This window comes from Sulfidibacter corallicola, assembly GCF_017498545.1.
Taxonomy (GTDB): Bacteria; Acidobacteriota; Holophagae; order Acanthopleuribacterales; family Acanthopleuribacteraceae; genus Sulfidibacter; species Sulfidibacter corallicola.
Window position 1 is genome coordinate 3,910,514 of record NZ_CP071793.1, and the last position, 57,671, is coordinate 3,968,184.

Sequence of the window (57,671 nt, forward strand, 5' to 3'; positions counted from 1 at the left end):
AACGTATCCAACACTTTGGCCAGGACGGTCACGTTTTTTTCCGGATCGATGGTGGAGACCTTGTAGAGCAGCCACCAGGCAGCTTCGCGGGCGGTGAGCACCTCACGCGCCGGGGAAAGGTGGACCAGGACCAGCAATTTCAGCAGACGTTTGGCCAGTGCGATTTGCGCCGGAGTCTCGAACAGCGAATCCAGGTTCTGGCGGTAATAGGGAAAGACCTTCTGCGCAAGCGGTAAAAACTCGGGCTGCACCTCGAACAGGTCCTGAAAGTGATCCACGATGGTTTCCGGACTCAGCAGGCTTCCCCAGGATCGGGTCAAAAACGAGGGCACGTTGCGAGCGGGGTTGCCGCGAAGCTGGTGGATGGTGAAATCGATGATGCCTCTGGCCTGGGAAAAACGATCGCGTACTTCTTCGAGAAATTGGAGTGTCGCGGGATGAAGCGGATAGATGGAGACCAGTTCGGCGTGATCGACGGGACTGTCGGGAAAGGCTTTCTGAAGCTTGCGAGACAGATCGTTCACTTCCGCCTCGTAGCCTTCCTTCTTCACCAGGATCTTCTGCGCGATCAGATCGCGAACGTGGGCCGGACTCAAGATCAATCGTATCGGGTAGCGATCTTTGATCTTGCGGTACAGGTCGAATTCCATTTCGCCGGTGTGTTCGATTTGCTCCTGAAGCGAGGCGAGAATCCACACGGGTTGATCCTGGGTCCATTCGCCTAGAAACTGAAGGAACCGGATGTCCTCGTTGAATTCACCGGGAGAGGGTTTGGAGCGCAGGAACTCCGAGAGTTCGTCGACGATCAGCAGGAGCCCCCCGGGATGGCGGGCCTGAATGTTCGCCCAAACCTGACGCCGATCCAGGGTCGCGGCATGCTCGGTATCGGCGAACCCGACCGCGTCGAGAACGATGGATTCCAGACTGCGATTCGCGCTAAAGTTCAGCAGTGACAGGGGAACGGATACAAGCCCGGGCTCACCGAAATGGCCCGCGGTGATACCACGATGGAAATAGGCCAAAAAGTGAGATTTGCCCGACCCGTAATGCCCGATGAGAAATACACCACAGCCGTTGGGCTGTCGTAACAGGTGCCCGAGAGATTTCAAGTGATTCTGGACATCTTCAGTTATGAAATAGTTTTCCGATATCCAAACTGCGGCCTCGTCCTGCAAATGCTCGAGCCGAACGACCGTCGGCTGTGCGCGAACATCGACCAGCTCACCTATCCGCACGTATCCAATACCTCTTTCTTTCCCCGATTCGGAGGTTTTTCTTGCCCAGCGCACTCTACCGTACCATAAGTCTCAATCTTCGTAAGGCGCTGAGGCAAGGAGAACTGGAGGAAGCGAGCGCCCTCGTGGATCGGCTCAAATCGGAAGACGGCCTGGCTCTGGAAACCCGCGGGCTGGAATTGGAATATATGATTCAGGCCAAGAAGTATCGCGACGCCGACATCCTCGCCGCACAACTGGTGCGCCTCTATCCCAACTCCAGTCGCATTCGCTTTCTGGCCGGGCAACTGGAATACCGGCGCAAGCGCTACGGCAAGGCCGAACAGCATTTTCGCGAAAGCCTGCGCCTGCACAGCAGCCGCCGCGGCAGGCAGTGGCTGGGAAAAACCCTGACCCAGGCCGGTCAATTGGACGAAGCCCTTTCGATCCTCGAACCGCTCGCCGACGATCACGGTGCGGCTCTGACCGACCTGGCCTGGCTCTACGAACGCAAGCAGGAATGGCAACGGGCCATCGACTGCTACCAGCGCATCCTGGAACGCACACCCGACATGACCTTCGCCAAGGAACAGGTCGTCCGACTGAAGGCACGCACCCTCGATCCCGAGGAATTGATGGAAGAAATGGACACGCTGATCGAGTTGGGTGAACCGATTCCCGACAACCTGCTGCCGGCCTACCTGGCCACCCTGTTTCAAGTGGGTCGGGCGAATCAGGCCCGAAACCTCATCGAACGCCTGATCGACGACTTGGCGCCCACGACAGCCCTTCGCATCGCATGGGATTGTTATCGCGCCCAAGTCTACGATCTGGCCTTCGACCTTTTCGCGAAGTGCGCTCCAAGGGAAATTGGGAATTTCAAATTTCTCAACGCATGGGAGCGCACGGCGGACATGACCCAACGCATTCCGCAACTGATTGCCGAGTACGAAAAATTTGCGCCTCAAGAAAAGTCCCTTTTTGGCCGAATTAAGAAACTCAAACGAGGTATGGATGTATCCTGATACTTGAACCCTGCGACTAAACCCCCACTTATCGTTCGTTTGCTACAAATCAGCTTCCGACCCGGGGCAGGTTCGATCCGAAACCCCAAGGTCGCCAACTGCCCAGTCTGGGCGTGGACGCCCCCAAAGGTATATGAATGAGTAAAGCGAGAATCCTAATTATCGAAGATGACGCAGATATCGTCATGATCCTCAGACTCAAACTGGAAAGCGAGGGGTTCGAAGCGATCCACGCCCCCACGGCCGCTCAGGGTCGCGACCTGCTCAAATCCGGCGATATCCAAGTCGTCCTGCTGGACCACAACTTACCGGACCGCAAGGGGGTGGAACTGTTGGAAGACATTTCCAAACACTGGCCCGAACTTCCGGTGGTATTCATGACGGCCTTCAGCAGCGTGCCCCTCGCGGTGCAGGCCATGCGAGTCGGCGCCTTCGACTACCTGACCAAGCCGTTCAACTTGGACGAGGTCCAGGTCGTGATTCACAAGGCACTGGAAGTGCGGGCCCTTCGTCGCGAGGTCAGCCACATTCGCAAACGCAATCGCGACAATTTCGGCTTCGACAAAATCGTCGGGCGCGGCAAACGCATGACGGAGATTCTCGACATCAGCCGCACCGTGGCCGAGAGCGAAGCCTCCACGGTCCTGATCACCGGGGAGAGCGGCTGCGGCAAGAACCTCATCGCCCAGGCCATTCACTACAACAGCCGTCGCGCCAACTGGCCCTTCATGACGATCACCTGCACGGCCCTCCCCGAGCAATTGCTGGAAAGCGAATTGTTCGGGCACGAGAAGGGCGCCTTCACCGACGCGATCGAGCGCAAACGCGGCCTGTTCGAGGTCGGCAACGGCGGCACCATCTTTCTGGACGAAATCGGCGACCTGCCATTGGCGCTTCAGGCCAAACTCTTGGGCGTTCTGGAATCGCGCAGCTTTCGCCGGGTCGGCGGCACCCAGGACATCGCCATCGACGCACGCATCATCGCCGCCACCAATCAGGAACTCCGCGAGAAAATCGAGGACAAATCGTTTCGCGGCGATCTCTATTACCGGATCAACGTCATCCAACTGGAGGTCCCGCCTCTGCGCGACCGTAAGGAGGACATCCCCGATCTGGTCGATTTCTACATCACCCGGTTCAACGAGAACTTCAAGCGAAACGTGAACGGCCTATCCGAGGAGGCCCAACACACCTTCATGACCTACAGTTGGCCAGGCAATATCCGCGAGCTGCGCAACCTGATCGAGCGCGCCATGATTCTGGGGAAAGGCGAAATCTTGGAACTCAAGGATTTCCCACGAGAGATTCGCCAGATCGCCTCGCCGGAAGTGGCGCAATCGTTCGCCCTGCCTCCGGAGGGGATCAATCTGGAGGAGGTCGAAAAGGATTTCCTGCGCCAAGCCCTGGATATGACCGGGGGGAACCAGACCCGAGCCGCCCAGCTTCTTCACCTCACCCGCGATCAGATGAGGTATCGCATGAAGAACCTGTAGACGAGGACAGGTCTGCCGGTCCGGGGGAAATCCGGTCAGCTCACGTTGGCGAGCATTTCGGGCAGTTCCAGGTGCTGCTCCTTGGGGGCGCGCGATTTTGCCATTTGGATGAAAAGCGCGTTGTTGATGGTCAGGTAAGGCGTCAATAACGTACTGAAGTAGTTGTGTTTACAGGCCAACATCGCGTTCGCGACGGACAGGAAACCCTTTCCCTTGGTGAGCGAGACTTCGTTGACATCGTCCAGGAACTCCCCTTCGATTTGAAGCCCGGAACGGCAGAAAAACATGAGCCGCTGCTGAGGGTTCACCATTTCGAAGAAGTTCTTTTCGAAGAACGTCTTCTCTTTGGGCGAATCTTCGTAGGCACATTGGATTTCTTCGAGGGAAACGGCGACTTCGTCCGCCTTTTCGGATTCGCTCTCGCCAAAATAGTGAATGCGTGCATCCTGAACCAGGACATGGTTGCGGCCCACCCGTTGGGCTTCGAGAGAAAGATGCGGGAAATTGAGAAGCGCAACCAACCCGAAATGCTTTTTACAGAATCGTTTTTTGATTTTGGGAACATCCACTTTGCCGGAAATCCAGCGATCTTCACACAAAAAATTGGCCTTGATCAACATCGACACAACTCCTTTCCACGGTCTGAAAAACTCCAGAGGAAAAACCCTGACCCAGCCTGTACAGAGTCTTGCTCGAAAGACGGTTATCCACATACAAGAGAAGTGGATGCGATGTTCTCGACAGAAAGCGTAAAAGGGGAAACCCAAAGGTCGAATGAGAGAACATCACATCTCCGATTCCACGAAACAACGAGAACACAAGAGCTTTAGGCGGAGCCCCCATGTGATCGTGGTCACATATAGAGCGAATGCAGTGCCAGTTTGCCAAAATTGGCAAAAAAGCCTGTATCTCTGGGGCAACCTTCTAAAAAGACAGGATTTCCGAGACCGACTCGAAGTTCTCGGGACACGATCAAGGGAAAACGACGAACCATGGGTGGGGCACATGCCCCGAATCGTTTGGGCCATTCCACCCATATCACTCCCGCTTCGATCTCGCGACGACCTCCAGCGAGGAACGGTGGGAAGCCCTTCGAGAAAAAGCCTAAAAGGCCTGAGTAAAGTAAACTTAGCTCTTCACCAAAATACTCGCACCGATAACGGGAGGGCGATAGTCACCCCCGCGCGCACCCTATCGATATATCGCAGTGCGTTAATTTTTCACCTAAAAAAAGATGCCGCCCGGGTTTTTTCCACCTCTTTCGCCAAAAGACCCAGCCCCGAACGGGCGAAAAAAAAGGCCACCCCGATGGGTGGCCTTTTCAGATTCGAGATGTGCTCGGGAACCCTTCCCGAGACCGGCATCAACGGAAGACATCGCAATCCGTGAGCGTGATGTAGTTGACGAAATCGCGCACATCCAGCTCGTCGTCGCGGTTCAGGTCGTTGAGCGGATCCAGGGTCGCATCCCCCCAATCCGTCGACATATCGCCGAGGGTTTCGGGGAGCGTGGCCTCGAGGTCCACATCGATGCGATAGATGCGCCGTACCGGATCTTGGGCGCTGGAGGTGTCCACGGCCTCCACGTAGACGAAGCCCGATTCGGTAATCTGTGAGGACGCGTTGGTCCAAACCGGTTCGTTCGTGGGCGACCCCTCGGCAGGGGTTCCCGCGATCAGCGCATCGAGGTTTTCGTACCAGTAATACTGGTAGTTGCCCTCACCGCTGACGGTAAAGCCGATATCGCGAGCGCAGGCGCCCACGATCACCTTATCGGGAATCACGGCACCGAACTCGTTGTCCGGCGTCGCTTCGATGACGAAATCGAACTCGTCCAATTGCCAGACGCCCTGATCACCGGTCGCTGTTTGCTGGAATGTGAATCGGAATTGGACCTGGTCTTTCGAAAACAGGCCGTCGGGAACGGGCTGGTCGATGGTCTGGCTGGCCGTTTGTGCCATGAAGACGTAGCGGTCGCTGATGATCTTGTCCAGGTTGGTATCGGTGATCTCGAGGAAGGCCCGATCGTTGTAGAAATCGGTGGGATTGTCAGACAGTTCGAGGATCAGGTCGTTCCAAGGAGACCAGGCCTGTCCCTCGTCGCGAATCCGGTATTCGAGAATGCCTCCGGCAACCCAGAACTTCAGGGTCGCCTGGTGCTGCAGGCGAATGCGCATGTTACCCGTGACCGGGTAAGCCGGCGAACGCAGCGTCCAGAAAAAACCGATGATGTCGGTACGGCCGACCCATTTACCGCTGAGGAAACCCCATCCGAGGCCCAGGCTGGGCGAACAATCCTGGATGTCCGGATCGCAGTTGGTTTCGGTGCAATTGGAGTCCTGACAGGGAGAAGGCGTACCGAACAGCTCGCTGGACTCGTAGCTTCCGTCGATGGAATGGGTGGTGTCTTCGATCAGGCAATTGGTGCGGACGGTCAGCGTTCGGCGATGAGAAGTGCGAAAGCTGCCGTTCTGGTAGGCCACATTGACAAAGAACTCCATGTCGGAGCAGGTTTGAGAAGCGTAGAACAACCGATAGAGCAGATCCATGTCCAAGATCTCGCCCGCATTCAGGTTGCCCATGTCGACCTGGTGCGAATCCGCCCGCTGGGCGCCCCGACGGGTGACGACCTCGAGGCCAAAACCCAACTCGGCGTCCAGGGGTGAAACGAGGCCCAGGGTGACGGTGACGTTGTCCAATTGGTCGGCACCGATGTTCTCGAGCGCGAAGGGCACGCTGAGCGTTTCACCGGGATCCAGGAAGTTGTCGGCGGTGGGGTTCTCGGCGTTCAGGAAGGAGCGCCCGGTCAGCCCGGTGTAGTCGATGTCGTGGGTCGGCGAGACAACCGAAACCATGGCATCGGTATCCTCGTGGGTGATGCGCGCCTCGATCACGTACTGGTCCGGTGCACTGTAGGGCACGTTCAACGTGACTTCCAATTCGCGACTGCTCTCGGAACCGCCGTCGACGATGGCCGCGGGAACCAGAGTGGAATCGTTCCGGTAGTACCAGGTGATGCTGTAATCATTGGAAACGCGCGCGTTGTTGGTGGTATCGCGCCACGCCTGGGGCACTTCCAAAACGACTTCTACACGATTCGGCTCGGGAAAATCGGTGCTGGCGATCCGGAAATCGGCGGAAGCGGGACGGGCACCGAAGGCACTGCTCTGGGAACAGGTGTTGGGCGTGACCAGATAGAGGGCGGCGTAACGGAAATTGACCCGGGTGTTGTCACGCGTAACCTCGAGCAGATGATTCGTATGGGACCCAATCAAATTGCGAACGGTAGAGGATTCCACCTCGGCATCGGTGATGTCGAAGAAGTTGAAGGATTCGGTGTCGCAGTCCACCTGGTTGAACAACCCGGTGCCCCCGAGCGCAAACTGCTCGAAAGGCAGGCCGTCGAGGTCGATGATCGGCGTGGCCGGATCGATATTCTCCATGTTCCCCAGCATGAGGTTGGACCAAAGCCGGTAGGCCTTGCGGTGCGCGATGGGGTATTCGAACTCGTCCAGACCCTGACGCCAGTCCAAAGTGCCACCGCCGGGCAGGTTGTTGATGTTGAGGTTCCAGTCGACCCCTAAAAAGATGCGGTTTTCGAGATTGGCCACGTCGGCGCTGCTGAACCCACGATCGATCACGTTGATGTCGAAAAAACTCTGGGCGAAGAGCGAGCACTCGGCGGGATTGGTTTCGGAGATGACGTCGAGCACCTGAAAACCGTCGGTAATCGCGTTGTCGAACAGTAGCCGGTTGGCGGAATCGGTCGCCGGCACCGGGTCGTCGGCCCCCGCGAAGGTGAACGAAAGTGAAAAACGTCGACAGTCGACGGGCAGATTCGGCTCGCTGTCACTGGGACAGACGACGCCGTTGTCGTACATGTGAATGTTGAATACGAAATCTTCTTCATTGCCCGAGAGCCAGGTGGATACGGGACCGGCCACGGGGTTGGGAAAATTCCGGCCCAGGTACGTCACGTTGTAGACACTGGTGCCGCCGAACTGGGCGCACTCGGGTGGTGTCAAGACGGGCAACACATTCTGTATCGACGTGGAACCCGTATAGCGAACGCGGTAAGCCACGGTGACGGAACCATCTACCTCTGTGAAACTATCGACATCGGTAAGCTGTTGACTGACCGAAAATGATTGTGCGGCTGCAGGTAACGCACTGAAAACGGCGCACCACACCAGGAAACTGAAAAGCAAACTCGGGCGAAGGTAGTGTGCCCACAGAATTCGGTTGCTTTTACTCAACGGCTGCCCCCCTCGGGTATGAAAATTGACTAGTGACCATCCAAGATCGACGGTGTTCGACGTGCCGCTTGGATCGATTGGCCGCCCCATGCCTCGTGGAAACGGACATGGGATCAGGTGCCAGCTAGGTAGCTATGAATCATCGCTTTACTGAAACCTGACTGCCGAGACCTGAAACCGTGTCTCGCCAGCCGGCGCGCCCGGGGAGTTGAAGATCGACTCGTTCCTGAAGACGCAGACTCGCGAGGAACAAAAGACAGAATGGATCGTCTTATCTCGGCTCAGAGCTCGAACATTCGACACAATGTAGCAATTCAGAAGCCAAAACCCGCCACACGCTACTATTGCGATTGTATGATGAAATCGCGGCCTTTGTCTAACGCTTCAAAACGCCAACACGCATTTTCACGCGGTCTTCGTTTGCATTGCCAAAACGACTTTGCTAGAATCGATGGGCTTGTCGCTCATCAGCACATGGGAGGCAACCCAACAATTGGCTAGGAGAACCTAAGACATTGATCGACAAAGAGCAAAGAACGAAGACTATTGATGAATACCGCACCCATGCCAAAGACACTGGCTCTCCCGAGGTGCAGGTGGCGCTGTTGACCGCGCGTATCAACTCCCTTACCGAACATTTCAAGGCGCACAAAAAAGATCACCACTCCCGCCGCGGCCTGTTGAAAATGGTCGGCCGCCGCAAGCGCCTTCTGGAGTACCTGAAGCAAAAAGACCAGAGCCGCTACACCAACTTGATCGGCCGCCTCGGCCTGCGGAAGTAATCGAAACCCCGTCAAAGGAAGCCCCGCATCAGACACAATTGTTTGAAGGGGCTTTTTGTGTTTATGATCGTGGGGTTCGGTTGGGGTTGGCGACATTGGTCCCCCATCACCATTTTGACGAAGACACAGGAGCAGTAATTTGAAAATTGTGAAAGAATCCATGCAGCTAGGCGGCGCCGAGTTCAGTATCGAAACGGGCAAGCTGGCCAAACAGGCCCACGGCTCCGTTGTCGTCCGCCACGGTGACAGCATGGTCTTAGTTGCCTGCTGCGGTACACAGGAATGGGAACCGGACCGGCCTTTCTTTCCCCTGACCGTCGACTACCGCGAAAGTTACTACGCCGCGGGCCGTTTTCCCGGCGGCTTCTACAAGCGCGAGGGACGCGCCAGCACCAAGGAAACGCTGGTCTGCCGTTTGATCGACCGCCCCATGCGCCCCATGTTTACCGAAGGTTACCTCGGTGAGACGCAGATCGCCGCCAACGTGATTTCTTCCGACGGCGTGCACGAGGCCGATGTCCTCGCCATGGTCGGCGCCACCGCCGCAGCCTACCTCTCTCCGGTCCCCTTTCCGCAACCGCTGGCTTCGGTTCGCGTCGGTCTCGTCGACGACGAACTGGTCGTCAACCCCACCGCCGAACAACGCGAGAAGAGCCTGCTCGACCTGGTCGTGGCCGGTACCAAAGATGCGATCGCCATGGTCGAAGCCGGCGCTGAATTCGTGGACGAAGCGAAGATACAGGAAGCGCTGGAGTTCGGTCACGAGCACATCAAGACCATCATCGAGATGATCGAGCGCATGAAAGCTCAGATGGAAATCGTGAAGTGGGAAGTGCCCGAGAAGGAAATCGACACCGACTTCTACAACGAATTGAAGGAACGCTTCAGCGCCGACATGATGGCGGCGATGACCACCAAAGGCAAACACGCCGGCGACGCGGCCTTGAAGGAAGTCAAGAAGCAGGTTCTCGCAGCCTATGAGGGCGACACCGAGGAAGCTGCCGAAAAGGTGGAACTGGCTTCCAAGTACTTCGGCAAGATCAAGGAAGAGATATTCCGCAACTACCTGCTGGTCGAGCGCAAGCGCACCGACGGACGCGCCTTCGACGAAGTTCGCCCCATCTGGAGCGAAGTGGGCTATCTCCCCAGCGTGCACGGCAGCGCGATTTTCACGCGTGGCGAAACCCAGGCACTGGTTTCGCTGACCATGGGCTCCAAGAGTGACGCCCAGATTCTGGACGGCCTGCACACCGAATCCAAAAAGAATTTCATGTTGCACTACAACTTCCCGCCCTTCAGCGTCGGCGAGTGTCGCCCGATGCGCGGCCCCGGCCGTCGCGAAATCGGCCACGGCATGCTGGCCGAGCGCGCGCTGGAACCGGTTCTGCCCGGCGGTGAGGACTTCCCCTACACCATCCGTCTGGTTTCGGAAATCATCGAGTCCAACGGTTCGAGCTCGATGGCTTCGGTTTGCGGTGGCTGCTTGGCCATGCAGGATGCCGGCATCCCCCTCAAGGCACCGGTCGCCGGCGTGGCGATGGGCCTCGTCAAGGAAGGCGATACCTACGCCGTCCTGACCGACATCCAAGGCGCCGAAGACCACTACGGTGACATGGACTTCAAGGTGACCGGCACCAAAGACGGCATCACCGCACTGCAGATGGACATCAAGGTCAAGGGTCTCACCAAGGAGATCATGGCCGAAGCGTTGGCCCAGGCCAAAAAGGGTCGCCTCGAGATCCTCGAAAAGATGGCCGAAACCCTGCAAGCGCCGCGTGACCACTATCCCGAACACGCACCGCAGATCGTCACCCTGCAGATTCCGATCGACAAGATTCGCGACGTCATCGGTGTCGGCGGCAAGGTGATCCGCGGCATCATCGAAAAAACCGGCGTCAAGATCGACATCGAAGACGACGGCAAATGCGTGATCTTCTCGCCCAACGCCGCCGGCCTCAACGCCGCGCGCAAAATGGTGGAAGAACTGATCGCCGTTCCCGAGGAAGGCAAGACCTACCGCGGCAAGGTGAAACGCATCGTCGATTTCGGCGCCTTCGTCGAAATCCTGCCCAACACCGAAGGCCTGCTCCACATTTCCGAAATCGCCAACTACCGCGTGCGCGCGGTGACCGACGAGATCCAGGAAGGTGAAGAGGTCATGGTGAAGGTCATCTCGCTGGAGAACAACGGCCGCATTCGCCTGAGCCGCAAGGCATTGCTCGAAGGCTGAGCCGGGTCCTTCACGAATGGTAAAAGCCGACCCCGAGGGTCGGCTTTTTTTGTGCCCGAACGCATCTCGACGCGAACAGGTATTGGCAATCAGCGATCGGATTACCTTCGATTACCCAGGACAAGATATCTTGCCGAGACGCGACATCCGTGGGCCGATACCGCGCGGCCGAACACACTGGGCCGCTTCGACCTTTCCGTTCCCGAATGCGCCCTAACTACTCGGAGGACTCGGGAGCGAGCAAGGCACGCCCCGCCTCGACCGCCTCATCCAGCGTCCGGCGAATCTCGAAATACTGGTGCAGGTTGGTTTGCTCGAACAATTGATAACTGTCGCGTCTCAACCCGGACAGCAACAAATGCCCGCGACGTTTGCCGATGGCGTTCTTGGTGGCGACCAGCAGGCTAATGACCGAGGAGTCCAACGCCGGCACGCCACTCAAATCGACGATCAGACAGCCGGGATTCTCCTCGACGATACATTCCCAAAAGGCCTTGCGCATCACCGCGGTTTCCTCCAGGCCGACCCGACCCTGTAAAAAAAAGATGGCCGCCTCGTCACGCCTGGTTTTTTCATATTTGAACATAGTCATCCCTCGATGTGATTACACCGCGAACGCCCTGGAAAAGCTACCACTCGATGCTTCGAATCATCGAGTCGCGGTCTCGGGCATCAGCTCCCGCCGTTCCTGAAGATAACGCATCAGCCGGGGACCCAGCACACGCCGCCGTGCCGTTTGGATCTGGCGACGCTTGTAGGCATCGTGACTGGCGGGTCCGGAAATCGACGCCTCGTAGGAGTGCCGATCCATGAGCTGAATTTCGTAATCGAAATAGAAGGCCAGCTCTTTCTCGATGTACCCGATGTCCCCCAATCCACGCGACCCGTCGATCATCTCACCCGCCACTCTCTTCAGCGCCTCCATCTGCTGATACAGCGGATTGGGCACGCGGACCATCTTGCGAACCGTCACCTGGATCGATTGATAGTGAATCGAGGAGTGCGGGTTGTCCTTGTGCGGACCGGTCTCGAACAGGAGCTCCATTTCCTCGTCCATCTTGCGGAAGACTTCGAGTGGATAGTCGCCGGAGCGTTCCAGCAGGGGTCGGAACCGATTGAACACCCGTTTGGCATGACTCAGATCGAGCAGGTTGTTCTTGCTGCGAAACGGCTTCACGTTGGTCACGGAAATCTGATGGCTCTTGTACAACAACTTGAGCGCGAACAGCGCCTCGGTTTTGGTGTTGAACACCAGCCTCATGCCCAGGTGATCGTAGATGTCGGAAGCCACGTAACTGGGCTTTTGCAGCAGTTTCAACAGAATGCTCGTGCGCCCCTTGTTGCGCTTGCGCTGGAAATCGTGAAGCGGCAGGCTCATGCGACCGTCGGTCAAAAAATGTTTGGTTCCGTCGTGTTCGATCAGGCGATCCCAGGCATCGAAAATCTGCCCCCGAATGGTATCGAAATATTTCAATTTGAAATCGTGATCGATGTGGAAGATCCCATGCATGACCTTCAACACGGCACAGGACCACTGTTGTCGGGCGTTCGACTTGTTCAGGTAGTTGGAGGAGAACACCAACAGGTCCAGGAAACTCTCGGGTTCGCGCACTTCGATGGGAAAGAGCTCGCGCTCGTCCTCTTCGAGAAAATATTTATCGATAAACTCGATGGCCTCGCGATGCGCGCGGGCGATTTCCTGGACGGCGGCCGGGTCGCGGGTGTTGAACCCGTATTCACGAGCGAATTGCTCGGCCTCCGCCCGTGTTCGAATCGCCAAACTGCCCATATCGATCGCAGAAACGCCAGTCACGATGGCGTTGAGTTGCGACCAATTGATGGAAATTTTATTGTTCTTGTCTTTGATCCGTTCTTTGATCAATCAATTGCACCTTCATTGAACATAACGCGCCCAGGGAAAAGCCTTCCCGTCGACACGACCTCTTAGGCAGCTCTGCACGATCACGATTCAGGAAAAGAAACAACCCGCGAACGTCAAAAAGAGCCGGCGCTTAAATGATTTTCGAAAACAAAAAAATCCAAAAGGTTAACCATTATACCTCATTTCGCCTCTAATTCGGCGGTTCTTCCCGACCATTACGACATATTTCAATCGGGCCGTTTGGTCTCGATCAGTGGGCGGCGCCCAGTTCCCGCTTGATATCGCGCAGCTTGGCTTGAACGCGTCGCGTGTTTTGCGGGCCCATGCGAATGAAGGCTTTTTCCAGGGGCGTGAGCCCTTCCAGATTGGGATCGGCAAATATAAAGATGCCGCCGCTGCCGATCAACTCGATCGGGCCTTCGGGAACTTGAACGCGAACGATTTGCTCGTAGATGTGGTCGAACTTCTCACCGCGAGCCTGATCTAAATTACCCAGCTCGTTGTAGGCCTCGTCGAAGACCGGCCCCAACTTTTGGTAGTAAGCGGCCAGGGTGTCACTGCTGAGGCTTTCCAATGCCGTGATCATGGGATCGTAGCGAAGGTAGTTGTCGGCGGCCAAATAGGTTTTGCCGTCCTCGCCCTTTTCGATCTTGAACCCGCCTTCCGGTCGCAAAAAATGGAGCTGCTTGCCGGGATTGCGGCTCAGGGACATCAGCTCGACCGCGGTCGACGCTTTGCGAATGAGGTGATCGGCCGCAAGCATGCGATCCACGACCCCGTTCTTCCCGGTGAATTCGGTGCGCAAATACTCGTCGCTCGCGTCCAGGGCGGGAACCGGACCGGGCAGGGTCTCTTCGGCTTGTGTGCCTTCTTCGGTCGGGGTCTCCGGAGCCTCCTCCGTTCGGGAACGGTCCTTGGGTTGCGGGGTCGAGGTTTCTTCCGTTTCGACTCGGGTCTCCTGCATTTCCGGCTCCTCGTTGGATCGCCAGACGTAAAGTCCGCCCAGAACGGCCAGGGCCACGACCAAGATCGCCATCATTCCCTTGAAGGCAGTTGAAGACATACACGGCTCCTTTTCTGATCCCGCCCCGGCGCCATTCTTTCCGTCGCGCGGATCGGCGACAGGGGCGATGGACCGGATTCATTCGGATCACTTGCTTCATTTAGTTTAACTTATACGTGAGATCGGTGCGAGCCGGCTACCGATGTGAATGACATCGGGCACGGTTTGCCGAATCCCAACATCTTCAGACCCAAGGATTGCCCATCTTGATTCGACCCTCGTCACGAACGCTGTCTGTCGGCTATGTGGCGGCCTGCATCTGCTTCAGCGGTTTCTTTTCGCAACCGTTCACGGGCCCCAAGATCGCGGCCCTGTCGCTGCTGATGCTTCCGTTGCACGGCCAACCCCGTGCCTGGTCTCGACCGGTATGCGTCATCCTGGCGCTATTACTGGGTTGGTCCTGGCTCGATTTCCGGATCGCGGGACATGCCGTCGATACCCTTCACGGACTGCTGCCCTGGTTCTTCGTGGCTTGGGTTTGTTGGGCCGTCCTACCGTCCCGGGCAGCGGAACGGGCGGCCTTCGGTTGCGGTTTGCGATGGGTTGCGCTGGTTTCGGCGGGATGGCTGATCCTCTTTCGTCTCGTTTCGTTGCTGGTCCCGACCGCGGCATCCGGCCTGCCCTGGATTTGGGGTCCGGGCGGTTTCTGGGGCAATCCCAATTTCAGCGCCCATGTCTCGCTCCTGGGTCTCTGCCTCGGCACCTGGCGACGTGACCGCTGGGACGCGGCGGCCCAGGCGATGATCGCGGTGGCCATATTCCTGTCCTACAGTCGCGCCGCCGCGATGGCCGTGATCCTTTGGTTCGGCTGGTCCCTTTGGCGGACGGGACACACCCGATCCGAACGATCTCATCTCGGCATCGCGGTCTGTTTGGGTGGGTTGGCGATCGCGATCTTTCTTACGGCTCCCTTTTGGAATACCGCGATTCGTTATCTCGAGGCTCCCGACGTCTACGTGTCGGAGCTGACCGAACAGCCGCCACTCTTGGCCGATCGAGACCCCTGGTTCCAGGCCAAGGGGGCCGGCTTGGTGGGACGGCACATCCTGTTCGCCAACAGCTTCGCATTGTTGCGTGACGTACCGCTGCGGGGCATCGGCGTCGGCCAATTTCGCGTGCGCTACCCGGAGTATGCCGCGGCGGTGTACCCCGATTTCAACATGAACGACGATTACCGTGCCCATGGGGTCCACAACCTGTTGCTGGCCGGTGCGATTCAATACGGCCTGCCGTGGATGCTGCTGTCTCTCGCCCTGGTTACGGCGGCCTGGTGGACCTGTGCGTGCCCGCGATACCGGATGGCCGCCCTGCTCCAGGGCATGTTGGCCATGGTGTCGCTGAACTACCTGAACCCCGTCGTCATCGCCACCTTGATCGCGATGTATCCCTACCCCGAAAACGGCGCACAACGGACACGGTCCCGACTCATCGGGATGCCTCTCTTTCTCGCGGTCATGATTTTGGCAGCCTTCCAAATCCAGATCGGACGAATCGAAGCCCGTGAATCGATGGTGCTCGCCGACCGACTCCTGCCGGAAATGGCGGCTCGCACACACGCGGAGCAGGGTCGTTTACCCGAAGCGTGGCAGGCCCAGCGAGAGGCCTCGAGGCGCGATCCCCATGGCCCGGCCACGTATCACAATCTGGCACTGCTGGCGGAAGCCTGGTCACAAGTGGACCCGAGGATCGATCCCTGTCTCGCATTGTCCCTCTACAGCGTCAACGCCGAGCGACACCCCTTTTACAAGGCGTCGGCGGTAGATCGCGATCGCTTGCGGTCACTCCTGCCCGATTGCCGGGAACACAGCGAAACGGACGTGGAAAAAGCCATCGAACGTTTTCCGGAAAACTAGCGGGAAGACCGGCACGACCCACCCGATTAATTCGCATTCGAAACGAACTTACTCGCAGTTCCCGAATGTCGAGAGATTCGTCGTGCCAGGTAGGTTCATCCGCCGGATGAACTCTTCGAAGCGACCCATGCTCAGAGTTCCCGCATTCTTTGAGAGTCGGCACGGCAGTAAGTTGGTCACGGCCAGTAGGGCAGGAGCGGTTAGCCGGCCCTGCCGTTACTTCGAAGTGATCAAGGCCGCGAAAAAACGGAACGCCTAACAGCGAAGCGCCAATAAAAGCGGGGGCTTCGAAATGTGCGGCGGCAGGGCCGGTAAGGCCGCCGCACCTACCTGGTCCTACCGGCCCTGCACGACGCCCCTCTGGCAAATGCGGGAAATCCCGAGCGGTTAGCTTCGATTGGTTTCTGACCTGAAACCCAGTGGCCGATGGGCCGGTGATTCGCCATTCCGATCACCGGCAATCCGGCCATAGGCATGAGCGACGACTGGGGCTGGACATGATTTGAGCCCAAAAACCCATGCGAGACAGGGAGCGACAGGCCCGTTCGGATATGGATGGGTCTCGCGACCGGTTCGATGCTAAAGTTAGCCCCAATATCGCAATGTGCGGCTACCAGGCCGAAACAGCGCCCGAGGCCCTCCGGCCACCCTCCCTTCCGGAAGTATCGATGACTCGCCACCATCCCTCTTCGTCGAACCGGCTCTCCCCCGGCCTCATGTCACGGCGCCCGGATCGCCCCGCTCCCACTATATTAATAGGTCATATTTTGATCGGACCTCGGAAAGAGCGATTCGAGAAGCGTATCCTCACCCAGTCGCGCACTTGCTTTTTTAGGAAGGAATCCCATGACCCAATCTGAAAAAACCGGACCGCGAGACGCGGTCATCGAATTGACGGGCAATGACTTGACCCTGGCCGACCTGACCGCGATCGCGGCCGGTGCCCCGGTGAAGCTCGGCCGGGCCGGCAGCGACGCGGTGGATCGATCCCGCGCCGTCGTCGACGACATCGTGGCCAACAACGAGGTCGTCTACGGTGTCAACACCGGCTTCGGCAACTTCGCCTCGGTCGTCATCCCGCCGGAAAAACTGGCCGAATTGCAGTACAACCTGATACGCAGCCATGCCGCCGGCGTGGGTCCCGCCCTGGACCTGGCCAACTGTCGCGCGCTGATGGCCCTGCGCGCCAACGTTCTCGCCAAAGGCTATTCCGGCATTCGCCGCAAGAATCTGGAAGCCTTGATCGACGCCCTCAACGCGGGCTTCCATCCCTTCATTCCCGAACAGGGCTCGGTCGGCGCCTCCGGAGACCTGGCCCCCCTGGCCCATTTGACCCTCAACCTGCTCGGCGAGGGCGAGGCCTTTCTGGACGACCGGCGCGTTTCCGCGGCCGAAGCGCTCGAAGCCAAAAACCTGAAACCCATCGACCTGGAAGCGAAAGAAGGACTCGCCTTTATCAACGGCACCCAGGTGATGGCCGCCATCGGCGGTTTGGCCCTGAAGGAAGCCGCCTCCCTGGCTCGCCATGCGGACATCATCGCCGCTCTCAGCCTGGAAGCCCTGCGGGGATCCCGTCAGGCCTTCTATCACAAGATCCACGAGGCGCGTCCCCACACCGGCCAAAAGGCCTCCGCCGACAACCTGTGGCGCATTCTGGCCGAAAGCGAGATCATGGAATCGCACCGCGATTGCGGCAAAGTTCAGGACAGCTACTCCCTGCGCTGTGTGCCGCAGGTGCACGGCCCCGCCCGCGACACCCTGGATCACGTGTTGAAGGTCTTCGAGATCGAAATCAACTCGGCCACGGACAACCCGATGGTGCTCGGCGACGAAGGCCGCCTGATCAGCGGTGGGAACTTTCACGGCGAAAGCCTGGCGATGGCCTTCGATTTCTCGGCCATCGCGGTCGCCGAACTGGCCAACATCTCCGAGCGCCGGATCGAACGCCTCTGCAACCCCGCGCTTTCCGATCTACCGGCGTTCCTTGTCCAGGAAGGCGGCCTGAATTCGGGCTTCATGATCGCCCACTGCACGGCGGCGGCCCTCGTCAGCGAGAACAAGTCGCTGTGCCATCCGGCTTCCGTGGACAGCATCTCCACCTCGGCGGCCAAGGAGGACCACGTCTCCATGGGCACCATCGCGGCACGCCAGTTTCGTGCCGTGGTCACCAACGTGCGTCGGGTCCTGGCCATCGAGCTGCTGGCGGCCAGCCAGGGGCTGAACCTGATTCCCGAGAAACCGGCACTTGCACTGCAAGGCGTGGTGGATCTGGTGCGCGCCGAGGTGGCTCCCTGGGATCGGGACCGTTACATGGCCTCGGACATTCAAAAAGCGGAGGCGTTGATCGGCTCCGGAAACATGATCGCCGCGGTCGAACGGGTCTCCGGCCCGCTCGCCTGATCAAATCAGGGCCGGCTCGCCACGAGTCGGCCACCTGCTTCTTCGTCCTGGTTCGATGGACGCGGCATGCTTTGTTACATACATTATCTGGCAGACGCCTTTCTCAACAGAAATGCCGCATCCGTCCATCAACCGGTTGTCCCACTGTCATTTTCAAAAGCGAACCATGGATCGAACCGACATGGCGGCAATGCAGTAGCGAAATTTCGCTCAATGTTGTCGCAACGCTGGTTCGCATATCCAAATGTGACTATAATGGTTCGCTAACGTCGATTCCAGCGGCTTTAACGACAAAAAGCCGTCAGGATAGGGTTGACAAGGAGCAAAAATATGTCGGAAGCGGTCCAAACACGCCGTACTCTTGCATCCGCCACCATCCGGTTCGCCGGGGACTCTGGCGACGGCATGCAGTTGACGGGTACCCAATTCACCAACACTTCGGCCACCCTTGGAAATGACATTTCCACCTTCCCTGACTTCCCCGCTGAAATTCGCGCACCCGCCGGTACGGTTCCCGGCGTTAGCGGTTTCCAGATCCGGTTTGCCAGCGAAGACATTCACACGCCGGGCGATCGACCCGACGTGCTGGTAGCCATGAACCCGGCAGCCCTCAAAGCCAACCTCGATGAATTGCCCAACGGCGCCCTGTTGATCATCAACCAAGATTCCTTCAACAAGTCCGGCCTGAAAAAGGCCGAATACGTCACCAACCCCCTGGAAGACGACAGCCTCTCCAAATACCGCGTCGTCTTGGTGCCCTTGTCATCCCTGACCGAACGAGCCGTGGAAGAAGCCGGTCTCAACAAGAAAGCCGCCGAACGATGTAAAAACTTTTTTGCCCTTGGCATCATGTATTACCTCTACGACCGCCCGCTGGAACAAAGTCTCGAATGGATCGCCAAGAAATTCGCCAACAAGGAAGACATCCAAAAAGCCAACCAGCTAGCCCTCAAGGCAGGCTACCACTATGCCGACACCGCCGAAATCTTCAGCGATACCTATCGCGTACCCCAAGCCAAGCTGGATCAGGGAACCTATCGCGGATTGACCGGCAACGCCGCGCTGGCGATGGGCATGGTCGCGGCAGGCCAGATCGCGAAAAAGCCTTTGTTCTATGGCAGCTACCCCATCACGCCGGCCAGTGACGTACTGCACGAATTGGCCAAATTGCGCCACTTCGGCGTGCGGACCTTTCAGGCCGAGGACGAGATCGCCGCGATCGGGGCCGCGATCGGCGCCGCATTCGGCGGCGCTCTGGCCTCCACCGGTACCTCCGGACCGGGCATTTGCTTGAAATCGGAGGCCATGGGCCTGGCCGTCATGACGGAACTCCCCCTGGTCATCCTGAACGTCCAGCGCGCGGGCCCCTCCACCGGCATGCCCACCAAGACCGAGCAGTCCGACCTGCTCCAGGTCATCTGGGGACGCAACGGCGACTCTCCCCTGCCGGTCATCGCGCCCGCCACACCCGGTGAATGTTTCACCATGGCGCTGGAAGCCTGCCGCATCGCCGTCAATTACATGACGCCGGTGGTCTTGCTTTCCGACGGCTATCTCGCCAACGGCGCGGAGCCCTGGAAGGTGCCGAGCCTGGACAGTCTTCCCGAAATCAAGATCAGCCACGAGGTCGACCCGGAATCCTTCCAACCCTACGAACGGGATCCGGAAACGCTGGCACGCCCCTGGGCCGTACCCGGCCAGGTCGGCCTGGAACACCGTATCGGCGGCCTGGAGAAGCAGGACATCAAGGGCAACGTCAGTTACGACCCCGCCAACCACCAGCGCATGACCGATCTGCGCACTCAAAAGATCGAAGGCATCACCAAGACGATTCCCGACCTGGAAGTCTACGGCGATCCCGAAGCCGACACGCTGGTGTTGGGCTGGGGCGGCACTTACGGCTCGCTGCTGACCGCCATCAACCAGATGAACAGCGAAGGCCACAAGGTCGCCGCCGCTCATTTCCGCTATCTGAATCCCTTCCCCCCGAATACGGGTGAGGTGATCCAGCGCTACAAGAAAATCCTGGTTTGCGAACTGAACAACGGCCAATTGGACGTGCTCATCAAATCCAGATTCGTCCGGCAAACCGAGCCCCTGCTCAAAGTCAAGGGCAAGCCGTTCCAAGTGAGTGAACTCACGGAGTTCATCAAGAAACACTTGGCCGACGATCAAGCATAAGGAGGGCACCATGGCCAAAGGCGCAGCACTCAGCAAAAAAGATTTCCAGTCCGACCAAATCGTGCGCTGGTGCCCCGGTTGTGGCGACTACGCCATTCTGGCGGCGATCCAGGGCACCATGCCCAAATTGGGCATCCCCAAAGAGAAAATCGTGTTCGTTTCGGGCATCGGCTGCTCCAGCCGCTTTCCGTACTACATGGACACCTATGGATTCCACACCATCCACGGCCGTGCCCCGGCATTCGCCACGGGCCTCAAGATCGCCAATCCCGATTTGAGCATCTGGATGGTGACCGGTGACGGCGACGGCCTCTCCATCGGCGGCAACCACCTGCTCCACATCCTGCGCCGCAACCTCGACGTCAACATCCTGTTGTTCAACAACCGCATCTACGGGCTCACCAAGGGCCAGTACAGCCCCACTTCCGAGACCGGCAAAAAGACCAAATCGAGCCCCATGGGTTCGATGGAACGGCCCGTCAACCCCATCAAGTTCGCATTGGCCGCCGAGGCCAGCTTCGTGGCCCGCACCTACGACGCCAACCCCAAGCACATGGCCCAGGTGTTCCAAGCCGCCGCGGCCCACAAGGGTACCTCGTTCATCGAGATCTTCCAGAACTGCGTCATCTTCAACAAGGATGCGTTCGACGATGTCTACGACCGCAACGTGCGTACCGATCACATGATCCACCTGGAAGAGGGCGAGCCCCTGGTGGCGGGATCCGAGCACAAACGCGGCGTCTTCCTGGAAGGCCTGCAACCCTCGGTCCGCAACCTCGACGAGAACAGCGACCACAGCACGCTCATGGTTCACGACCCCAAGGCCAAGTCCCCGGTCTACGCCAACCTGCTGGCCGACATGGAGTTCCCGGATTACCCGGTTCCCGTCGGCATCTTCCGCAGCCTGGAGCGCCCCTGTTACGAGGACGCCCTGGCCGCGCAGATCAGCGAAGCCCAAGCCAAGAAGGGCGTCGGCAAGCTGGAGGATCTTTTCTCCGCCGGCGAGACCTGGAAGGTCTCCTGACCCAACGACCGCGACCGGGTGCCCGAGGGCATTCGGTCCACACTTCTCTGTGCGAATGTGAAAAAGGCCGGACTCATCGAGTTCCGGCCTTTTTTCATCAATCGTTCGTCCGTCGAAGCGCCTGGCTCACTCGAGGATTTTCAGTTCGCTCAACATGCGCTCGAGTTGTTCGTTTCGCTGGTGAATTTCCTTTTGGATGCGGTCGATCTTGCCGCGAACCTTGATGTTCAACGTGTATTTCTTGGTGAGGGCCAGCGCCATCTGTTTGACCGAAACCTGGTCGAAAGGTTTGCGAAGGAACATCAATCGGTCGGTGGTGCCCACCCTGTCGAGGATCTGCTCCCAGGAATAATCCGAGTAGGCGGTCACGATGACCATCTCGATCATGGGATGGTTTTCCCAAATCCGCTCCATCGTCTCCACACCGTTCAAACCCGGCGGCATGCGAACGTCCATGAAGATGAGGGCGTAGGGATCGTTTTCCGCTGCGGCCTGATCCGCCATATCGATAGCTTGTTGACCCTGAAATGCCGAGTCCAGCCGATACACGATCTTGCCCGCGTCAAACCCGGGAGAATGAAATTCTTCGTCCTCGAATAGCTGACGTTCGATCTGTTTCAGGTCCTCATTGACCGTGAACTTGGAGGTATTGAGAATCTTATGAAAATCCTCGTGGATTTCTTTCGTGTCATCCACGATCAGAATGCGATTGCAAAATTGCATCTAGCTTCATACCTCCGGTCAGGTTGCCGTGAGTGTACCTTTTTACGCTTCCGTCACCATAACTTAGGTGCCTAAGCTTTTCAAGCCGTAATAGAACGAATCACGCCCCCGATCCGATAGCCCGGGGCGTGCCGATTATACACCAACAACATCAATAAAACCAGAGCCTACCGCACAAAAACCAACATACTGCGTAGCCCTGTGTTCACACGTGAGAACCACGACAACCCCAACACTTTCAGTTCTCTCAAAACCCTGCATCCAAACTCACGAGACCTCCCTGAAAAACCGCCGTACATACCAGCGGCATATCACTGAATGAATCTCTGCGCGAATACAGAAAAACATCGCCAAAATGAAAAATTGATCCCACTTTAGCGCTCCGACCAAGGCTCCGTTCCGGTTTCCGGGAACCGGAAATGCCCTTTTGGGCGCCCGCCCAGCAGGATCAAGGTTCCGCTGTCGGCCGTTGTCAGCCAAGGCACTCGCTGTTGGCGCAGGTTGGACAGGACCTGTGGATGGGGGTGTCCGAAGCGGTTCCCGGCACCGCAGGAAATTAGGGCGACATCCGGTTTCAGGCGCTCGAGAAAAGCGCGACCGGTGCCCGAGCGACTGCCGTGATGACCCACCTGAAGCAGCGAAACCGTCGTGGCCGCCCCTCCGCCCCGCGGAGAGTCAAAGAGATCCCGGTCGAGGTAGCGCTCGGTCCAGGTGCCCGCATCGCCCATGAGGAGCACCTTGGCGCCGGGACGTGCGATCCGAATGACCAGACTACCCTCGTTGGTATCGGTGGGCTCCGGCGAACCACGCGGCCAGATCACCTCGAGCCGAAACCGCCCCCAAGCCAGTCCGGCTCCCGCTTCGACGGGGATTTTGATAAAGGCGGAGAGGTCCTGTTCGAAATGAAACCGACCCCATTGCCCTCGCGGTACCCAAATCGGGAATGGCCGAACGAAACGAGGCAGCAGATTGTAATGATCCGCGTTGTGGTGGGATACGAACGCACCCGCCACGTCCTTGCCACCGAAGAGCCGCACCAGGGATTCGGGGCGCAACCCGAGCGGCAATTGCCCTCCGCAGTCGAACAGCAAGGTGCGGCCCTGCGCGTCGGTCAGCATCATGGCGAGACCCTGACCCACATCGAACATGACCAGGCGCTCACCGGAGAGGGGCCGATGATGGATCGAGCAGAACAGCAGGCAGAACAACATCGCGCCATACCAGCGCCACTCGCGAAAACCGTACCGCAGAATCAGGAACGACACGAACAGAAACGCGAGCGCCCAAGCCGGCTCGAAGGGAAACCGCACCAAGCGGAGGGCTTCAATCACGGGCTCCGGCAAGGCCAAAAGCCACACCAGGGCCGATTCCAACGAATTGCACCACGGCACCAGGTCGGTCCAAACCAAGCTCAAACCTGCCAAAGCTCCGAGAACCAGCAGGAAACACAACAGAAAGAAACCAACCAGATTCCAGATCACGCTGAGTGGGTTGATTTCACAGCCGAAGACCAGGCCAACCGGCAAGACCATCAACTGGGCGCCCAGGATCGGCAGGAAGCGCTTCAGGCGAGGCAGCCAGGGATGATCGAGCGGGCTGGCGGGCATCGCCACCCCGCGTCCCAATACCAAACCCAGACTGGCGGCGAAACTATACCAAAACCCTGCCCGCAACAGGCTGAATGGGTCGAGAACGAGCGCGAGACACAGCAGAAAGGTCCAAAGCCGGTACCAATCGCGCACCCGCCCCAACCAACACATCACTTGGAAGCCGGCCAGCATGCTCACAGCCCGCGTCACGGAGTCGCTCCACCCCATCCAACTGCCAAAGACGAGAAGGCCCACGACGGTAAAACCACTGCGCCACCAAGGACGACGGAGCGGAAAGGACAGCCACCGCAGTACGGCGAACACCAACATGCAGTGCAGTCCCGAAATCGCCAACAAGTGTCCCAGCCCAAGCGGTTCCAAGCGCTTGCGCCAGGATTGCGCAGGGACGTTTGCAGTGAACAACCGCCACAATTCGCGATTCGCGGGAGAAAGGGCCGAATCGGGTGCGTCCGGTTGTGGATGCCAGCTCATGAGCCGGACGGTTTTGACATTTCCGGAAAAGCGCGGCGCATAGCGCTCCCGCAGCCGCTGAAGCGGCCAGGGAATGGTGCGCGGAGGGACTTTTCGCTTCAACCGGATCCAGGCCCGCAGGGGTGACCGACGTCGCGGCGCTGCCGGCAGGGCCGGGGTGAAGATCGTGAGTCGTCGGAGCTCCACGTCCTCCCAATCGGCATGAAGGAAACGGACCCGTTCGAGGAGGATCGCCTGCCCATAGCGGGTCTGCCAATGATGGCGAACCCGACCCTCCACTTCCACCGCCCGATCGAGATGATAGGGTGCGGGAAGCCTGGCGAGGCGGCGGTGACAGGTCCAAGACATCCATCCCCATCCGAACCCGAAACAGAAAAGCACGCCGAGCAGGCACTTGTACCGAGACCCGGAAGGAACCCGTACCATCGCCAAAACCATCAGGGCTGCGAGAAACCAAAACCCACCGACGCCACAACAACCCCGGTCCGCCTCGGGCATGGCCAGGCGGAAGATCATCCCCAACACCAATCCGAACGGACCGAGAGTAGCCAAGCCAACGCGAGGCATGCACGCCCTCCGTCGCTCAAAAGATACTCGTGTATGGGTGCCGGGTAATCCCCGTCTCGCGGCGCCGGCATCACGGCGCTCGATCTTCACATGAATGATCCATCATACCCTGGCCGGCACGAAAGCGACAGCTCTCCGCCCTTCACGAAATGGTCACACAAAGCTGCCGGGCTCCCCTCCAGGACCGAACCGATTCGACCCATTTTTTTTGCAATTCGGTGAATCCGTTACCCACCAACGGATCCCGTTTCCCAGCCCCCCGAAACGCCAGGTTTTGTCCTTCCATCGGTGTCAGGTTTCTGCTACCTTTCCCCCTGCTTTATGGACCGGAATCGGAGAGAAAACCACCGCCTGGCATTCATATTTTCATTGAATTCAGTTTTCACAGCCAGTTAACAGGCTTCGCATTCCGCACGGGACACAGAGACACGAAAGCCACATTGTTTTCCACGGCAAAGAATTTACATAAAGCAAAAAACGGAACCAATTCACCCAAGCAACTGGGAAGAAATGGAATAGCAACGTAGTAGTTGGTGACGGATCGCACACTATATATTGTGGCTCTTTTTATTTACACCTACTAGATGCGGTGTTATAATCCGGCAACTTTGAAAAATGAAATGGAATGGCTCGCGCTTTCTCTTGGCTCCCAAGGGTTTTTCTATAAGTGTGGGCACAAGTGCGTGCACCATTCGTATTTGATCGATAATAAGGGGATTTTGGTCGATGAAATTTAAAAGGCTGTTCACTAATAAGGGTTCTTCACCATACCAGGACATTCCATTCGGACATCGCGCCTCCGAAATTCGCAACCCGGACGGAAAAATTGTTTTCTCCGTGGAAAACGCATTGGTTCCGGAGACTTGGTCCCAGGTTGCGGTGGATGTTCTCGCCCAGAAATATTTCCGAAAAGCAGGGGTTCCGGCAAAGACCCATCGCATTGCCGAGGAGGGTGTGCCGGAATGGCTCCAGGCTTCGGAACCCGACAGTGAAGCCCTTTCGCTCTTGCCGAAAGACCAACAATTCTCAACCGAAACGGATGCGCGTCAGGTGTTCAATCGCTTGGCCGGATGCTGGACCTACTGGGGCTGGAAAAACAAGTATTTTGATTCCGAAGACGACGCCACCGTGTTCTACGACGAAATGTGCTACATGCTGGCCAACCAGATGGTGGCCCCCAACTCGCCGCAATGGTTCAACACGGGCCTGCACTGGGCGTACGGCATCAACGGGCCGGCCCAGGGACACTACTACGCGGATCCCGCGTCCGGCGAAGTGAAGAAGTCGGAAGACGCCTACACCCATCCCCAGCCGCACGCCTGCTTCATTCAGAGCGTGGACGACAGCCTGGTCAACGACGGCGGCATCATGGACCTCTGGACCCGTGAGGCACGCCTGTTCAAATACGGCTCCGGTACCGGCACCAATTTCAGCGCCATTCGCGCGATCGGCGAACCCTTGTCCGGCGGCGGGAAATCCTCCGGCCTGATGAGCTTCCTCAAAATCGGCGACCGCGCCGCTGGCGCGATCAAGTCCGGCGGCACCACGCGCCGCGCCGCCAAGATGGTGACCCTCGACATCGACCACCCCGATGTGGTCGAGTTCATCGAATGGAAGATGACGGAAGAGCAAAAGGTGGCCTCGCTGGTCGCCGGCAGCCAGGCCTGCAAACAGGCGCTCAAGGATATTTTCGACGCGGCCTGGGCGGCGGCCGACAAGGAAACCGGCAAACCGGAAATCGACCCCAAGAACAACAAGCGACTGCGCAAGGCCATCGTCGCGGCCAACAGGAACTTCGTGCCCAAGTCCTACATCAACCGCGTGCTCCAGTTGGCGATGCAGGACTACCACGAGATGGAGTTCGATACCTACGACGTGAACTGGGAATCGGAGGCCTATGCCACGGTCAGCGGCCAGAACAGCAACAACAGCGTCCGGGTACCCAATACCTTTATGAAAGCGGTAGGGGACAACGCCGATTGGGACTTGGTCACGCGGGTCACCAAGCAGACCGTCAAAACGGTTTCCGCCCAGGAACTATGGGAGCGCATCGCGGTCGCCGCCTGGCAAAGCGCCGATCCCGGCCTGCAGTACGACACCACCATCAACGAGTGGCACACCTGCCCCAACAGCGGCCGTATCAACGCCTCCAACCCCTGCTCGGAATACATGTTCCTCGACGATACGGCCTGCAACCTGGCCTCCATCAACCTGTTGAAGTTCCTCGACAAGGGAACCACGCGCTTCGACGACACCCGCTTCCAGCAGGTCTGCCGCATGTGGACCGTGGTACTGGAAATTGCGGTCCTGATGGCGCAGTACCCCAGCTACCTGATCGCCGAGAAGTCTTACCGCTACCGCACCCTGGGCCTCGGCTACGCCAACTTGGGCGCCATGCTGATGGTCAGCGGCATTCCCTATCACTCCGACCGCGCCCTGGCGATGACCGCCGCGATCACCGCGATCATGACCGGCGCCTGCTACCGCGCTTCCGCCGAGATGGCCAAGGAACTGGGCCCCTTCCCCGGCTTCAAGGACAACCGCGACGCCATGTTGCGGGTCATCCGCAACCACCGCCGTGCCGCCTACAACGTGGAAGAGCAGGAGTACGAAGGCCTTGACGTCAAACCGTTGGGCATCGACTCCAGCCATTGCCCGGCCTATCTGCACGACGCCGCCAAGAAGACTTGGGACGAGGCGCTCAAGCTGGGTGAAAAACACGGGTACCGCAACGCTCAGGTTTCGGTCATCGCCCCCACTGGCACCATCGGCTTGGTCATGGACTGCGACACCACCGGCATCGAGCCGGACTTCGCCCTCGTCAAGTTCAAGAAACTGGCCGGCGGCGGTTATTTCAAGATCATCAACAGTTCGGTACCGGCGGCGTTGCGCCAGTTGGGCTACGACGAAACCCAAATCCAACGCATCACGGATTACTGCAAGGGCACCGGCACACTGAAAGGTGCCCCGGGCATCAATCACGAAACCCTGAAGGAAAAGGGCTTCACCCAGAAGCAACTGGACAAGATCGAGGGTTCGCTGGCCTCGGTGTTCGACATCAAATTCGCCTTCAATCGCTACGCGTTGGGCGACGACTTCCTGGTTCAGGAACTGAAGGTCAAACCGGAGCAGATGGACGACTGGAACTTCGATCTGCTCAAGCACCTGGGTTTCACCCCTGAAGAAGTCAGCATGGCCAACGAGTACTGCTGCGGCACCATGACCATCGAAGGCGCACCCGAACTGAAAGAAACACACTATCCGGTTTTCGATTGCGCCAACCGCTGCGGCGCCAAGGGCAAACGGTTCATCGCCTCGATGGGACACGTGGCCATCATGGCCGCGGCCCAACCCTTCATCTCCGGCGCGATTTCCAAAACGATCAACATGCCCAACGAGGCCACGGTCGGCGAGGTCAAGGAGATCTACGAACAGGCCTGGCAGTTGGGCCTCAAGGCCATCGCCCTGTATCGCGACGGTTCCAAGCTGAGCCAGCCGCTTTCGGCCTTCTCCGACGACCTTCTCGAAGAGGAGGCCGAAGCCGAAGATCAAGCGCAGGCCAAGGAAGTCAAGGTCGCCCAGGCCGCCGAGCAGATGACCAAGATGTACACCCGTCACCAGCGCCGCCAATTGCCCAACCGACGCGGCGGCTACACCCAGAAGGTCACCATCGGTGGCCACAAACTCTACCTGCGCACCGGCGAGTATCCCGACGGTCAGTTGGGTGAAATCTTCCTCGACATGCACCGCGAAGGCGCCTCGTTCCGCAGCCTCATGAACTGCTTCGCCATCGCCGTGTCGCTGGGCCTGCAGTACGGAGTCCCTCTGGACGAGTACCTGGACGCCTTCGTCTTCACCAAGTTCGAGCCGTCCGGCCCCGTCTTCGGTCACGATCAGGTCAAGTTCTGCGATTCGGTCATCGACTTCGTCTTCCGCGAACTGGGCCTGACCTATCTGCACCGCACCGAATACGCCCACGTCCCGGCTGTCCAGGAGTCGGACGACGACAAGGAGCCCGAGAAGGCTGAGAGCGGTTCCAAGATGGACGAAATGGACTGGGAGTACTCCAAGGTCGTGCGCGAAACGGCCCAACAAATCACGACCGACGACCAGAAGCAGCAAACCGTCCGGGTGGCCCGCCTCAAGGGTTACGAGGGCGATCCCTGCCCCGAGTGCGGCAACCTGACCCTGGTTCGCAACGGCACCTGCCTCAAGTGCGATACCTGCGGTTCCACCACCGGCTGTAGCTGATAACGCAACGGATCGCGAAAAGGCCCGGATTCCCTTGTGGAACTCCGGGCCTTTTTTCGTGGATCCACAAGCTTGGACCGCGACAAAAGGGCCGCGGAGGCCATCTTCCTTTGACCGAGACAGGTTTTTCAAAACCTGATAGTCTGTTGGCGACCATCCCGATCGTTCATAGAGACAAGGACAGGTGCGACACCTACCCGGATACCGGGAGCCGTCCACGTCCGAATCGTAGTACAGGGAAACCGTTCCCCGTTCCACATTATGGTCGTCTACATATTTCCCTATTCGTCACTCAAAGGAGAGATTGAACCCATGAAATTCCTGAAGTTTGCCTTTATCGGCGTGATCTCGGTGGTATTGGTTTTATTCATCGGATCACTTTTTATCCCCAGCGAATTCAAAGTCGAGCGCTCGATCGTCATCGAAGCCCCGACCGAACAGGTTTTCCCGATGGTCAACAACCTGCGCAATTGGAAGAAATGGATGGTTTGGGCGCGCCGCGATCCCAACATGACCATCAATTACGAGGGCCCCGAAGCGGGTGTCGACTCGAAGACGAGCTGGCAATCGGAAACGGAAGGGGACGGCGAAATGACCATCACCCAAAGCGAACCGCCCACCTTCGTGGCCTATTCCCTCTATTTCCCCGAATTCGATTCCCGATCCGTCACCAAAATGAAATTGGAGAGCGTGGACAACGGCACGCGCGTGACCTGGACGAACGAGGGCGACATGGGCATGAACCCCATGATGAAAGTCTTCGGGTTGATGATGGACGGCATGGTAGGACCTGATTTCGAAGCGGGTCTCGTCAACATGAAAGAACTCCTCGAAAGCATGCCGCCCACACCCGAGCCCGAGCCCGCGGGTGTGGAAGCAGCCGAAGGCGAAGGGGCCGCCGAGGGCGACGCGGCTGGAGAGTCGTCCGAAACCCAAGGTGGTTCGGACGGACAAGAAGCTTCCAAGTAACGACCTGTGCCCATCCAGGACCGAAAGAATCCTTCATTCAGCTCGCCGCCTGGATGGGTGCCCGCTCGGATTTCAGGTCCGAGATGCCAGGTTCTGTGAGGACGACACCGCTCCGAATCCCGGTCACCCGAAGACGAATCCAAACCGCAAGCGAGCATCGAGCGCGCTTGGACAAGGCGCCATTAGCCGACTCAGCTCCAAATGGCCATTTCCAGGCCGCGCTCGTCCCGCGGTGGCCGTTCCGGTATCGAAACCGCGATTCCTTTGAATCGCCGCCACGCGGTCCACGACAGCACCATCGCGTCGAGTAGATCGTCGAGACCGGCTTGGGATCTCGGTACGCGCCAATACGCGAGCCAATCCTCGAACCCGGGGTAAACCGCGACCAAGGCCTCACGGCGCTCCTGTTTGCCGGGTGCCTTGAGCTTGTAATGTTGCATCGGGGATCCCAACAACCGCGTGAAGGCCATTTCTGGATGGCTTTCGAACACCCGCTCCTGAAGTTCGGGTGTGATCCAGGCATCGACTTCGGCGATTTTGGGCAGGAGGCCGAACCCTTGAATCGAGAGTCCCTTACCCCGTACCTCGTCGAAATGGGTGGCTCCAAGCAGGGAACGCACCGGTGGCGGAAACACGCTCGACCTGCGCGCCCCGATCGCTTTCCTCGTCCCTCGGTCACATTCGCGACCGCCGGCCACGTGCTCGGAGAGCAAGCCGATGGGAATGTCCACCGCAACAAACTTCGGTTCGCGGGGATCTTCGAGAACCTGGGCGACGTTGGCGAGGATTCGCGCATCCCACGCCACCGCCCGCTCGGCCTCAAAACACACGAAAGCCGCCAGCCACCCCGCGCGACAGCCGTCGACACCTGCCACCCAAACCATGTGCCCTCCCGCCATGTCCGTCACGAAACCGCTCGCCAACCACAACCGGGCCTTCTCGTCGAACGCGGTCCACTCGCCTCGGATCGCAGAGCGAGCCTTGGTGACAGAGATCATAGGTCGTGATTCCAGAATACATCGATCGTATCGGGAAAAGCCGCCAAATCAGGTAAACAAAATGATTAAAAACAGGACAACTCCCCTAGAATCAAGGCGAAATGGGTGAAGCCCCGCAAGAAAACCACTTACGGATATTAAGTGGATATCAATTAGCCCCACCATTCGCGACATCATTACCCACCATTCGCGCACCGCCACCCTTTTCACGACGGATTTTACCCCACTTCAAAACATCTCCAATTGCTGGCTAAGAAGTCTTCCCTTAAAGTTTGTCTCAGCTCGCTGGGGAGCACGAAACGAATACCCAAGCGGTATCGCTTCTGTTCATCAGTAAGCTGAAACCTGTACGAGAGCAAATTTCGAGAGCACTACTTAGTGGCTTGATTTTTTCCCACTGCCAGCGGGGACTTGCCCGGCGATGTAAATCCGCCGGGCCTTTTTTTTGTCCTGAATCAAGGCTCCGAACCCTCGAAACCGGCCCCCATTCCAAGCAACCTCCTTCGGCTTCCGAATTTGGCGCTGGCACAGACCGTGGGATTACGGTTAAAATTTGGTGAGCGTACCTTAAAACGCCGTCAAAACGTCGTGCTTTGAACCGGATTCATCACGCCATGGTCGGCCCGAATACCAACCGAAGCCCCTCGAACCCGCTGGGTACGAGTTTCGGTACTTTCACGCCCGGCCCAAGGCGACAGCGCGGCAGCCATTGACCGACCTATCTCTCGAGAGGATGCTTCATGCCCTGGCGCCACACCATCGATCTCGTCAAAACCATGGGTCGCGCCTTCCAGTTCTGTCCCCCCATGTGGGCCAACGCCCTACTCGGGAAACCCGGCGACTGGGTGCCGCCCTATCCGAAACATTCTGAATTTCGCATCCTGGATCCTCGCAAACCCGTGCGCGCCCTCCACTATCTCATCGATGCCGGTCTTTTCCCGATCCCCTTCACGCGACCCGGATGGCTGGGTCTCGTTCCCGATGTCTTCTTTCTCCAAACCCCACACGTCATGCACTGGCAGGGCCAGGAGGAGACCTACGACGATTTTCCCGACGAAGCCTGGTTCTTCATCAACGGCGTCACCACCAACAACGACGTCGCCAAAATGCAGCGTGCCTGCCTGACCCATTTTTTCCGGCGACCGATCACCATCATCCAGAACCCCTCGGACTCGATCTACCTGGACGTCATGGAGGCCGCCATCGGCAAGACCGGCGCCTGGATGGCCAAACCCGCCCACCTGGCCGAGGTCGAGTTGAAGCGAGCCCTGCTCTCGGATAAAAAGAAGATCGTGGTCATCGCCTATTCGCAGGGATCCATCATCATGGCCAACGCCTTGCGGAAACTGGCGCGCAACCCGGCGGCGGTCGCCCAAATGCACAAGCTGGAGATCTACACCTTCGCCAACGCCTGCGACAAGATGAACTACCTGGACAAGATCAACCGGATTCCCCACATCGAAAACTACGCCAATCGCCACGACCTCGTGGCGCGACTGGGTGTGTTGGCCCCCAAAAAACGCGGCATCATTTGCATCGACGGCCCGGTGTTCGTCAACGAGCTGTGGGGCCACCTGCTCAACGAGCACTACCTATACCGCCTGCTCGACGAAAAGGGCGAGTCCAACTACCGCTTCGACCCCAAGGCCAACCCACGCTTCAAACCCGACGGAGCGCCGCCGGAACCGCGCCTGCTTCGCTACCACAAGGACGCGTTGCGAGCCGCTCGCCGTTCAACTGCCTATTGAGCCAAAAAAGTGGTAGACCACTTCGCCGCCCTCGTTGACCCGAATCTGGGCGAGGCCGTCGCTGTGGCAGCGGTCCAGCATCCGCTTGGCCTCGGCCGAAGCCAAAGCGGTGGAGACAGCCACTTGGGACACGGTGAGTTCGCCACCGTTGCGCTGCGCCAAATCCAGGATCATGCGTTCGTCGCGCTCGGCCCGTAGTTGGGTGCGACGGCGGAGCGCGTAGATCACCATAAAGAGCCCGAGCCCCAAAGGCACGAGACCCAGAAAGATACCGGCGGCCAGATTCTCGACGAGGGACTTTTTGCCATCCAGTTGCATCAGCAGGAAGCCCAGGCACATGACCGCCCCGAAAAGGGCGGAGGCCGAACCTGCCAAGCCGAGCAGTACATGCCTCAGTTTCACGGTGCTCACCACCTGAAAGCGCGGGTTTTCACCCAATAAATTGCGTTGCTGAAAGTCCTTCCATCATACCCCGCAAAACCCTCGCTGCAAAGTCTTCGCTACAAGGTGACCCCAGCTCGCCAGGGCTCTGCTCTGCCCAACACGCAGGACACCCCGAACCGCAAGCTAGCAGAACCTTTACATTCAACCAAAAAGCACAGATCCGCGATCGAACCGTGATAAATTCATTCTATCTCCTCCATAAACAATCTTTACGTGCAAATTCAAACTTCGTGAAAAACGACCCCAACAACCGCAAACCGATGCATGTTTTGAAATTTCATTTACCTAATCATTACAAAAAAACTTGAACTTTGAAGCCACTCTCCATATGCTTGCCGAAAGAAGAGAGGCCCGTTCTCGATTTCATGCTGTGGCCCCTTTTTGGCCCTCCCCTCTCCGCCGCTTCCAGCAAGCGTTCTACCACGGACCCCGCTATCGATTTTCTGTCCAGCCCTATGGCCGAGACCCGGCACCGCGGATCTCGCAGCCGGGGTGGTCGCTGTCCTCGTGCCCCCCTACGAATCGAGATACGCACTCGAAATCGCGCACTTGCGCCAGGTCGCCATATGACGGCGTACCGCTGCGGCGCTCGCGAGCCAGGGAGTTGCCTGTGGTGCGGATTCCACGGCGCTTGACCCAGAGCGAAGACATAGCTTGACCTCACGAAGGTTGTTGCTCCAACCTTCATTCCCTTCGGCCGGTGCGGTCCTTGGGGCCGCCCGGCCTTTTTTGGCGCCAACCGATGGGCTACCGTGGAAAGCTAAACGCTTAAAACCCGGCCTCCGTCCTGGGCGGCCACTCTCTCGAAACAAAGTGGTGCATTCAACCTGAGCTGGGTCTTGCCGTCGCCAAATCTTGATCAGGAAGGCAGGAATGATGGAAACCAGGAAAAGCAGGACCATGATGTGTCACCAAATGCCGATCCTTTCCTGCTTTGCGATGTTCATGGGTTCCCGCTAAATTTTTCGGATAAACGAACCATGGCCCTTCGCCAGAAACCAGATACAGTGTATCTTTCTCGAAATCGAGCTGGGCATGCCCGCTGGTGCGCGGCTCTTAATGTAACAAACTCTGTAAAGCTCGAAGGTAAAGCTAAAAACCTAAACAAACGTAGGGTCGGGGAGTTCGTCAGTAAATGTCGACCCAGCGGCCTGGGCGGCCTCTCAGTGGTTGATGAAACCGACGGCTTCGCGTACGCGACGGGTGGTTTCGATCGCCGTCTTGCGCGCCTCCTTGGCGCCCTGCCGCAAGACGTCCATGACCTCGTCCGGATGTTCCAGCAGATGGTTGTAGCGATCGCGATAGGGCTCCAGAAACGCGTCGACCTTTTCGAAGAGCGCCAACTTGGCGTGGCCGTACCCAAAGCCGCCGGCGCGATACTTCTGGGCCATTTCGGCGATTTCGTCGGCATTTGCGAAGAAGTGATAGAGCCGAAACACGTTGCAGGTGTCCGGATCTTTGGGTTCCTCCAACCCCTTCGAGTCGGTCACGATCGACATGATCTGCTTCTTGAGCTGTTTTTTGGTGGCGAACAGCTCGATGGTGTTGTGGTAGGACTTGCTCATTTTCTGGCCGTCGGTTCCGGGGATGACCGCCACGTCTTCCTTGATGACGGGATCGGGCACCACCAACAGCTCGCCGTAGGTCTGGTTGACCTTGATCGCCAGATCGCGGCACACCTCGACGTGCTGTTTCTGGTCCGATCCGACCGGCACCAGGTGCGAGTCGTAGATCAGGATGTCGGCCGCCTGAAGCACGGGATAGGCGAAGAGGCCGTGGTTGGCGCTCAATCCGCGCGCAACCTTGTCTTTGTAGCTGGTGCAACGCTGCAGCAGCCCCATCGGGGCGAAACAGGTGAGGATCCAGGCCAGTTCACAGACCTCGGGCACGTCGGTCTGCATGAAGAGCAGCGACTTTTCGGGATCCAGGCCCAAGGCGAGATAGGTACGCGCCACGTCGAGGGTTCGCTCGCGCAATTCGGCGGCGTCGGGCAAGGTGGTCAAGCTGTGGTAGTTGGCGATAAAGAAGTAACGATCCCAGTCGGCCTGAGCCTGGGAGTCGAGATGTTGCTTGATGGCGCCGAGATAGTTGCCCAGGTGAAGCTTGCCGGAAGGCTGAATGCCGGATAAAACGCGCTTTTTCATAGTGTTCCCCATGTGAATGTCGACAGGCGGTACGAAAACGATCGCGCGATTGTAACCGGAAGCGTCGCCGGAACGCAACCGGGCGGGTCACGCCGAAAGAGGTGCGCCACAAGGGAAAGGCCGAACGGGACGGGGACCTAGAGGACGGCGGCGACCGCCGCAATGCGGCAGCAAAAATGAACCGGCATTCATGTCACCCTTTACAGCTTCACAAAAACCTGATTAACTGGTCTTCAGTTACGTTCGAATCGGTTTCCGGCACCCTCTTTTGTGTGATATCTTTTGTTGAAAAAATCGGGTTTGACGCCGGACACCAGCTCACCTTTTTTTCGATCCACGGGGCTACACGAACACCTGACGTGTCACCGGTATCACTTACCTTTTGCCTCATACCGGAATCTTTAAGTGGAATCACGACGAAGGAGATCCTGCATGACCAATTTAAACATCGCCTGCCTCTTGTCGCCTATGGCCGATACCGAGGGGCCGATGGATATTGCCGACGGTAACGTTCTTACCGGCGGGAAGAAGATTATGGGGAAATACGGCGAGGTTGGCCTCGAAGCCACCATCACGTTTGCCGAACAGAACCCCAACACCATTCACACCGACATTCTCTCGATCGGGAAGTCCAAAGAAGTCACTTCCCTGCAGCAGACGGCCATCGCCATGATCCAGCCCAAGAAACACCCGGGCACCCTCGGCGTGCACGCGCTCAACCTGGACGACATCGACACTCGCGACGCCTATGAAGTCGCCGATCTGCTGGTCGCCATGATCAACAAGCTCGACAACAAGCCCGACCTCATTTTCACCGGCCGCGAATCCTGGGACTACGCTCACGGGATCGTCGGCCCTACGGTCGCGCAAGGGCTCGGCATGCCCTACTACTCCGGTATTAACGAAGTTCAGCTCAACGACGACAAGAAGTCCGTGACCGCCACGTTCATCGAAGGCAACGACAAGATCGTCTACAACGTTCCGCTGCCCGCGGTCTTCGGCACCACCGACTGGCTCAACGGCAAGGACAGCGCCCGTTTCACTTCGCTCAAGGGCGTCATGATGGCCAAGAAGTTCAAGCGCAACCAGATGAGCCTGGGCGACCTGGGCGTCACCCCCGCGGCCAAGACCACCATCGAGAGCATCGAACCGGTCGTTTCCGAGCGCCGCAATCGCAAGATCGAAGCGGACGACAGCGCGCAGATCGCCAAGGAAATGGTCGACATCCTGGTGAACCAGGACAAGGCGATCGCGGGCAACACGGCCGGCGACGACGGCGCCAACCAGGCCGCCGATCCGGTTTCCTGGGCCGACGCCTCTGCCGCGGATCTCAACCTCGCCGAGGACGTGGTGATCGTGGCCGATCACGACAACAACGCGATCCGGCTTTCCACCAAGCAGGCCACCGCGGTGGCTCGCAAGATCGCCGACGCGACCGGTAAAAAGGTGAGCCTGTTGGTTCTCGCCAAGAACCCCGACCAGATCGGCGCGAGTTGCGCCGGCTTCGGCGTCGACCGCGTCATCGGCGTGGCTTCCGACGATTTCGAACACACCCACGTCAACTCCGCCTCCAAATACATCGCCAACCTGTTCGGCGCGGCGCCCTCCTACCTGGTGACGGTCGCCAACGACCTGGGCCGCGATCTGGCAGCCTACCTTTCGGCTCACTTCAACGGCGGCCTGCTGCAGGACGTCACCGACCTGACCGTCAACGGCGGCAAATTGTCCGGCAAGCGCATCGTGTCCAACGCGCGCTTCATCACCACCGAGACGATCACGGCCGACGGCCCGCAGATCGTGAGCGTGCGCGCCACGGCCTTCGATCCGGTTCTTTCGGACAACGCGCCGAGCTTCCACAAGGTCGCCATCGGCGGCGTGACGGTCAACGCCACCGTGACCAGCGTGGACAAGGGCGAGGAAACCAAGGGCGTGCCCCTGAACGAAGCGAAAGTCATCGTTTCGGGCGGCCGCGGCATGAAGGCCTCCGAAAACTTCGCGCAATTGCAGGGCTTGGCCGAAACCTTCGGCGGCGCCATGGGCGCATCCCGCGCGGTCACCGACCTCGACTGGGTTCCCCACAACCTGCAAATCGGTCAGACCGGTACCACGGTCGCTCCGGACGTCTACTTCGCGGTCGGCATCTCCGGCGCCATCCAGCACCTGACCGGGATGCTGGGCTCCAAGTACATCGTGGCCGTGAACCCCGACGCGGACGCCCCGATCCACAAGCACGCGGATCTGAGCATCATCAACAAATGGGAAAACGTCATTCCGGCCTTTTCCGAGGAGATCAAGCGCGCCCTGGGCAAGTAAGTTCCGCCGCGCAGAAGATCAAAGGCCCCGTTCGTCGGGGCCTTTTTTATTTGGCCGAAGCGCCCCGCCTGGAGTTCCCGGCCGTTCGATCGGGCCCGTCGCGGCAGTGCCGACTTTTCGAAGCGATCCGTCTCAGCAGTCCCCGCATACCCAGAGTGACGTCCTGCCCGGTAGGTTCATCGGCCCGATGAACATTTCGAAGCAATCCATCCCGGCAGTTCCCGTATCCTGGAGAGGATTGCCATTGCTGTAAGTTGGCCCGCTGGGCCGACATTCGAAGTTACCAATGAAGGGACGTACAAAGCGCCCAAGAGCATAACCCACCAAGCCATCACGAGGCCCATGGAGCTCCAAAGCACCGAATGAGTCCTCGTTTCAGGCAGATCCATTGCCCGGGTCGGTCCAGCCGACCCAGCCAACCGGGCACCACCACTCTCTCGAAGAGGCGGGTACCTTGAACGATGTCACGCTGGGGAGTTCAGCGGGCCGCTGAACCTACCGGGCACCACGACTATCTCAGAATGGGGGAACTCCGAGAGGAGCGACTCCGAATGTCGGGCTGGCAGCCCAACTTACAGCCCCGACGCCTTTCTAAGCATGCGGGAACGCTTGACTTGCGTCGCTTCGAATCGTTCGGCAGGGGCTTCGCCCCGGCCCTACGCCTGGAGCTTGGCGCGCGCATCCCGGGCCGCTGAACCTACCGGGCACCACGGCTATCTCAGAATGGGGGAACTCCGAGAGGAGCGGCTCCGAATGTCGGGCTGGCAGCCCAACCTACAGCCCCGACGCCTCTCTAAGCATGCGGGAACGCTTGATTTGCGTCGCTTCGAATCGTTCGGCAGGGGCTTCTCCCCGGCCCTACGCCTGGAGCTTGGCGCGCGCGTCGCGGGCGGCGTTGCGCACGATCTCGTTCAGCGCCGGGTGAATGAAGGTCGTCGCCAACAAGTCGTCCAAGGTACCTTTCATCTGCATCAGCGTGATGACCTGGTGCACCAGGACGCTGGCCTCGTGGCCGATGATGTGGCAGCCGAGAATCTTGCGGTCGGCCCGATTCACCAGGATCTTGACGAACCCTTCCTCCGAACGCAACGCCATGCCCATGGCACTGGCGGCGTAGTTGCGGAATCCGACCACGTAGTCGGCGCCGCGCGCCTGGAGCTGGTCCTCGGTCTCGCCGACCCCGGCCACCTGGGGCGACGAAAAGACCGCGTGCGGCATGGCCCCGTAGTCGATCGCCTCGTCGCAAGGCTCGGCGATGGTCGTGCGGAACAGGTACTCCCCTTCCAAATTGACCGAATGGCGGAACATGAAATTGCCGGCCACGTCGCCCAGGGCCCAAACGCCCTCGGCCGTGGTGCGCAGGCGATCGTCGACACGGATGAAGCCATCGGGCCGGGTCTCGACCCCGGCGGCGGCCAGGTTGAGATTGTCGCTGTTGGGTACCACACCGGTGGCGATCAGCAGGGCGTCGCCCTCCAGCTCCATCTTCAGGCCGCCCTCGCCGCAGATCGCCATCTTGTAGACACCGTTTTCGAAGGTCACCCAATCCACCGTCGCCTCGTGATACACCTTGGCATGGCGCTGAAACGCCTTGTGGAACGCGGCACGCACCTGGGCATCTTCGGGACGCAGCAGCACCGAACGCACGACCATCGAAATGTCGGTCCCCAGGGCGCTGAAGTAATAGGCCAGTTCGGTGGCGATATAGCCGCCGCCGACCACGATCATCTTTTTCGGTTGTTTCTCGAGCCGCAGGGCCTCGGTACTGGTCAGGAAGGGCACCTTGTCCAAGCCGGGAATGTGGGGAATGCGCGGACGCGATCCGGTCGCGATGTACACCTTGTCGGCACTGAGGGTCTTGCCGCGCACGCTGACGGTGCGGTCACCCACGAAGCGGGCTTCGCCGTGGTAGTAGTGCAGGTTTTCGTTTTTGCGATAGCCGGGCAGGATACTGTCGGACTCGTCGTCGATGGTTTGACTGACACGCTGCACGAGCGCTTCGAAATCCACCTCGAAACCCTTGGGCCGCAGGTTGTAGCGCGATGCGGTGGAAATCGTCTCCGCCACCTCGGCCGCATGAATCAACATCTTGGAGGGAATACAGCCCCGATTGAGACAGGTACCGCCCAGACGGTCCTTCTCGACAATGGCCGCTTTCAAACCCAGGTGGCTGGCCGGGGTGGATATTTTGGTACCGCCGCCGGAGCCGATCACCAGGACATCGTAGTGCTGGTCACTCATGCGTCACTCCTGTTTCGGGCGCGAGACCTGCCACCGGCGTCGCATGCACCGAACAACCCGGCCCGTTTGGTGCCCGGAACCGACCGGGCGCGTTCGCGAAAGGGGATCCCAAAATATGAAAAAAGCGGCCAAAATCAGCCGCTTTTTTCAACTCGGGAGGATTCCCGGTATTTCATTGGGAAACGAGGTTCCCGTCACAAGTTCAATGGGTAACTTACATCACCGCGTCGAGAAGGTTCTTACCCGGACGGAACTTAGGCACTTTCTTTTCCGGAATGGTAATGGCCTCGTTGGTACGGGGGTTACGACCGGTACGCGCAGCACGGTTCGCGACGGAAAAGGTACCGAAGTTTACCAGAGTAACTTTGTCGCCGTCTTTCAAAGCATTGACAACCGCATCCAGCATAGCGTCAAGGGCTTTCGTAGCCTGAGCCTTGGAAATGTCGGCCTCATTAGCCATCACACTAACGAGATCAGCTTTATTCATGTCGATTTCCTCCCCTAAGCATTAAGCACGATCTTTGGAGATTTTGGAGTTTATGCCCGCCAAACCCAGTTGTCAAGCCGATTTCAGGTATCCAGCCATATCCAAAAGGGAGTCACGAGAAACACAACGAAGAGTACTTTTAACAAGCGGAAACCTAGCGGTCAAGCGGATTCTTGGCAAAACCTCTTGTTTGACCGGATTAAGTGAGAAATGGCCAAAAAGCTTACGTAAATGCACATCTCCAGCGAAAAGCCTGTATCCGCAGTCGCATTCACACAATTCGAAGATTATTCCCCCGATCTCGCGAACCACCACCGCAAAAGAAGCCCTTCACCGCGTCAAAACCGGGTGAATTCCCAAGGGACGACCGTTCTCCGCCGCACTGGAAAAGCCGCCGGTTTCTGAGGTATGGTTAGGGAACTCGGCGATCGTGCGCCCGCGGCGCACGGGATCCCATCTCCAGGCGGGTGTCGCGCCGGCAGGCTACCTCCCGCCCGTCTCAATCACGCGAGGTAGCTTCTTGACTCCTACGACCACCGCCAAATCGCGAACCGCCGTGCCCGACCTACACCAATTCCTTCGCTGCACCACCCCGGACGCGTGGATCGCGGCAGCTCTCGAGCGGCAGGACATTCTCTTGGTGGACCACGCCAATTGCGAGAAAAAGGCGGCCTCCACGGCGTTGAACCTCATGTTCCGCTATGTGGATCGCGGTGATCTGCTGCAGAAAATGTCGCGCCTGGCCCGCGAGGAGCTGCGCCATTTCGAGCAGGTCCTGGCGATCATGAAGGCTCGCAACATTGATTATGTACACGTCACCGCATCGCGTTACGCCGAGGGCCTGCGCAAACACATGCGCAAACAGGACCCCCAACGCCTGGTGGACGTGCTCATCATCGGCGCCTACATCGAGGCCCGTTCCTGCGAGCGCTTCGAAAAACTGGCGCCGCACCTGGACGAAGAGCTGGAACGCTTCTACACCTCGCTGCTGCGTTCCGAGGCCCGCCATTTCGCCGATTATCTCAAACTAGCGCGCCAATACGCCGACGGCTGCATCCAGGACAGGATCGATTTCTTTGGCGCGGTGGAAGCCGAGCTGATCGAGAGCCCCGATCCCACCTTCCGCTTCCACAGCGGCACCCCGGCCTGAACGGGTGCCCACCCAGGAACGAGCGGACTCCAATAGCCCAGCCGATTCGCCTGGATGGGCACGGTATCAGGTATCAGGTATCAGGTATCAGGTATCAGGTATCAGGTATCAGGTATCAGGTATCAGGTCTCGGCAAATTACAAAACAACCCTCGTTCCGGATGGCCAACATCTATAAAAAAAGCCCGGCGACGAGGCCGGGCTTTCCGCGAACCGTCGAGGCGTCGATAGCGACGCCCGCTCCTTAGAGATCGAATTTGATCCCTTGAGCCAAAGGCAGTTCCTTGGAGTAGTTGATGGTGTTGGTCTGGCGGCGCATGTAGGCCTTCCAGGAATCGGAACCCGACTCGCGACCACCGCCGGTTTCCTTCTCACCACCGAAGGCGCCGCCGATTTCCGCACCGGAAGTCCCGATGTTGACGTTGGCGATACCGCAATCGGAACCCTGGTGGCCCAGGAACTTTTCGGCTTCCAGCAGATTCGAGGTGAAGACCGCGGAAGAGAGCCCCTGCGGTACGCCGTTCTGGTAGCCGATCGCCTCGTCGAAATCGCTGTAGGGAATCACGTAGAGAATCGGCGCGAAGGTTTCGTTCTGGACGATGTCGAAGCTGTTCTTGGCCTTGGCGATGGCCGGGGTTACGTAGAAGCCGGCACGGTCGACGCGCTCGCCGCCGCACAGGACCTCGCCGCCCTCGCTCTTGACCTGCTCCAGGGCCTTCGTCATCTGCTGAACCGCGTCCTCGTCGATGAGCGGACCCATCAGGGTGTTCTCGTCCAGCGGATCGCCGATGCGCACCTGGCCGTAGGCCTTCACCAGACGTTCGGTCACGGCATCCACCAGGCTCTCGTGCACGATCAGGCGGCGCGTGGTGGTGCAACGCTGACCGGCGGTACCCACCGCACCGAAGACGATGGCGGGAATCGCCAGCTCCAGGTTGGCTTCGGGCGTCAGGATGATGGCGTTGTTGCCGCCGAGCTCGAGGATCGAGCGACCCAGGCGTGCCGCGACCTTGGCGCCGACGATCTTGCCCATGCGTACGGAACCGGTGGCCGAGATGAGCGGCACGCGGTGGTCGTTGACGAGGGTTTCGCCCACGACGTCGTCGTGGCCGGTAGCCAAGGAGAACAGGCCGGGTACGCCGTGCTTCTCCAAAACGGGCGCGAAAATGTTCTGCATCGCGACGGCGACCAGCGGCGTCTTCAGCGACGGTTTCCAGATGACGCTGTCACCGCAAACGGCGGCGATCATGGCGTTCCAACCCCACACCGCGGCGGGGAAGTTGAAGGCGGTAATCACGCCGACGACGCCCATCGGATGGTACTGATCGTACATCCGGTGGCCAGGGCGCTCGGAGTGCATGGTGAACCCGTAGAGCTGGCGCGAGAGGCCCACCGCGTAATCGATGATGTCCACGATTTCCTGGATTTCGCCAAGCCCTTCCTGATAGATCTTGCCCATTTCGAGCGTGACCAGACGGCCGAGGTCGTCTTTGTGGGCGCGCAGGACTTCACCCATTTCGCGAACCACCTGTCCGCGCAGGGGTGCCGGCTTCGTACGCCAAGCGGCAAAGCTTCGCTCCGCCACGGCGACCACCTGTTCGTATTCGTCCCGGTCCGCGAGGCGAACCTTGGCGATGGCTTCCCCGTTGGCCGGATTGTAGCTGGTGACTTCTCCGCCCTTGCCTTCCAACCAGCGGTCGGAGAACACCCCACTGTTCACTTCCTCAATTCCTAACCGTTTCAAGAAATCGTACATGCGGTACCTCAAATCTTATTGCTTGTTTTCATTTTTTCATTGTTCCAAGTTCATTGTTCATCGCTTATCGATCATCGCCGATGAACGCGAGTCGACCCTGCCGCATCGGGAATCAAAGAGCCGACATCACACCGCGACGCGATCACCGAATCGCGATTCACATCGATCGGGGCCAGAACCACAAAGGCAACCCCGACACAAAGCGAAAAAAGCGCCGCGCGTATTCACGCCGCGCCTGCCGCTGTCGGACGTCGCGCGCCGCACGCATTTACAAATGGGAAACCAGTGATCTTCCCCCCGGAGCGAGATCTCGTGGATGCTTCATCGCACGACATCTCTCGTTTGCATTCCATACCAACCTCGGTGAACCCCACTCGGCGTCTAAAACCGGCATTGAGACCGCAACCCGGTTCATGAATCGAGAATCTAGGGCGCGTCCGAACCGACGACGGCAGCGGACGTCGCGAGGACCCAAGTGCGGGAGACTCGAGGCTTCGGGAATGCATCCCAAAAAAACCATTCTAGCAGATGATGAGGTCGAAACGCCACGGGCCGAAACAGGTTCGCACATCGGAAAAAGCGGTGCCGGTGAGGTGGCCGCGGGAACCCCTCACGAAAACCAATTTTTTGTTGGCTTTGCGCCAGTGAGTTGGTTTAATGCGCTTGGGTCATCTCTTTGGGCGTTCACGTTGATTTGGTTGACAGGAACGGCGTCGGTCCCGCCTTGGAACGCCGGCATCCACGGCGCGAAGCCCAGGCGAGATCCGAGCCGAATCGGGGGGTTTTCGAAACCGTTCGAGCGCAACGCCACACCGATCCTCACTGCATCCATCGGCCGCCGACGGAATCGATTCGCACCCCAACCACAAGGGATTGTTAGCATGACCGAAGCGTTAAAAAAGACACCGCTGGCCGAGGAACACGAAAAGCTGGGTGCCAAGATGGTTCCGTTCGGTGGTTGGTACATGCCCGTGCAATACACGGGTCTGGTAGAGGAACACACGGCCGTCCGCGAAAAGGCGGGCCTGTTCGACGTCTCACACATGGGTGAAGTACGGGTAACGGGCAAGGACGCCGTCGCCTTCGTCGACCACTTGACCGTCAACCAGGTCACCAAGCTGGTGGACGGCCAAGCGCACTACACCGCGTTCTGCAAACCCGACGGGACCGTGATCGACGACCTGCTGGTCTATCGCATCGGGCCCGAGGAATTGTTGCTGGTGATCAATGCCGGCAACATCGACAAAGACGTCGCCTGGATCGAACGGCACGTCGGTGATTTCGACGTCATCGTCAAAAACGAGAGCAACGCCATCGCCCAAATCGCGATCCAGGGCCCGCTCGCAGAGGAAATCCTGCAGCGAATCTGCCCCGAAGACCTCTCGCAAATCAATTACTACTGGTTCGTACACACTTCCATCAAGGGATTGCCCACGTTGGTATCTCGCACCGGCTATACCGGTGAAGATGGATTCGAGTGCTACTGCAGTGCCGATCACGGCGTTCGCCTGTGGAACCTGCTGCTGGAAACCGGCCGCGAGGACGGCTTGATTCCCGCCGGTCTCGGAGCCCGCGACACGCTTCGCCTGGAAGCGCGCATGCACCTCTACGGCAACGACATGGACGAGACGACCCACATCTTGGAAGCCGGCCTGGGCTGGATCGTCAAGCTCAAGAACAGTCCGGAGTTCATCGGCAAGGAACAGATTCGCGCCCAGAAAAAGGCCGGTCTCGACCGCCGCCTGGTGGGCTTCGAGGTCAAGGGCCGCGGCATCGCGCGCCAGGGTTATCCAATCGTCCACGAGGATCGCGACGTGGGCCGCGTCACCAGCGGAACCCATTCGCCGACCCTGAAAAAAGCGATCGGGCTCGGCTACGTCCCCTTGGCGCTCACCGAACCCGGCACCGTCTTTCACGTGCGCATTCGCAACAAGCTCGTCGAAGCCGAGGTCGTCAAGGGCCCCTTCTACAAGCGGGCCTGATCGATCGTCGGATCGCGACGCAACGACCACGACCTCGCCAAAAATAATTGACCGGCTCCCGGTCGCCGAATCAATGATCAAACGCCTGTACTTTTTTCATTTCCAGTCGGGAGGACTAGAGGATGTATTCTGGGAAAAACCTTTATTCGAAAGAACACGAGTGGCTGAGCGTCGATGGCGACACCGCCCTCATCGGCATCACCCATCACGCCCAAGACCAATTGGGCGACATCGTTTACGTGGATTTGCCTGACGTCGATTCCGAGTTCGAGATCGGCGAGGAATTCGGCAGTGTCGAATCGGTGAAAGCGGTCGCCGAGGTATTCATGCCGATCGGCGGAACCATCGTCGAAGTCAACGAAGACCTGGAAGACAGCCCGGAAGCCGTCAACAAGGATCCTCACGGCAAGGGTTGGTTGATCAAGATCAAGATCGCCGATCAGAGCGAGCTGGAAAAGCTGTTGAGTGCCGAAGCCTACGAGGCATTCGTGAAAGAAGAAAGCAAATAAGGGCTCCGAGACGAGCCGCAGGTCGGGCCGGGCCCCTCGAAATGCGAGGCCCCGGCTCACCGAGCGCAGGTTTGGCGCGCTTCCACTTTGCGATTCCACCGCGGTTTGTCATAGAATCACGTATTGCTTCGATCCTCGCTGCGACATGCACCTTCGGGAATCGCCTTGCGAATTCCGAGATGTCCTTTCCGGTGTCTTCGGCAGGTCATCGAAACCATGCGGTCGAATCGGGCCGTTCGGGTCCGACCTGGCGATCCAGGGCCGCTACCCGGCCGGTCATCGCCATATCACTGTAGGTCAATATGGATGAAACCTCACTCACAGATGAGGCACTTGTCGAAAAAATCAAAGAAGGAAACGTCGAGCTGTTCGAGGTGATTGTTTCCCGCTATCAACGCAAGTTGGTCAACTACATTTATAGAATGATCAACAACTACGAAGCTGCGATGGAGCTGTGTCAGGAAGTCTTTATCAAAGTCTACAGCTCCTTGGACAAATACAACCCCGAATACAAATTCACGACCTGGATTCACCGCATTTCCTCCAACGCCACGATCGATTGGATGCGCAAGAAGAAGCTCGACACCTTCTCCATCGACGCCTCCGGTGAGGATTCGCCCAGCCTCAGTCAGCAACTCCCGGCCAAGGGACTCAGCCCCCTGCAAAACTTGGAGATGAGCCAATTGCAGGGCCGCATCGAGGCGGCCATCGACGAGCTGCCGTTCATCTACAAACAATTGATCGTGCTGCGGCACATCAATGAGCTCAGTTACGACGAGATTGCCAAAACCGTGGACTTACCCTTGGGCACGGTCAAAAACCGCATATTCCGCGGGCGCGAGATGCTGAAAAGCAAATTGGCCGAGGAGATGGCCAAGAGGGGAGGGCGCCAACGTGGTTGATCCCAAAGACAACGAACGCGACAGAATCATGAATCCGGCCCAACCCGACGACGAACACGCCGAAGAATCCCTCTTCGACGACGACACCGATCTGCCCGAGGATCCGTTGCTCGAGGAAAGCCTGCGCGGCCTGCCGGAGATCAAGGTTCCTTCGACCTTCCTGCCCAACGTCATGTTCCAGGTTTACGAAAAGCACGCCCGGGAACGCATCAGCATTCCGCAAGTGCTGCTGATCAGCGCCGTGCTGCTGATCCTGACGATCGGCTTCTTCACCCTGGACATCTACGATTACATGGCCGGCCACGACATCGACAGCTTCTCCCAGGGCATGTCGATCAAGGTCAAGGCCGTACTGGCCCAGTTCGACGAATGGCTTTCGGCATTCGGGGGGCTGGTCTCGGCATCCTGGCAGATTGTCAGTGGATCGCTGGGCTACTTCTTCAAAAACGTGAGTATCGGGATTCAAATCCTGATTCTCCTGATGATCCTGGCTCTCGGCTTCGGCGCCAAACGGCTGCTGAACCGATAACGGGATCGATTCGATTCTCCCGAAATCCCCACAAGTCGATACATGAGGTACACCATGACGGCCCGAGAAAAACACAGACAGCTTCGAGTCCCGGCACTGGCTCTGGCCTGGTTGTTGGTATGGTTTCTCGGCGCGCCGCTCCAGGCGCAACAACCGCCCTACGTGGTGACCGGCCTCAAGACCTACGAGGGCAACGTCTTCGCCGTCGGCCAGGACGTCATCGTCGAGGGCACCGTCAAGGGCGATGTGGGCGCCGTGATGGCCGACATCCACATCAAGGGCACCGTGGAAGGCAACATCACCGCGCTGGGCGGCTCGGTGCGCATCTATCGGGACGCGAACGTCTCGGGCAACCTGCTGTGCCTGGGCGGCGACGTGTCCTCCCACGAGCAGGCCATGGTCGGCGGCAAGATCGTCCACCATTTCGCGCCGTCCGGTCCCAGCCGGGAAAGCGCCTACCTCACCAGTTCCCATTCGATGGCGGCGCTGTTCTTCGCACAATCCTTCTTTCTGTTCCTGGTCATCATCATCACGTTCTACATCTTCCCCAACCAGGTCAACGAGGCCAGCTTCCAACTGGGCCAGGATTTGACACGCCATTTCATCATCGGCCTGATCACCCTCGCGACCTTCCTGCTCGCCATGTTCGTCAGCATCCTGTTGATGGTGGTCATGGTCGGCTTCCCCATGTTCCTTCTCTTTTCCAGTGGCCTGATGGTCGTGTCCATTTTCGGTAGCGTGGTGGTGTTCCATCGCGTCGGTACGGTCATCGAAGAGCTTTCCAACGGCTTGCTGTCCACCGTGGCGAGCCTGCTGATGGCCGTGCTGCTGATCGGCGTGATCCTGCACCTGCCGCTCTTGGGCACGCTGATGCAACTCACGATTCTGATCATGGGCTGCGGGGTCATCATCGAGACGCGATTCGGAACCAACAAGCAATGGTTCACCAAGAAGAAGCGTTACTGGGCGGCCAGTTGAGCCGTTCGGCCACGAGGAGTCGGACATGACGGACCAACGAGGAAAACGCGCCGTCCTGTTGGGCGCCAGCGGGTTGATCGGCGGCTACTGCCTGGAACACCTTCTCGCCGACCCCACCTACGACCGGGTCGTCACGCCGTTGCGCCGTCACCTCGATCTCGAACACCCCAAACTGACCCAGCGCATCGTCAGCTTCGACCACCTCTCCGCCAATGCCGACTGTTTTCACGGCGACGATCTCTTCTGCTGCCTGGGCACGACCATGCGCCAAGCCGGGACCCGCGAGCAGTTTCGCCACGTGGATCTGCACCTGCCGCTCGAATGCGCCCGCCTGGCCCACGAAAACGGCATGCGCCGATGCCTGGTCATCACCGCCCTGGGTGCCGACCCCGACTCGCGAGTGTTCTACAACCGGGTCAAGGGCGAGCTGGAACAAGCCCTCGAAACCCTGGGTTTCTCTCACTTGAGCATCCTGCGCCCTTCCCTGCTGCGCGGCCCGCGCACCCAATCGAGGCCCGGCGAAAGACTCGGCGAATGGGTTTTGGCCGCCACGAGTTGGTTGCTGGTGGGACCGCTTCGCAAATACCGCGCGATTCACGCCCGTGTGGTGGCCGAGGCCCTCGTCGCCCAGGCCAAACGGGAAGAATCCGGCGTGTTTCGGCTCGAGTCCGACCAAATTGCGCGAACGGCGTCGATTTCGTGATCCCGGGCCGGAGTTTTCCCAGTATGGCGCGCTCCGGAAACCCGGCCGGCCCAACCAGAGACGAAAGACTTTTTTGTGAATTTATCAACCGCAACCCTTATAATCAGAGGATCAAAAAGGTTTCCCTGATTCCGTTGCCCGTTTGGAACCGCAAGTTCACGAACGCGGCGCGTATTGGTAAAGGTGGATCATGTCTAATTCGGTGCTGCGACGTAAGAAAAACGACGGGACCTATGAGGAATTCACCCTGTCAAAGCCGATAACGACCATCGGCAGAAGTCGCTCCAACGATATCGTGATCAACGATACGAGTGTCTCCCGACTGCACGTGCGCGTGGAGAATCGCAACGGTCAGTACTTCGTGCTCGACAACAATTCCTCCAACGGCACCTTTCTGAACAAGAAGAAGATCACGGAAGCGCCCATTCGCAGTGGCGACACGCTGGTCACGGGTCGCATCTATTTCTATTTCACCGAGCAAACGGAACAAATGGATCCCAGCGACAGCGCCACCGCCACCCTGCCGACACTGGACGCCAACGCCAATCCGGCGATGGTCAAGTCGACGCGGCCGATGCAGGCGGTCTTGCCGCCGGATCACGACCGAACCCTGCGCAGCAGCGACGAGTCGGATCCGTTCTGGACGCCGCCGCCCGCACCGATGGGTCGCACCGCAGCCACGCCGCCGCCCGCACCCGCGGCCGCAGCCGCCACGCAGAGCGGCGGAGAAGAGTTGCTGGCGTGGGACGATTCCGCGCTGGAGGATTTGGACAAATACCAAACACCCAAGGCGCCGCTGCCCACCCAACCGGGTGGTGTCGAGCCCATGCCGCCCAGCCCGCCGCCGCAGGCGGGGCCTCCCCAGGCCGGACCTCCACCGGCCGCACCGCCCCAGACCGGCGCGCCGAAGGGCCGATTCCCACTGCCGATGCCCGGCGAGGATCCGCCCCCGCCGCCCGCACCGGCGACCGCCACACCGCCCCCGGCGCCGGGTGGCCAGCCGGCCCAGCCACAGGGACGCTTTCCGCTGCCGGTACCGCAACCGGGCGATGCGACCCCACCGCCCGCACCTCACGGCGGCCAGGGTCCCGTGGCACCGCCGCAGCCGGATCCCACACCCGGCGGCTCGATCTTCGACAACGTCGCCAGCAAGCCCGCCGGCGCGCACCGCAACGCCGAACCCGTGCCGCGCCTGGTGGCCTTCCTCATCGATTGGGCGGTGGGCTTCGCGCTGATCCTGCCCGCCTTCATCTTCGTGATCGCCAAGATCGGCTGGCTGGCCATGGCATTCTACCTGTTGGGCATGATCGCCAACCTGGCCCACTTCGTCTTCGGCTGGGCCAAGTTCGGCAAAACCGTCGGCAAGCACATCATGAAATTGCGCATTATCGAAGAAAAATCGCCCGCACAGGAGGGACTCAGTCCCAAGGCCGTGTTGCTGCGCCTGCTGGTACCGGGCTTCACGTTCGGCATCGCCTACATCTTCATTTTCATCGACCCCGAGCGACGCGGTCTGCACGACAAGATCGCCGATACGCGCGTCATCCAGGAGTGAACCGCGATGGTCGGGCTCTCCGGATCCCGACCGCGACACGCCGTCACTCGATCCCACTTCGAGGTACATCCGCCATGATCTTGACAGGACCCGAAATCCATCAACGCCAGGGAAAAGACATCATCATCGAGCCGTACAACGCGGAGCAGCTCAATCCCAACAGCTACAATTTGCGCCTCCACGAATCGCTGATGACCTATGACGAAGATATCCTGGACATGGCCAAACCCAACCATGCGCATCATTTGACCATTCCGGACGAAGGCCTGGTGTTGCAACCCCATAAGCTCTACCTGGGCCGCACCCTGGAACGTACCGAAACCTTCAACCTGGTCCCCATGTTGGAGGGTCGCTCGTCGGTGGGCCGGCTGGGCCTGTTCGTTCACGTCACCGCGGGATTCGGGGACGTGGGCTTTCGCGGATTCTGGACCTTGGAGATCTTCGCGGTCCAACCGATCCGCATCTACAAAGGCGTAGAAATATGCCAAATCTTTTATCACACAATCGAGGGCGAGCAGAAAACATACGATAGCGGTAAATACCAAAACAACAAAGGTATTCAACCCAGTATGCTTTACAAAGATTTTGCAAAAATGCGGGGCGAGTGAAGGCCCTCGAAAAGACGCCCGACTTTTCGCAAAAATCCAATAAAAAAGGGCCTCGAGAGGCCCTCATCAACGGGAACGGCGTTCCCGAATGGAAGCGTTTCCAACACCAGAGTCAGGCGCGAACCTTACCCTGCATTAACATTTTCTCACCGCTTTCAAAAAGTGTTATCATCTTATCCGGTCCAGGAATCTCAGTGACAATTCCTTTGCCAAACGTGACATGCGTGATGCGATCATCCACTTTGAATGTCTCATACATGTTGTAGGGTTTGGCGATCGCGTCGTCCCAGTTGCTCACCAATGCATTCCACTTGGACGCGGCCGATGCCTTCGATCCCGAAGATGCGGCCTTGGAACGGGACGACGTCGCTCTACGCGTCGTCGTGGTTTTCGCCTTAGCGACACGGTGATTGTGCTCGCTATTGCAGGTCAAACAACGTACCCTGCGGGGTTGATCGTCGACCATGGCCACCACGCGATGGTTCAAGACCATCTTACAACGACCGCAATAAGATTCCAGTTCGCTTCCAACACCCAGTTTTTTGAACATGAATTTCCCCCTTGCCTAGGTACCCAAAACACTCATAATAGCAAACCTAGGAGAAGGATTTAAGATTTTTGGACTAAGATGAATTAAGGACTTAACTTCATGCCCAAATATAAGATGCTCATTAACGCCAGAGATTTCGACCAGTTACGCGTGGCGATCATCAACGAAAAGGGACTGCTGGAGCAAATCGATTTCGAGTCCATGAACAACACCAGCAATCTGGGCAACATCTACAAGGCCACCATCACGGCCATCGAACCCAGCCTTCAAGCCACCTTCGTCGATTATGGCGGCAACCGCCACGGCTTTCTGCCGTTCAACGAAATCCACTCGCGTTATTTCACCACCAACGACCGCCGTGCCCCCCTGCACGAGCGGTTCAAAATCGGCCAGGAAGTGATCGTCCAGATCGCCCGGGAAGAGATCGGCCTCAAAGGCGCCTACATGACGTCCTACCTCTCGCTGCCCGGCCAGTACCTGGTCATGATGCCGCTGACCAGCAAGGTCGGCATCTCGCGCAAGATCAGTTCCCACGAAGATCGCCAGCACCTGCGCAACGTATTGGAGCAGATCACCGTGCCCGACGGCATGGGCTACATCATCCGCACCGCCGGACTCGGCAAGACGCGCGAGCAGATCCAACGCGACCTCAACATTCTGACCACCACTTGGCGCGAACTCGAGTCGCGTGCGGCGACCCGCCCCAGTCCCACCATGTTGTACCGCGAGGACGACGTGGTCACCCGCACCATTCGCGACTATTTCAACGAGGACATCAGCGAGATCCTCGTCGACGACAACGAAGTCTTCCAAACCATCAGCAACTACTTCAAGAAGATCCTGCCCAGCTACGCCCACATCGTGCGCCAGTACCGCGGCAAGCAACCCCTGTTCGCCAAGTACAACCTGGACGAGCAGGTCGAGCGCATCTTCACCCAGAAGATCCAACTGCCCTCCGGCGGCTCGATCGTCATCGAGCAGACCGAGGCCCTGGTCGTCATCGACGTCAACAGCGGCAAGACGGCCGAGGGCGACCTGGAATCGACCGCCTTCAAGGCCAATTGCGAGGCCGCCGAAGAAATCGCGCGCCAACTCCGCTTGCGCGACCTGGGTGGCCTGGTGGTCATCGATTTCATCGACCTCAAGGACAAGCGCAACAGCCACGAAGTGGAACAACGTTTACGAGAAGCCTTGAAAGCCGACAAAGCTCGTATTACTATTTCGGGTCTAAGCCGGTTCGGTTTGCTGGAGATGTCTCGCCAGCGGATCAATACCTCCAAAGAAGTGCGTCACTACGTGGATTGCCCCGTCTGTAACGGAACCGGGCGCTTCAAGTCGATGGAACTACAGGCCCTCGACTTGCTGAGACGCATCAAACTTTATGTATACAACGGGACTGTGAAAGAGCTGAAGGTGAGCGTGTCCGAGCCATTGACGCTGCACCTCCTCAACGAACGCCGAACGGAGCTGATGGAGCTCGAGAATCGGTACAACACTAAAGTAGTCCTGCAGACCCGACCGGGCCGTAACATGCCCCCCCATTTCGAGGTTGCACGACGTCCCCAGCAGGAGGAAAAGGACAATATGGTGATGCCCGCGCCGCTCTCCCTGTCTACCATGGCCGCGTCCATGAGTGAGCAGGACATCAACCAGCAGAAGGATTACCGCGAGGAGAAACTCGAGGGTCTCGAAAAGATGACTTTCGAGGAGCTGCGCACGCAAGACATCCCTACGCCTCAAGACATTCCTCCCTACGACCGCTTCAATTTCTCGGTCCGAGTGATGTTGATGAAACGCCATGGCCTCTACGAGGACCGCATGGAAGAATTCAAGGAAGCCGTCCGCAAAAAAATCATGGGGGCCAACTACAACACCAAAGGCAAATCCGGCAGCGAGCAGACCGCCCCGGAACGTCCGCGCCAACGGGATTCCCAACCACAGGGTCGGCGCGATCACCGCCGCCGGGACGACTCCCGCAACTACCGCCAAAACGAACCATCCGACGAATCCAAGAGCCAGGGTGGCGATGGCGAACGCGACGGCCAGCGTTCCTACGCCATGGCCGGCGGTCGCTCCAGTCGCGGGCGCGGTCGAGGCCGCGGACGTGGCCGTGGACGCTCCCACCGCAATTGAACCGAACCGGGGCGGGCCTGGCGGCCGGCCCCGATCCCGACCGCGGAGCGCCCACCGCGGCGGCACAAATCCGCACCCTGAATTCCCGGTTCTTGGTGTACAATCTTTTCCCCGTGGACAAAAACGTCTTTGCATGGGGTACACGATATGAAAAAAGTACGGGTCATCGTTCGATTGAGACAGGGAGTTCTCGATCCGCAGGGCAAGACCGCCGAGCACGCACTGCACTCTTTGGGGTTCGAGGAAGTTCGCGACGTGCGCATCGGCAAGTACATCGAACTGGAACTGGACGAAACGCTCGAGGCCGACAAGCTGCACGAGCACGTCAAGGAGATGTGCGACAAGTTGCTCGCAAACCCGGTCATTGAAGATTACGAGATCGTGGAGGGCTGATCATGCGGGTTTCGGTTCTCATTTTTCCCGGCAGCAACTGCGACATGGACGCGATTCACGCCTGGTCCAAGGTCTTGCACGCCAAGGTGACACCCGTGTGGCACAAGGATCACGACCTGGCCAACCCCGATCTGGTGTTCATCCCCGGCGGCTTCTCCTTCGGTGATTACCTGCGCTCCGGCGCGATCGCGCGTTTTTCGCCCGTCATGAACGACGTGGCGGCCTTCGCCAAAAAGGGCGGCTACCTCTTCGGCGTCTGCAACGGCTTCCAGATCCTGTGTGAGATGGGCCTGCTGCCCGGCGCCCTGCTCACCAACAAGCACCTCAAGTTCCTCTGCCAGGACGTCAACATCCGCGTCGCGAGCACGCGCAGCCCCTTCACCGCCAATTTGACCAAGGATCGCATCCTCCACATTCCCATCGCCCACGGCATGGGCCAGTATTTCGCCGACGAGGACACGCTCGACCGGCTCGAGGACGGCGACCAGGTGGCCTTCCGCTATTGCGACGCGGCCGGCGACGCCAGCGACGCGGCCAACCCCAACGGCAGCGCCCGAAGTATCGCCGGCATCACCGACGCCGCGGGCCGCATCTTGGGCATGATGCCCCACCCGGAACGCCACGCCGAAGCCGAATTGGGCTCCGTGGACGGCGCCACCCTGCTGAGCTGCATCATGCAACATCTCTCCAAGGCGGCCTGACCTTGTCGAAACAGGGAAGCCATTGGTATCGGCTGGCTTCGATCGGACCACACTTTCTCGTGTGTACCCTCATGGGGTTCGCGGCGGGAAAGTACTGGTTCGACGCCTGGTTCGATTCCTATCCGGTGTGCACCGTGATTTTTTCCCTGCTCGGCATCGCCGCCGGTTTCCTCAATTTGTTCCGCGAGGTCGCGCTCCTGAACAAGATCGAAGAAGAGGAGGCCCGGCGGCAGGCCGAGGGCGAGGATGTGGGTGATGACGACGCGAACACCGAATCTTGAATTGCCGGACATGACCGTTCCCGACAGCGGCCGGAACGCCGAGCATGCCCCTTCGAAAAGGAACGCGCCCGTGTCAGACGAACGAGATCGAGCGACGCCGCCGGCCGACGATCAGGGTCGCGGTTTTCTCCGCTGGTTCTACCGGTTGATGCTGCTGAGTGGGATTCTCGGCTTGATGCCCTGTGCCCTTTTCGCCTCCGCGAGCGGCCTGCCGAGCTTCGCGTTCGGGGTCCTGTTCGTGCTGCTGATGGTGGGTCTGTGGGACTTCACCCTGTTTCTCTCCCTCAATCCCCAAAGGCCTAGTCCCTCATTGGGTTCCATGCTGATTTTTCTCCATTACGGGTTGCTTGGTGGGGCCTTTTATGCAATGATCTCGATGTTTGACGTGAGCTGGGAATGGTTTTCAGTCGGCACTTCCCTTCTTATTCCCAGCTTGTTACTTGCTCTGTTTTTTTCCAGTCGCGGAGCAACCACAAAGCGATAGCGGCGGCGAAGATCGTCTCCTTCTAAACTTTGATGAATTTGACGTTTTCCAAGCATATCGACTGCAAGAATAACCATAGCGTTAGGTAGGCTTTAGTATGGAAACCCACCCCTCACTTTGGACGCTTCTTCTCGAAGGGGCGCTTCACATCGATGCGATCATGTGGGACCACGTGGTTGCCGCGGGTATCGTGTTCCTCTTTCTCACGATCCTCGGCTTTATGGTGAAGTCCAAAGTCAGTTTGATTCCATCCGGCCTTCAGCAAGTGATCGAGGTCACGCTGGAAGGCCTGCTGGGCATGTTGGACGAGAATATCGGTCCTCATGGCCGCAAGTATCTGCCGCTGATCGGCACCCTCGCATTTTTCATTTTCATGGCCAACTTCTTGGGCATGGTTCCCTCGTTCTCCGCCGCAACCGGCAACTTCAATACCACCATCGCCTGCGCCCTGATCGTGTTCTTCTACTACAACTTCGAGGGCCTGCGCGAAAATGGGGTCGGGTATCTGAAGCATTTCATGGGTCCCATTCCCCTGTTGGCGCCGCTGATGATTCCCATCGAAATCATCGGCCACTTGGCGCGCCCCTTCTCTTTGGGTGTGCGTCTGTTCGGCAACATTTCCGGTGAGCACATCGTCGTACTGGTGTTTTACACCCAACTGTTTGCATGGCTGGTTCCGGTCCCCCTGATGGTGATCGGGCTTTTTGCGGCCTTCCTGCAAACCTTCGTGTTCATCATGCTCACCATGGTTTATATCGCGGGTGCCATTGCCCACGACCATTGAGATTAAAGGTTTGGTTTGACAAAACCTCATCTTGAGTTTCGTCTCCGAAACGAACCTCAAAAACACTTGGAGGAAATTCCAATGCGCAAGTTCGCAGCGTTTCTTTTGATCTTTTTCGTGACGATGACCGCCATGGCTCAAGACGCCGCTGGCTCCGGTTTCACCATTACGCCCGCATTCTCCATGGCCATTGCCGCCGGTATCTGCGGCCTGGCCCAGGGTAAGGCAATCCACGCCGCATGCGAAGGCATCGCCCGTAACCCGGGTGCCGCGGGTAACATCCGTACCACCATGATCATCGGTCTGGCCTTGATCGAATCCTTGGCCCTGTACACCTTGGTTGTTGTGTTCGCGAAGTAATTTCGCAAACGGATCGTCCCGAAAAAGCCGCTCGAACGAGCGGCTTTTTTGCGTTTTGGGGCCAGGGCATTGAATCGAAGCCGCAAATGCCCCGCGATCTCCGTTCGTGACCAATGTTCGGATCACTGCTCAAACAAAACGCGGGCGTTTGGTCCGCCACCAGCGGGCCCCCCGAGGGAGTGAGACAGTACAGCGAATGCGGTCCTGTGTTCCGGTGATTTACATTGTCGACGATCAACCGGATGCTTGGACGTGCACCGTTCGCGGCCAATCCTGGAGGGATGGCCAACGCCATGTTTGGCCCACAACTTATTAAGAACGCGCACCTCTGGTGCGCCACCAGCAGGGACCCTGAAGGGGTCATACATTACAGCGAAGGGTTAAGGAGCCGTAGGCGACGCAACCCTGGTTCCCTGGGGTTCCCGGACCCCAGCCCTGAAGGGGCGGGACTACGAAGAACTCCTCGAACATGGCGGCAACTCCGCGAGAGTCCGAATAGTTCCGCCCCGTTGGGGCTGGGGCTCGGGATCCTCGAACAACCAGGGTTGCGTCGCCTCCCGGCTCCTTAACCCTTCGCTGTATTGTGTCGTCCCTTCAGGACGCCCGCTGGTGGCGTGCCTGCGGCACGCGTTTTTATCAATGGTGGCCCAAACATCCGGCTGCTGCGCTCGCGGCCATCCCTCCAGGATTGGCCGCGAGCGGTGACCATCCGAGCATTTGGTTGACCAAGAACGAAGTTCATCCAGGCATCCGCCCGGCCGTGTACAACGACCACCCGAGCATCGGGTTGACCGTGGCACATGCCCATCCCAACAGAACCCAAAGCAGAGATGGGCATGCCCCGGGTCACGCTGAAGGTGCGGGCGGCCATCCCTCCAGGATTGGCCGCGAACGGTGACCATCCGAGCATTTGGTTGACCACGAACGAGGATCATCCAGGCATCCG

The 57,671-nt window shown here is 58.7% G+C and carries 43 protein-coding genes (1 of these 43 cut by a window edge); 28 read left to right on the plus strand and 15 right to left on the minus strand.

Annotated features, from left to right (window positions below; translation table 11 throughout):
• Positions 1-1,235, minus strand: partial view of a DUF6079 family protein gene (locus tag J3U87_RS11455; RefSeq protein ID WP_237383172.1) — the 5' portion only. 3,079 nt of this gene lie to the left of the window's left edge; 1,235 of the gene's 4,314 nt are visible here — the first part of the coding sequence; it begins with the start codon at positions 1,233-1,235; its stop codon lies off the left edge, out of view.
• A gap of 41 nt (positions 1,236-1,276) precedes the next feature.
• Between J3U87_RS11455 and J3U87_RS11460 the strand changes: the two genes are divergently transcribed.
• On the plus strand, positions 1,277-2,239 hold the full coding sequence (locus tag J3U87_RS11460; RefSeq protein ID WP_237383173.1) for a tetratricopeptide repeat protein: 963 nt from the start codon (positions 1,277-1,279) through the stop codon (positions 2,237-2,239).
• A 137-nt stretch (positions 2,240-2,376) separates the two neighbouring features.
• Positions 2,377-3,732, plus strand: a complete 1,356-nt coding sequence (locus J3U87_RS11465; protein ID WP_237383174.1) for a sigma-54-dependent transcriptional regulator — start codon at positions 2,377-2,379, stop codon at positions 3,730-3,732.
• Positions 3,733-3,767: 35 nt separating this feature from the next.
• On the opposite strand, the gene J3U87_RS11470 is transcribed toward J3U87_RS11465, so the two are convergent.
• Together J3U87_RS11470 and J3U87_RS11475 are read right to left on the minus strand one after the other, a co-directional pair.
• The gene (locus J3U87_RS11470) at positions 3,768-4,352 is read right to left on the minus strand and encodes a hypothetical protein (RefSeq protein WP_237383175.1); all 585 of its coding nucleotides are present in this window, start codon (positions 4,350-4,352) and stop codon (positions 3,768-3,770) included.
• A gap of 743 nt (positions 4,353-5,095) precedes the next feature.
• A complete protein-coding gene (locus J3U87_RS11475) occupies positions 5,096-7,813 on the minus strand; it encodes a COG1361 family protein (RefSeq protein WP_237383176.1) in 2,718 nt (905 codons plus the stop codon).
• A 689-nt stretch (positions 7,814-8,502) separates the two neighbouring features.
• Between J3U87_RS11475 and rpsO the strand changes: the two genes are divergently transcribed.
• Positions 8,503-8,769: a 30S ribosomal protein S15 gene (rpsO, locus tag J3U87_RS11480; protein ID WP_237383177.1), complete on the plus strand. Its 267-nt coding sequence runs from the start codon at positions 8,503-8,505 to the stop codon at positions 8,767-8,769.
• Positions 8,770-8,917: 148 nt separating this feature from the next.
• Positions 8,918-10,999, plus strand: a complete 2,082-nt coding sequence (gene pnp, locus J3U87_RS11485) for a polyribonucleotide nucleotidyltransferase (RefSeq protein WP_237384495.1) — start codon at positions 8,918-8,920, stop codon at positions 10,997-10,999.
• 217 nt (positions 11,000-11,216) lie between these two features.
• On the opposite strand, the gene J3U87_RS11490 is transcribed toward pnp, so the two are convergent.
• The 3 genes from J3U87_RS11490 to J3U87_RS11500 all read right to left on the minus strand — a co-directional run bounded on the left by J3U87_RS11490 (position 11,217) and on the right by J3U87_RS11500 (position 13,944).
• Positions 11,217-11,585: an STAS domain-containing protein gene (locus J3U87_RS11490; protein ID WP_237383178.1), complete on the minus strand. Its 369-nt coding sequence runs from the start codon at positions 11,583-11,585 to the stop codon at positions 11,217-11,219.
• Positions 11,586-11,648: 63 nt separating this feature from the next.
• A complete protein-coding gene (locus tag J3U87_RS11495; protein ID WP_237383179.1) occupies positions 11,649-12,881 on the minus strand; it encodes a TIGR04552 family protein in 1,233 nt (410 codons plus the stop codon).
• 250 nt (positions 12,882-13,131) lie between these two features.
• A complete protein-coding gene (locus tag J3U87_RS11500; RefSeq protein ID WP_237383180.1) occupies positions 13,132-13,944 on the minus strand; it encodes a DUF3014 domain-containing protein in 813 nt (270 codons plus the stop codon).
• Positions 13,945-14,150: 206 nt separating this feature from the next.
• Here J3U87_RS11500 and J3U87_RS11505 point away from each other — a divergent pair, with 206 nt between their 5' ends.
• The 4 genes from J3U87_RS11505 to J3U87_RS11520 all read left to right on the plus strand — a co-directional run bounded on the left by J3U87_RS11505 (position 14,151) and on the right by J3U87_RS11520 (position 21,402).
• Positions 14,151-15,797 (plus strand): O-antigen ligase family protein, encoded by a 1,647-nt coding sequence (locus tag J3U87_RS11505; RefSeq protein ID WP_237383181.1) that lies wholly within the window; start codon positions 14,151-14,153, stop codon positions 15,795-15,797.
• An 846-nt stretch (positions 15,798-16,643) separates the two neighbouring features.
• Complete coding sequence (gene hutH, locus J3U87_RS11510; RefSeq protein ID WP_237383182.1) at positions 16,644-18,197, plus strand: histidine ammonia-lyase; 1,554 nt, start codon at positions 16,644-16,646, stop codon at positions 18,195-18,197.
• Positions 18,198-18,527: 330 nt separating this feature from the next.
• On the plus strand, positions 18,528-20,378 hold the full coding sequence (locus J3U87_RS11515) for a 2-oxoacid:acceptor oxidoreductase subunit alpha (protein WP_237383183.1): 1,851 nt from the start codon (positions 18,528-18,530) through the stop codon (positions 20,376-20,378).
• 10 nt (positions 20,379-20,388) lie between these two features.
• Positions 20,389-21,402 carry a 2-oxoacid:ferredoxin oxidoreductase subunit beta gene (locus tag J3U87_RS11520; RefSeq protein ID WP_237383184.1) on the plus strand — a complete coding sequence of 338 codons (1,014 nt, stop codon included), beginning with the start codon at positions 20,389-20,391 and terminating at the stop codon, positions 21,400-21,402.
• 126 nt (positions 21,403-21,528) lie between these two features.
• Here the strand turns inward: J3U87_RS11520 and J3U87_RS11525 are convergent, their stop codons facing one another.
• Complete coding sequence (locus J3U87_RS11525; RefSeq protein WP_237383185.1) at positions 21,529-22,125, minus strand: response regulator; 597 nt, start codon at positions 22,123-22,125, stop codon at positions 21,529-21,531.
• 374 nt (positions 22,126-22,499) lie between these two features.
• A complete protein-coding gene (locus tag J3U87_RS11530) occupies positions 22,500-24,773 on the minus strand; it encodes a ComEC/Rec2 family competence protein (protein WP_237383186.1) in 2,274 nt (757 codons plus the stop codon).
• Between the two features lie 726 nt (positions 24,774-25,499).
• Here J3U87_RS11530 and J3U87_RS11535 point away from each other — a divergent pair.
• Positions 25,500-29,024, plus strand: a complete 3,525-nt coding sequence (locus J3U87_RS11535) for a vitamin B12-dependent ribonucleotide reductase (protein WP_237383187.1) — start codon at positions 25,500-25,502, stop codon at positions 29,022-29,024.
• A 312-nt stretch (positions 29,025-29,336) separates the two neighbouring features.
• Positions 29,337-29,993 (plus strand): SRPBCC family protein, encoded by a 657-nt coding sequence (locus J3U87_RS11540; protein WP_237383188.1) that lies wholly within the window; start codon positions 29,337-29,339, stop codon positions 29,991-29,993.
• Positions 29,994-30,184: 191 nt separating this feature from the next.
• Here the strand turns inward: J3U87_RS11540 and J3U87_RS11545 are convergent, their stop codons facing one another.
• Positions 30,185-30,991: a DUF429 domain-containing protein gene (locus J3U87_RS11545; protein WP_237383189.1), complete on the minus strand. Its 807-nt coding sequence runs from the start codon at positions 30,989-30,991 to the stop codon at positions 30,185-30,187.
• A gap of 740 nt (positions 30,992-31,731) precedes the next feature.
• Between J3U87_RS11545 and J3U87_RS11550 the strand changes: the two genes are divergently transcribed.
• Positions 31,732-32,739: a hypothetical protein gene (locus J3U87_RS11550; RefSeq protein ID WP_237383190.1), complete on the plus strand. Its 1,008-nt coding sequence runs from the start codon at positions 31,732-31,734 to the stop codon at positions 32,737-32,739.
• Here J3U87_RS11550 and J3U87_RS11555 read toward each other — a convergent pair.
• Entirely contained in the window at positions 32,725-33,141 is a 417-nt protein-coding gene (locus J3U87_RS11555) for a hypothetical protein (protein ID WP_237383191.1), read from the minus strand. The genes J3U87_RS11550 and J3U87_RS11555 overlap by 15 nt on opposite strands.
• Before the next feature lie 1,205 nt (positions 33,142-34,346).
• Positions 34,347-35,327 carry a tryptophan--tRNA ligase gene (trpS, locus tag J3U87_RS11560; protein WP_237383192.1) on the minus strand — a complete coding sequence of 327 codons (981 nt, stop codon included), beginning with the start codon at positions 35,325-35,327 and terminating at the stop codon, positions 34,347-34,349.
• A gap of 432 nt (positions 35,328-35,759) precedes the next feature.
• On the opposite strand from trpS, the gene J3U87_RS11565 reads away from it, so the two are divergent.
• The gene (locus J3U87_RS11565; RefSeq protein ID WP_237383193.1) at positions 35,760-37,640 is read left to right on the plus strand and encodes an FAD-binding protein; all 1,881 of its coding nucleotides are present in this window, start codon (positions 35,760-35,762) and stop codon (positions 37,638-37,640) included.
• A gap of 858 nt (positions 37,641-38,498) precedes the next feature.
• Here J3U87_RS11565 and J3U87_RS11570 read toward each other — a convergent pair.
• Entirely contained in the window at positions 38,499-39,881 is a 1,383-nt protein-coding gene (locus J3U87_RS11570) for a dihydrolipoyl dehydrogenase family protein (protein WP_237383194.1), read from the minus strand.
• A gap of 214 nt (positions 39,882-40,095) precedes the next feature.
• Positions 40,096-40,368, minus strand: coding sequence for an HU family DNA-binding protein (locus J3U87_RS11575; protein ID WP_237383195.1), 273 nt, complete (start codon positions 40,366-40,368; stop codon positions 40,096-40,098).
• 520 nt (positions 40,369-40,888) lie between these two features.
• Here J3U87_RS11575 and J3U87_RS11580 point away from each other — a divergent pair.
• The gene (locus J3U87_RS11580; protein WP_237383196.1) at positions 40,889-41,518 is read left to right on the plus strand and encodes a MiaE family protein; all 630 of its coding nucleotides are present in this window, start codon (positions 40,889-40,891) and stop codon (positions 41,516-41,518) included.
• Positions 41,519-41,761: 243 nt separating this feature from the next.
• Here the strand turns inward: J3U87_RS11580 and amaB are convergent, their stop codons facing one another.
• Complete coding sequence (gene amaB / locus J3U87_RS11585) at positions 41,762-43,273, minus strand: L-piperidine-6-carboxylate dehydrogenase (RefSeq protein WP_237383197.1); 1,512 nt, start codon at positions 43,271-43,273, stop codon at positions 41,762-41,764.
• Between the two features lie 881 nt (positions 43,274-44,154).
• Here amaB and gcvT point away from each other — a divergent pair.
• The 8 genes from gcvT (at position 44,155) to dcd (ending at position 51,039) form a co-directional block, all read left to right on the plus strand.
• Entirely contained in the window at positions 44,155-45,255 is a 1,101-nt protein-coding gene (gene gcvT / locus J3U87_RS11590) for a glycine cleavage system aminomethyltransferase GcvT (protein WP_237383198.1), read from the plus strand.
• 122 nt (positions 45,256-45,377) lie between these two features.
• Positions 45,378-45,764 carry a glycine cleavage system protein GcvH gene (gcvH, locus tag J3U87_RS11595; RefSeq protein WP_237383199.1) on the plus strand — a complete coding sequence of 129 codons (387 nt, stop codon included), beginning with the start codon at positions 45,378-45,380 and terminating at the stop codon, positions 45,762-45,764.
• A 374-nt stretch (positions 45,765-46,138) separates the two neighbouring features.
• Positions 46,139-46,666, plus strand: coding sequence for a sigma-70 family RNA polymerase sigma factor (locus tag J3U87_RS11600; protein ID WP_237383200.1), 528 nt, complete (start codon positions 46,139-46,141; stop codon positions 46,664-46,666).
• Positions 46,659-47,195: a hypothetical protein gene (locus J3U87_RS11605; protein ID WP_237383201.1), complete on the plus strand. Its 537-nt coding sequence runs from the start codon at positions 46,659-46,661 to the stop codon at positions 47,193-47,195. Before J3U87_RS11600 ends, J3U87_RS11605 begins: the two co-directional genes overlap by 8 nt.
• Positions 47,196-47,249: 54 nt before the next feature.
• Positions 47,250-48,173 carry a polymer-forming cytoskeletal protein gene (locus J3U87_RS11610; RefSeq protein ID WP_237383202.1) on the plus strand — a complete coding sequence of 308 codons (924 nt, stop codon included), beginning with the start codon at positions 47,250-47,252 and terminating at the stop codon, positions 48,171-48,173.
• Between the two features lie 25 nt (positions 48,174-48,198).
• Positions 48,199-48,876, plus strand: coding sequence for a Rossmann-fold NAD(P)-binding domain-containing protein (locus tag J3U87_RS11615; RefSeq protein WP_237383203.1), 678 nt, complete (start codon positions 48,199-48,201; stop codon positions 48,874-48,876).
• Between the two features lie 190 nt (positions 48,877-49,066).
• Positions 49,067-50,431, plus strand: coding sequence for an RDD family protein (locus J3U87_RS11620; protein WP_237383204.1), 1,365 nt, complete (start codon positions 49,067-49,069; stop codon positions 50,429-50,431).
• Positions 50,432-50,505: 74 nt separating this feature from the next.
• Positions 50,506-51,039: a dCTP deaminase gene (gene dcd / locus J3U87_RS11625; protein ID WP_237383205.1), complete on the plus strand. Its 534-nt coding sequence runs from the start codon at positions 50,506-50,508 to the stop codon at positions 51,037-51,039.
• Between the two features lie 112 nt (positions 51,040-51,151).
• On the opposite strand, the gene J3U87_RS11630 is transcribed toward dcd, so the two are convergent.
• Complete coding sequence (locus J3U87_RS11630; RefSeq protein WP_237383206.1) at positions 51,152-51,589, minus strand: hypothetical protein; 438 nt, start codon at positions 51,587-51,589, stop codon at positions 51,152-51,154.
• Positions 51,590-51,688: 99 nt separating this feature from the next.
• Here J3U87_RS11630 and J3U87_RS11635 point away from each other — a divergent pair, with 99 nt between their 5' ends.
• The 7 genes from J3U87_RS11635 (at position 51,689) to J3U87_RS11665 (ending at position 56,725) form a co-directional block, all read left to right on the plus strand.
• Positions 51,689-53,722 carry an Rne/Rng family ribonuclease gene (locus J3U87_RS11635; RefSeq protein WP_237383207.1) on the plus strand — a complete coding sequence of 678 codons (2,034 nt, stop codon included), beginning with the start codon at positions 51,689-51,691 and terminating at the stop codon, positions 53,720-53,722.
• A gap of 147 nt (positions 53,723-53,869) precedes the next feature.
• Positions 53,870-54,115 carry a phosphoribosylformylglycinamidine synthase subunit PurS gene (purS, locus tag J3U87_RS11640; RefSeq protein WP_237383208.1) on the plus strand — a complete coding sequence of 82 codons (246 nt, stop codon included), beginning with the start codon at positions 53,870-53,872 and terminating at the stop codon, positions 54,113-54,115.
• 2 nt (positions 54,116-54,117) lie between these two features.
• The gene (purQ, locus tag J3U87_RS11645) at positions 54,118-54,816 is read left to right on the plus strand and encodes a phosphoribosylformylglycinamidine synthase subunit PurQ (RefSeq protein ID WP_237383209.1); all 699 of its coding nucleotides are present in this window, start codon (positions 54,118-54,120) and stop codon (positions 54,814-54,816) included.
• Positions 54,817-54,818: 2 nt separating this feature from the next.
• Positions 54,819-55,097, plus strand: a complete 279-nt coding sequence (locus J3U87_RS11650; RefSeq protein WP_237383210.1) for an AtpZ/AtpI family protein — start codon at positions 54,819-54,821, stop codon at positions 55,095-55,097.
• On the plus strand, positions 55,063-55,581 hold the full coding sequence (locus J3U87_RS11655; protein ID WP_237383211.1) for a hypothetical protein: 519 nt from the start codon (positions 55,063-55,065) through the stop codon (positions 55,579-55,581). Before J3U87_RS11650 ends, J3U87_RS11655 begins: the two co-directional genes overlap by 35 nt.
• Before the next feature lie 97 nt (positions 55,582-55,678).
• On the plus strand, positions 55,679-56,365 hold the full coding sequence (gene atpB, locus J3U87_RS11660) for a F0F1 ATP synthase subunit A (RefSeq protein ID WP_237383212.1): 687 nt from the start codon (positions 55,679-55,681) through the stop codon (positions 56,363-56,365).
• An 81-nt stretch (positions 56,366-56,446) separates the two neighbouring features.
• A complete protein-coding gene (locus tag J3U87_RS11665; RefSeq protein WP_237383213.1) occupies positions 56,447-56,725 on the plus strand; it encodes an ATP synthase F0 subunit C in 279 nt (92 codons plus the stop codon).
• The last annotated feature ends 946 nt before the right edge of the window (positions 56,726-57,671 follow it).

Coding starts and splice junctions, on each gene's coding strand:
- J3U87_RS11635 (WP_237383207.1), top strand. CDS start 51,689: ATGCCCAAATATAAGATGCTCATTAACGCCAGAGATTTCGACCAGTTA.
- J3U87_RS11470 (WP_237383175.1), bottom strand. CDS start 4,352: ATGTTGATCAAGGCCAATTTTTTGTGTGAAGATCGCTGGATTTCCGGC.
- J3U87_RS11490 (WP_237383178.1), bottom strand. CDS start 11,585: ATGTTCAAATATGAAAAAACCAGGCGTGACGAGGCGGCCATCTTTTTT.
- J3U87_RS11465 (WP_237383174.1), top strand. CDS start 2,377: ATGAGTAAAGCGAGAATCCTAATTATCGAAGATGACGCAGATATCGTC.
- trpS (WP_237383192.1), bottom strand. CDS start 35,327: ATGAAAAAGCGCGTTTTATCCGGCATTCAGCCTTCCGGCAAGCTTCAC.
- J3U87_RS11655 (WP_237383211.1), top strand. CDS start 55,063: ATGTGGGTGATGACGACGCGAACACCGAATCTTGAATTGCCGGACATG.
- hutH (WP_237383182.1), top strand. CDS start 16,644: ATGACCCAATCTGAAAAAACCGGACCGCGAGACGCGGTCATCGAATTG.
- gcvT (WP_237383198.1), top strand. CDS start 44,155: ATGACCGAAGCGTTAAAAAAGACACCGCTGGCCGAGGAACACGAAAAG.
- J3U87_RS11525 (WP_237383185.1), bottom strand. CDS start 22,125: ATGCAATTTTGCAATCGCATTCTGATCGTGGATGACACGAAAGAAATC.
- J3U87_RS11550 (WP_237383190.1), top strand. CDS start 31,732: ATGCCCTGGCGCCACACCATCGATCTCGTCAAAACCATGGGTCGCGCC.
- J3U87_RS11530 (WP_237383186.1), bottom strand. CDS start 24,773: ATGCCTCGCGTTGGCTTGGCTACTCTCGGTCCGTTCGGATTGGTGTTG.
- purS (WP_237383208.1), top strand. CDS start 53,870: ATGAAAAAAGTACGGGTCATCGTTCGATTGAGACAGGGAGTTCTCGAT.
- atpB (WP_237383212.1), top strand. CDS start 55,679: ATGGAAACCCACCCCTCACTTTGGACGCTTCTTCTCGAAGGGGCGCTT.
- purQ (WP_237383209.1), top strand. CDS start 54,118: ATGCGGGTTTCGGTTCTCATTTTTCCCGGCAGCAACTGCGACATGGAC.
- J3U87_RS11540 (WP_237383188.1), top strand. CDS start 29,337: ATGAAATTCCTGAAGTTTGCCTTTATCGGCGTGATCTCGGTGGTATTG.
- J3U87_RS11545 (WP_237383189.1), bottom strand. CDS start 30,991: ATGATCTCTGTCACCAAGGCTCGCTCTGCGATCCGAGGCGAGTGGACC.
- J3U87_RS11630 (WP_237383206.1), bottom strand. CDS start 51,589: ATGTTCAAAAAACTGGGTGTTGGAAGCGAACTGGAATCTTATTGCGGT.
- J3U87_RS11520 (WP_237383184.1), top strand. CDS start 20,389: ATGGCCAAAGGCGCAGCACTCAGCAAAAAAGATTTCCAGTCCGACCAA.
- J3U87_RS11615 (WP_237383203.1), top strand. CDS start 48,199: ATGACGGACCAACGAGGAAAACGCGCCGTCCTGTTGGGCGCCAGCGGG.
- J3U87_RS11500 (WP_237383180.1), bottom strand. CDS start 13,944: ATGTCTTCAACTGCCTTCAAGGGAATGATGGCGATCTTGGTCGTGGCC.
- J3U87_RS11665 (WP_237383213.1), top strand. CDS start 56,447: ATGCGCAAGTTCGCAGCGTTTCTTTTGATCTTTTTCGTGACGATGACC.
- dcd (WP_237383205.1), top strand. CDS start 50,506: ATGATCTTGACAGGACCCGAAATCCATCAACGCCAGGGAAAAGACATC.
- J3U87_RS11575 (WP_237383195.1), bottom strand. CDS start 40,368: ATGAATAAAGCTGATCTCGTTAGTGTGATGGCTAATGAGGCCGACATT.
- J3U87_RS11565 (WP_237383193.1), top strand. CDS start 35,760: ATGACCAATTTAAACATCGCCTGCCTCTTGTCGCCTATGGCCGATACC.
- J3U87_RS11570 (WP_237383194.1), bottom strand. CDS start 39,881: ATGAGTGACCAGCACTACGATGTCCTGGTGATCGGCTCCGGCGGCGGT.
- amaB (WP_237383197.1), bottom strand. CDS start 43,273: ATGTACGATTTCTTGAAACGGTTAGGAATTGAGGAAGTGAACAGTGGG.
- J3U87_RS11515 (WP_237383183.1), top strand. CDS start 18,528: ATGTCGGAAGCGGTCCAAACACGCCGTACTCTTGCATCCGCCACCATC.
- J3U87_RS11535 (WP_237383187.1), top strand. CDS start 25,500: ATGAAATTTAAAAGGCTGTTCACTAATAAGGGTTCTTCACCATACCAG.
- gcvH (WP_237383199.1), top strand. CDS start 45,378: ATGTATTCTGGGAAAAACCTTTATTCGAAAGAACACGAGTGGCTGAGC.
- J3U87_RS11610 (WP_237383202.1), top strand. CDS start 47,250: ATGACGGCCCGAGAAAAACACAGACAGCTTCGAGTCCCGGCACTGGCT.
- J3U87_RS11620 (WP_237383204.1), top strand. CDS start 49,067: ATGTCTAATTCGGTGCTGCGACGTAAGAAAAACGACGGGACCTATGAG.